Source organism: Arthrobacter sp. Soc17.1.1.1, from assembly GCF_036867195.1.
In the GTDB taxonomy this organism is placed as follows: domain Bacteria; phylum Actinomycetota; class Actinomycetes; order Actinomycetales; family Micrococcaceae; genus Arthrobacter_D.
The window spans coordinates 1429139-1486809 of the sequence record NZ_JBAJII010000001.1; the positions used below are offsets into that span (position 1 = coordinate 1429139).

Genomic DNA, 57671 nt, shown 5'->3' on the forward strand with positions numbered 1-57671 from the left:
ATCGGGGCGGCGGGGTGGATGGACCTCACCAACAGCACGGTGCTCTTCAGCCCGCATCTCGCCTGGCGCAACGAGCCGCTGCGGACGAACCTCGAGAAGCTGCTGCGCCGGCGCGTGACGGTGGTGAACGACGCCGACGCCGCCGCCTGGGCGGAGTGGAAGTTCGGTGCGGGGCGCGGTGAGTCCCGCCTGGTCTGCATCACCCTGGGGACGGGCATCGGCGGCGCGATGATCATGGGCGGACGCGTGGAGCGCGGCCGGCACGGCGTCGCGGGTGAGTTCGGGCACCAGATCATGGTGCCCCAGGGGCACCGGTGCGAGTGCGGGAACCGAGGCTGCTGGGAGCAGTACGCCTCCGGCAACGCGCTCGGCCGCGAGGCCCGCGAGCTCGCCGCCGCCAATTCCCCCGTGGCCCGAGCCATCATCGACGCCGCGCCCGGCGACGGGGCCCCGATCACCGGCGCCCTCGTGACACGCCTCGCGATGGAGGGCGACCCGGCGTCCCGTGAGCTGGTCGACGACGTCGGGCAGTGGCTGGGACTGGGGCTGGCCAACCTGGCCGCGGCGCTCGATCCCGGGACGTTCGTCATCGGCGGGGGACTGAGCGCCGCCGGCGAACTCCTGCTCGAACCCGCCCGGCGGGCCTTCGGACGCAACCTGACGGGGCGGGGCTTCCGGCCGGCCGCGCGCATCGAGCGGGCGGCCCTGGGCCCGGAGGCGGGACTCATCGGGGCCGCCGACCTGTCACGGTTGCTCTCGCGCAGCGGCACCTAGCCGCGGGGCCGCCGGGAGCGCGCTAGACCTCGGCGCCGTCGTCCCCGATGTCCCGGTGCTTGGGCAGCTTGGTGACGAGATACCCGGCGCCGGCGAGGAACAGGGCGAGGACCCCGAGCGTGACGGCCAGGGGGGCGTCGCGCCAGAACATGGCGAACAGCAGCAGCGTGATCGGCCCGCCCGCGGCGCCGACCCATGCCAGCACCGTCAGAGGATCGCCGGCACCGAGCGGCGGCGGTTCCTCCGGGACGAAGCCCTCGTCCTCCTCCGGTTCCTCCGGGGCGGCGTAGTCACGGGGCCCGGTGGCGCGGAACGGCTGGTCACGGAAGATCGCATCGGCGCGCTCCCGGTCCGTCAGGTCCTCGGTGCCGTGCGCCCCGGACACGTCCGGGCGGGGTTCCCGGCCCTCCGCCGGGAGTCCGACGGGCGCCGGCGGGATCCCCGTGTCGCCCCCGGGAGTCGAGGGGGAAGCGGTGGAGGTCCCCTCCAGGCGCGCGACGAGGTCCTGCCATACGGCGTCGTCGGTGGATTCGTTCGGTTCCTGACCTCGGGGGCCCATACTTTGCTACCTGCTGTCGCGTGCTGCGGTCCGGGTCCGAAGGTCCCCGCCCGGCGTCCTGGTCATCAGAGGGCGTGCTCGTTCAATCGTGGACACCGCGGGCCGCCACGTCAACCGGTCCGCAGCGTGTCGGTGTCCCCTCGGGTCGCCCCGCGCCGGCCGCCCAGGCACCGTCCGTGCCGCCGACACCCTTAGAGTAGGCTTCCACATGGAAAGCGGGCGGCATGCACAGTGCCGTTCCGTCCCTGCAGGGAGGACGAGCGGCGTGTTCTATTGGGTGATGAAGCGGATCATCGTCGGTCCGATCCTCAACCTCCTGTTCCGGCCCTGGGTCAAGGGACTCGACAACATCCCGGCGACGGGTCCCGCGGTGCTCGTCAGCAACCACCTCTCCTTCTCCGACTCGATCTTCCTCCCCATCGTGGTGCCCCGGACCGTCGTGTTCCTCGCCAAGTCGGAGTACTTCACGGGCAAGGGCGTCAAGGGCAGGCTGACGGCCCTGTTCTTCCGGCTCTCCAACCAGCTGCCCATGGACCGCTCGGGCGGCGCGGCGTCGTCGTCCTCCCTGACGGCGGGGATGGACATCCTGAACGAGGGCGGCGTGCTCGGGATCTACCCCGAGGGGACGCGCAGCCCTGACGGTCGCCTGTACCGCGGGAAGACGGGCGTCGCGAAGCTGGTGCTCGCCACGGGCGTCCCCGTGATCCCCGTCGCGATGATCGGGACGGACAAGGTCCAGCCCATCGGGCGGCGCATCCCCAACATCCGCCGCGTGGGGATCATCATCGGCGAGCCGCTCGACTTCAGCCGCTACGAGGGGCTCGAGGACGACCGCTTCGTGCAGCGCTCCGTGACGGACGAGATCATGTACGAGCTCATGCGCCTGTCGGGGCAGGAGTACGTCGACGCCTACGCGAGCACGGTCAAGGAGCGGCTCGCCGCGGAGAAGGCCGCCGGACGCAAGACGCCGAAGCCCGGAGCCGACACCCGCCGTGCCGCCGTGCGCATCTCCACCGAGACGGGCAGCCCGGCGCCGGGCTCCGTCACGGAGATCGGCCGAGCGCCCTCCGCCGACAGGGGCCCCGTCGCGGGGGACACGACGAGCGGCGCGAACGGCAGCACCGCCCAGCCCGACGCGGGCTGATCATCTCCGCCCGGTCGGCGGGCTGTATGACATCCGGGACGGTGGCGATGACGGACCGAATCGGGCCACCCCGTACCCAGCCCGTAGAATTCCCCTGTGACTGATTCGCTAGCTCCCGCCCTCCCGCGCACCGCGGCTCCTGCCCCCTCCACCGCCGGCCTCGATGCCTGGCGCTCCATGGCGGCGGTCCAGCAGCCCTCGTGGCAGGACCCCGGAGTGTATTCGGCGTCGGTCAAGGAGCTCTCGACCCTTCCCCCGCTGGTCTTCGCCGGCGAGGTCGACGTGCTGCGTGAACGGCTCGCGGCCGCCGCGCAGGGCAAGGCCTTCCTCCTCCAGGGCGGCGACTGTGCAGAGACGTTCGACGGCGCGACCGCGGACAAGATCAGCGCCCGCGTCCGCACCATCCTGCAGATGGCCGTCGTCCTCACCTACGGCGCCTCGCTGCCCGTCATCAAGATGGGCCGGATGGCCGGCCAGTTCGCCAAGCCCCGGTCCTCCAACGACGAGACCCGCGACGGCGTGACCCTGCCCGCCTACCGCGGCGACATGGTCAACGGCTACGACTTCACCCCGGAGAGCCGCGGCCATGACGCCTCCCGCATGGTGAAGGCGTACCACACCTCCGCATCGACGCTGAACCTCATCCGTGCCTTCACCCAGGGCGGCTTCGCTGACCTGCGGCTGGTCCACCACTGGAACAAGGGCTTCATGGCCAACCCCGCGCACTCGCGGTACGAGTCGCTGGCCCGCGAGATCGACCGGGCCGTGCGGTTCATGGACGCCTGCGGCACGGACTTCGAGGCCCTCAAGCGCGTGGAGTTCTTCGCCAGCCACGAGGCACTGCTCCTCGACTACGAACGGGCACTGACGCGCATCGACTCGCGGACGTCCCTGCCGTACGACACCTCGGCGCACTTCCTGTGGATCGGCGAGCGGACCCGCGACATCGACGGCGCGCACGTGGACTTCCTGTCCCGCGTCCGGAACCCGATCGGCGTGAAGCTCGGCCCCTCGACGTCGGCCGACGACGCCCTGGCGCTCATCGACAAGCTCGATCCGACCCGCGAGCCGGGCAGGCTGACGTTCATCACCCGCATGGGTGCGAGGAACATCCGCGAGAAGCTGCCCTCCCTGGTGGAGCGCGTCACCGCATCCGGGGCGCAGGTCCTGTGGGTCACCGATCCCATGCACGGCAACACGGTGACGTCCCCGAACGGGTACAAGACCCGCAACTTCGACGACGTCATCGACGAGGTGCGCGGCTTCTTCGAGGTGCACAACGCCCTCGGCACCTTCCCCGGCGGCCTGCACGTCGAGATGACCGGCGACGACGTCGCCGAGTGCCTGGGCGGCGCCGACCCGATCGACCAGGAGGCCTTCCTGGAACGCTACGAGTCCGTGTGCGACCCGCGCCTGAACCACATGCAGTCGCTGGAGATGGCCTTCCTCGTCGCCGGAGCCCTCTCCAAGAGCTGACCGCCGGGACGCAGGGAGGGAGGGTGGCCGCCGGCCACCCTCCCTCCCTGCGTCAGGTGACGGTGATCCGGATCGTGGTCCCCTCGGGCTGCTCGCCCGTGGGGCTCTGACCGGCCACGAGTCCGAGGACGGCGCTGCCGAAGGTGTAGTCGACCTGCACGGTGAAGCCCGCCTCCTCCAGGACGGCGACCGCGCGTTCCTCCGGCAGCGAGAACACGCTGGGGACCCTCACCATGCGCGGCCCCTGCGACAGCGTCAGCGTCACCGGGGTGCCCCGCTGCACGGCGACGCCGGAGGGGTCCTGACGCGCCACCGAACCGGCGGGTACGGTCGCGCTGAACACCCGGGCCTCCTCGATCTCCGCCTTGAGCCCTGCACGTTCCAGCGCCGCGACGGCCTCCTTCGCGGGTAGGCCGGAGACCTCGGGGACGGCGATGGGCGCCGGACCGAGCGACACGACGAGGTCCACGGCCGAGCCGAGGCGGCGTTCCGCGCCCTGGCCGGGGATCTGGCGGACCACCTCGCCCGCCGGGACCGATTCGCTGTACTCCTCGCCGAGGCCGCCGACGGCGAGCCCTGCTGAGCGCAGGTCCTCCGTCGCCTCCGCCTGCGTCCTGCCGACCACGTCGGGGACGGCGAACAGCTCCGGCCCCTTCGACACGACCAGCTCGACGCGTTCGAAGCGGCGGACCGGGGACGCGGCGGCGGGCTCGGTGGCGATCACCAGTCCCTCGAGCACCTGCTCGTCGAAGACCTCCTCGGTCGACAGGGAGGTGAGTCCCTCCCGTTCGAGGACGGCGCGGGCCTCCGCGAGCGGGGCGTTCGCCACGTCAGGGAGGGACACCGTGCCGGCCGGGCCCGCTCCGAAGAGCCAGCCCACGCCGGCCACGAGGCCGGCGAGGAGGACGAGGAGGACGGCGAGGATCCGCACGGACCGCCGCGCCGCTGTGCCATGGAGCGTCTTCTGGGGTCGCTGGGCCTGCCGCGCCTGCTGTCTCTTCGACGGCAGGCGGACCGTGCTTCCTCCCGGCCGTCCGGCCGGCAGCGCGTCGTCGACCTCGTGGAGCCGCCGGCCGTCCCGGTCGTGATGCCCCGCAGCGTCGTGGGTCACGCCGCCGTGCACCTCGGCGCCGTCGGGGCGTTCCCCGCCGCGCGGGTCGCCGGCCGGAGCCGCGTCCGCCGGGAGGGGCGCGCTCCATGACGGCGGCTGCTGCGGCATGGCCCCGAGGACGCGTGTCGCGTTGCGGTCCCGGTCGACGACGCGCGTGGTGGCCTGCCCTGCGGGGGCGGGGAGTACCTCCGTCCCTCCCGGAACCGTCGTCGTGCCGTCGTACAGGCCGTCGTACTGGCCGTCGTACAGGCGGTCGGTGGCGCCGGCCCGGGCCCCGGTGAGTGCTTCGGTGAGTGCTTCGGGCGGTGCGGTTGCCGGCGCGTGCGCGAGGCGGGGGACGACGGCCGCGGTCAGCGTGTCCTGGTCCGGCACCGGGGCGGGCGGGTCGGCCGGTGCGAAGTCGAGCTCGTCGTCGCCGAGCGTGGCGAGGATGTGCCGCAGTTCGCCGAGGAGTGCGGAGCCGTCCACGGGCCGATCCTCGGGGTCCCTCGAGGTGCACCACTGCACGAGCTCGTCGATGTCCACGGCCAGTCCGGGCAGGAGGACCGAGGGGGCCGGTACCTCGGACTGGGCGTGCTGGACGGCTACCTGGATGGGGGACTCCCCGGTGAAGGGCTGCCGACCCGTCAGGAGTTCGAAGAGCATGACGCCGGTCGAGTAGATGTCGCTCTGGGCCTCGGCGGGCCGCCCGAGGACCAGTTCGGGGGATAGGTAGGCGACGGTCCCGACGAGCGTCGCGGTGCCGGTGCTCGCCGACACGGCGCGAGCGAGGCCGAAATCGGCGATCTTCACGGTGCCGGCGTCCGACAGCAGCACGTTCTCGGGTTTCACGTCACGGTGGATCAGACCCGCCTCGTGTGCAGCGGCGAGCCCTTCCACGACGGCGTCCAGGAGGGTCAGCGCGTGGCGTGGGGTGAGCCGGCCGTGCTCACGCAGCAGGTCACGCAGCGTCCGGCCGCGGACGAACTCCATCACGAGATAGGCGACCGGCTGCCCGTCGATCTCGTCGACGCCCTGGTCCAGCACGCCGACCACGTGCGGGTTCGACAGGCGGGCGGCGGACTTGGCCTCCTGCTCGAAGCGGTCGATGAAGCCGGGTTCGTCGGCCAGGTGCGGGTACAGCACCTTGAGGGCCACCCGGCGGTCCAGGCGCCGGTCGGTGGCCAGGTAGACGGTGGACATGCCACCGCGCGCCACCCGGGAATCTACGACGTACCGTCCGTCGACGATGGCGCCCTCGAGCGGATCCTTCCGTAGCTGGTGCACCCTCCGATGATAGTGGGGTACGCCGGAAGGGGGCAGGACCACCACTCGGTCCCACCCCCTCGATCGATCCGGCACCGGCCGGAGCGGCCTACCGGAAGTTCTTCTGGTGTGCCTTGATCGATGCGACGTACTGCTTGGTGTCCTCGAACATGCCACGGTTCTGCACCGAGTACTGGCCCTGGTAGTAGGAGGCGATGGCGATGTCGAGCGAGGGACTGGTGCGTACGAGCGAGCGGATGATCGCCACGCCGGCGGTGGCGTTGTCGTAGGGATCCAGCAGGTTGAGCTTGCGGCCCACCAGGTCGCTCGCCCACTGCCCGGAGGAGGGGATGACCTGCATGGTGCCGATCGCGTTCGCCGGGGACACCGCGCGCTGGTTGAAGCCGGACTCCTGGTACGCGAAGGCCAGCGCGAGGCTCGGATCGACGCCCATGGAGCGGGCCGTGTCCGCGACGATCTGCTTCATCTCGGCCTGGGACGGAGCCGGCATCGAGTTGAGCAGGGCCTTGTTGGCGTTGGCGTCCGCCACCACCTTGTCGGGGTACTGGTAGCCCAGGAAGGTCGAGGGCACGAGGTTGCCGGGAGCCGGGGCGGGGGCCGGAGCGGTACCGGCGCCGGGGAGCGTGAGCTTCTGCCCGGGGTAGATGACGGAGGTCATGGTCATCTTGTTGGCGGTGAGCAGGTTGCTCAGTGCGACGCCGTTGCGGGAGGCGATGGCGCCGAGGGTGTCGCCGGCCTTGACCGTGTACGAGCCGGCGGCCGGGGCAGGAGCGGGGGCCGGTGCAGGGGCGGGTGCCTGCGGCGTGGCCTGCGGGGTCACGCTCCCCGCCAGCTTCAGCGTCTGCCCGGGGTAGATGACCGACGTCATGCCGAGGTTGTTCGCCTTCAGCAGCGCGTCCAGTCCGATGCCGTTGCGCGAGGCGATGGCACCGAGGGTGTCACCCGACTTCACCGTGTAGCTGCCGCCTGCGGGAGCGGGGGCGGGGGCGGGGGCAGGAGCGGCGGCGGGCTTGCCCGGCGCCGGGGCGGGAGCGCCGCCGAGGGTGATCTTCTGGCCGGGGTAGATGATCGAGGTCATCGAGAGCTTGTTGGCCGTCAGCAGGTTCGGCAGGCTCACGCCGTGACGGGAGGCGATGGCTCCGAGGGTGTCACCGGGCTTGACCACATAGGTGGCCGCGGACGGCTGGGCGGCGGGGGCCGGAGCGGCAGGAGCCGGGGTGGCGGCCGGTGCCGCGCTGCCCTTCAGCTTGATCTTCTGTCCGGGGTAGATGATGGTGCGCGCGTCCAGCTTGTTCAGCTTCAGGACGGCGTCGGTCGCGAGGCCGAAGCGCTTGGCGACGGCTCCGATGGTGTCGCCGGGCTTGATCGTGTACTCGCTCGGCGTGGTCTCGGTGTGGACCGTGATCTTCTGCGCCGGGATCTGGGTCGCCACGAGGGCGGCGGGGACGACTGCCCGGGCGGGGGCCTGCATGGCCGGTCCGGTGATGTGCCGGGCGGCGGGCGCCTGCGGGGCGGGAGCTGCCGACGCCGGATTGGCGAGGGCAACGGAAGAGAGAATCACCGCGGGCAGCGCGGCGGTTGTCACGGCGACGTTCAGGCCGCGTCGGCTCGCGCCGGCAGCCTTCCTGCGGGTGCCGTTCAGCGGTGCGTTCGATCGCTGGGCAGTCATGTTTCGTTCCTCGTCTGTTGGCGGCTGAGTCCGCGCGGACGTACGTACCCGAGGTGATGCTTCCCGGCCGGGTACGTACACGTGCTGATGATGCTGTTGAGTCACGTGTTGATACTGTTACTTGTGTGACTCCTGTGAACTTACACGAAAACGCAGGTAGCACAAGAGCTCCCCGAACGGCCTGAAGCGCAGCTTCGGCGTGTCGCGACCGGAGTCCGATCCCTGCGCTCGTCCTGCGTTCCTCCTTGGCTTGTCCTGCGCCGTTTCTGCGCCGGCCCTGCGCATGCTGCGGCCCCGTCCTGCAGAACTCCTGAGCCTGCGGCGGGCAGCCGTCCTTCGCGGAGCGGCCCGGGACGGCGTCGGGCCTCCCGGGTGGAGTTGGGTCCAGGACCATGGCACGCTTGGACGGTGACTGAACTAGAACACCTCGTCCCGGCCTGGCTGAACCTGCCGGACGTCGCCGCAGCCCTCGATCTGCCCATCACCCGCGTGCACTCGCTCATCAGCGACAGGTCGCTGGTCAGCGTGCGCGTCGGTGAGCGCAAGATCCGCAGCGTCCCCGCCGACTTCCTCGTCGACGGCGCCGTCCTCGACAGCCTCAGGGGGACCGTGGTGGTGCTCGCCGACTCCGGGTACGGCGACGAGGACATCATCCGCTGGCTCTACACCGAGGACGAATCGCTGCCTGGCCGCCCGATCGACGCACTGCGCGAGGGACGCAAGACGGAGATCCGCCGTCGCGCCCAGGCAGCCGCCTGGTAGGGGGACGGACCGGGATCACGCAGCGCGGTCGTCAGGCCACAGGACGAGGCTGATCCCTGCGGGCGGCGAGTATCACGCCGAGCGCGTGACCGCTGCTTCCGCGAGCAGGCGGAGTGCGTACCGGGACGTCCCGTCGACGTCGAGCCGCTCGAGCGCCGCGAAGGCGGCGTCCGACTTCCCGGCGATGAGCTGCTCGGTGTGGGCCAGGGCCCCGCTGTCGACGATCATCCCCCGGAGCAGGCCGACGGCGTCCTCGTCCAGCGCGGTGTCGCCGAGCATCGCATTGATCCGCGCGCGATCCGCATCAGATGCCGAGCCGAGCGCCCGGGCGATGAGGAACGTGCGCTTGCCCTCGCGGAGGTCGTCGCCCGCGGGCTTGCCGGTGACCTCCGGATCGCCGAAGACCCCGAGGACGTCGTCGCGGAGCTGGAACGCCTCGCCCAGTGGCAGGGCGAACGCCGAGTAGGCCGAGAGCAGTGCGTCGCCCGCGCCCGCCAGGGCGCCGCCGAGCATGAGCGGGCGTTCCATCGAGTACTTCGCCGACTTGAAGCGGAGGATGTTGAGCGCGCGTTCCTCGGCGACCTCGGGCGTCTGGTCCGGGCCGACGGCCTCCTCGAGCAGGTCGAGGTACTGGCCGGCCATGACCTCGGTACGCATGCGGTTGAAGATGGTGCGTGCCGCGTCGCCGGTCGTGCCGGAGCAGGACGTCGTGAAGAGCTCCTCGCTGAAGGCGAGGCAGAGGTCCCCGGCCAGGATGGCGGCCGAGACACCGAATCGCTCGGGGTCGAGGTGCCAGCCCGCGTCCGCGTGGCGCATCGTGAACTGGCGGTGCACGCTGGGCCGGCCACGCCGGGTGTCCGACCGGTCGATGATGTCGTCATGGATCAGTGCGGCGGCCTGGAAGAACTCGAGCGCGGTCCCCGCGACGACCGGTGCCGACGCCGTCGGTGAGCCGCCGGCCGCGCGCCAGCCCCAGTAGCACAGGAGGGCGCGCATCCTCTTGCCCCCGCGCGTCAGGGCGGCGATGCTCGAGATGAGCGGCAGCGACTCCGCGGAGATGTCCGCGAGGACGACGCGCTGCTCATCGAGGAACGCCTCGATGCTGAGGGTGAGCGAGGACCGGAACCGATCCTGCTCCTCCGGGATGGCGTCGGGAACGGGGCCGTCCTGATCGGGGGTGGCGGGTGCGGGCAGCATGGATCTCCCGGGCGGGTCGGCTGGACGTTGTGCTCCCACTCTATCCGTCGTCGCGCGCCCTCCTGCCGCTCCGACCGACCGCTCACGGCCCCGGGACCTGGAGCCACCGGTCCCCGCGTCCTCCGGACCAGGGACGTCGGTGGCACTGAGTACGATGTGTGCGTGTCATGGGATGAGGGGTCGAAGGCGGTCGACCATGCGGAGTGCCACATCCTGCACATCGACATGGACGCGTTCTTCGTCTCCGTCGAACTGCTCGACCACCCCCATCTGCGCGGCGTTCCCGTCGTCGTCGGATCGCCGTCGGGACGGTCCGTGGTCCTGTCCGCCTCCTACGAGGCGCGCCGTTACGGCGTGCGCTCTGCGATGCCGATGTCCGTCGCCATGCGGCAGTGTCCCACCGCCGTGATCCTGCCTCCCCACCACCAGCGGTACTCCGAGGTCTCGCGCGAGGTCATGAGGATCTTCCGGGCCGTCACGCCCGAGGTGGAGCAGCTGAGCGTGGACGAGGCCTTCCTCGACGTCGCCGGATCCATGCGCCGCCTCGGCGGTCCCCGCGAGATCGGGGAGCAGGTCCGCGCGGAGATCCAGGACACCCTCGGCATCACCGCGAGCGTGGGCGCCGCAACCACCAAGTTCGTCGCGAAGATCGCCTCGACGCGGGCCAAACCCGACGGTCTCCTCCTCATCCCCGGGGATCAGACGGTCGCCTACCTCCACACCCTGCCCGTGTCCGCACTGTGGGGGGTGGGCGCCAAGACGCAGGAGGTCCTCGCCCGGATCGGCATCCACACCGTCCAGGACGTCGCGCAGACACCCGTGAGCACGCTCAGGCGCCTGCTCGGAGCCTCCGGTGAGCACGTGCACCACCTCGCATGGGGCCGCGACCCCCGGCGGGTCGTGGTGTCACGGCCGGAGAAGAGCATCGGTGCCGAGGAGACGTTCTCCAGCGACATCGATGATTCCGAGACCCTGAGGCGTGAACTGCTGAGGCTGGCCCACCGTACGGCGACCCGGCTGCGCGCCTCGGGCTACCGGGCCGGGGGAGTGGCCCTCAAGCTCCGCTACGCCGACTTCTCCACACTGACCCGCTCGAAGAAGCTCGACGAGCCGGTGGACAGCGCGAACGCGCTGTACGGTGCTGCGACGGCGCTCCTGGCTGCGCTGGGCGAACGGCCCATGGCGGTCCGCCTGATCGGCCTGCGCGCCGAGTCCCTCGAGACGGCGGGAGACGGGTCCACGCAGCTGACCATCGACCGGCGGGACGACAACTGGCGGATCGCCGAGCGGGCCCTCGACGACGTGAACCGGAAGTTCGGCGACGCCGGCGTGGTCCCCGCGGGGCTGCTCCGTCCGAAGGTACGGGACAGGGGCGGGGCCGGACGTGAGGATCCGGCGCAGGGCCCCGACCGTGGGGCCCGAGGACGCCCCGGCGGACCCTCCGGGACGCAGCCCGACCGGGGTGCCGTCCGCCCGCCCGACCGGCCCTGAGCGCCGGCGATCGGGACGGTTATCATCCCGCGGACAGCCCGATCAACTCCGCATTGTGACTTTCCACCCACTGCGTAGCAAACTAGTCTTTAAACAGGCAGCCCGCCTGTCGTCCTGCACGTCATTCCGTCCTCCGGAGCCCGAGGTTCACGACCCCTCCGCCGGGAACCCGGTTCGCGTGCGGGTCGTTGGTCGGGTAAAGGAACGTTGGTATCCACATCAAGGAGGCGGTCATGGCACTCTCGGAACACGAGCAGAGGTTGCTTGATCAGCTCGAGCAGCAGTTACACGCCGACGATCCCAAGTTCGCCCACTCGATGGCGTCGGACACACGCAAGTCGATGTCCACACGGCGACTGGTCATCGGTTCCCTCATCACCATCGCCGGCATCCTCGTCCTCCTCGCGGGCATCGTCTACCAGCTCACCATCGTCGGTGTCGCCGGATTCCTGATCATGGGCGCAGGGGTGTACTTCGCGACCACCAAGTCCCGCCAGGCGGATACCGGCCAGCCCCAGGGCAAGCCCGCCAAGACCCCGTCCCCGGGGAAGAGCGGCTTCATGTCGAGCCTCGAGGACAAGTGGGACGAGCGCAAGCGCGACCAGACCTAGACGCCCGCACCCGAACAACTCCAGGAAGAACCCGCCACGGCGGGTTCTTCCTCTTTAACGCCACCGCATCCGACGGCGTCGCCCCCAGGCCCTCCACTTCGCTCCCCGCCACCCGATCGCCACGCGATCCCGCCAAGCCCGCGCGGCGACGCGGTCGACGACCGGGAGGGAGCGCCGCGCCGGGGGGCGCGCCGCGCCCCGGTTGCATTGACCGGGGAGAGTTGTGGAGTAAAGTGGGGAATATAAGAGCAAGGCAGCGAAACGCTGGGCTTGGCGGACTCAGAACAGGCGGTCAGGGATGTTCCTCGGAACGCATACCCCCCGCCTCGACGAAAAAGGCAGGCTCATCCTCCCTGCGAAATTCCGCGAGGAACTGAGCGAGGGGCTGGTCCTCACGAGGGGCCAGGAACGCTGCATCTACGTCTTCAGCATGAGTGAGTTCGAAAGGGTTCACGAGCAGATGCGGGCGGCACCGATCTCGTCACGCCAGGCGAGGGACTACAACCGCATCTTCCTGTCAGGGGCCTCGGACGAGGTCCCCGACAAGCAGGGCAGGATCACCATCCCGCCCGCCCTGAGGACCTACGCCGGCCTGGACCGGGAGCTCGCAGTGATCGGAGCGGGAAGCCGCGCCGAGATCTGGGCGGCCGACGCCTGGGAGTCCTACCTGACGGAGAAGGAGACCGCCTTCTCCGAGACGGACGAGGACGCGTTCCCGGGCATCATCTGAGCCGGGCAGGCACCAGCACGACAAGCACCACAAGCACGACCACATAGCAGCACGCACGACGCGGGTGGGCGGCATCTCTTGGATGAGATCTCCAGCCGCCGGACACGGTCCGCCTCCTGGCTCCACTTCCCCGGAGCCAGGCGAGGACCGTCCGGCCGGATGGGGGTCTGACTCAAGAGCATGACACCTCCGCCCGCCAGCCTGCAGAAACACCGAGACGATGAATGGCGAACTGCAGGAGGGAGAGGACGCATGGGCGGAGACCGGCCCACCGATGAGCGACATGTCCCCGTCCTCCGCGACCGCTGCGTCTCCCTGATCGCCCCCTCCGTGGCCGCTGCCGAGAGCGCGGGCCGCCGGCCCGTCGTCGTGGACGCGACGCTCGGCATGGGCGGGCACTCCGAGACCATGCTCCAGCGCTTCCCGACCGCCCACCTCGTCGGGATTGACCGCGACACCGAGGCGCTCGACCTCGCGGGGGAGCGCCTCGCCCCGTACGCGGACCGCACCGACCTCGTGCACGCCGTGTACGACGAGCTGCCGGAGGTGCTCCAGGACCTCGGCATCGACGGCGTCGACGGCGTGCTCTTCGACCTCGGTGTCTCCTCCCTCCAGCTCGACGAGCGCGACCGCGGCTTCGCCTACTCCTACGACGCGCCCCTCGACATGCGGATGGACACCAGCAGGGGCGTCACCGCCGCCGAGGTGGTCAACACCTACGCGTCCGAGGACCTCCTGCGCATCATCCGCACCTGGGGCGAGGAGAAGTTCGCCGGGCGGATCGCCTCGGCCATCGTGCGGGCACGGGAGACCGAGCCCTTCCGGACCACCTCCCAGCTCGTCGAGGTCATCCGGAGCGTGGTCCCGGCCGGGGCTGCCCGCACCGGGGGACACCCCGCCAAGCGCACCTTCCAGGCCCTGCGCATCGAGGTCAACCAGGAACTCTCCGTCCTCGAGCGCGCGGTGCCCGCCGCCGTCGACTCCGTCGTCGTGGGCGGCCGGGTCGTCGCGATGTCCTACCACTCCCTCGAGGACCGCATCGTGAAGAGCGCCTTCACCGCGGGCACGAGGTCCTCCGCACCCGTCGGCTTCCCGGTCGAACTCGAGGAGCACAAGGCGTACCTCCGCTCGCTGACGCGCGGCACGGAAGCGCCGACGGCAGCGGAGATCGAAGAGAACCCCCGCGCGGCCTCCGCCAAGCTGCGCGCGGTCGAACGCATCAAGGCCGCACCCGTCGACAGGAAGACCAGATGAGCCAGGTATTGACTGCTGAGAAGCGACACCGCGCCACTGCCTACGCCGGGCACGGGGCCCTCGCCCTCGCCCCGGACCGCCTGCCGGAGAGGCTCACCGGAGGCAGTCCGGAGACCGTCGGCACCCGGCCGAAGCCGCGCACGCCGCTCTCGGTGGTCCCCGCGCGGCCCACGCGCCGGCGCGTGCCCTTCGCCGTCTTCAGCCTGCTCGTGCTCGGCGCCGCCCTGGCCGCCGTGCTCATGCTGAACATCTCGGTGTCCGGGACGCAGTACGAACTCGTGCAGCTCCGCAACCAGCAGGTGGCGCTGAGCCAGGAGAACGACGCCCTGGTCCTCGAGATCGAGGGCAAGGAGGCCCCGCAGAACCTCGCCGCCGCCGCGACGAAACTCGACATGGTCTCCTCCCCGACGTTCGGGACCATCGACCTGGAGTCGATGAAGGTCACGGGCACCCCGGAGCCCGCGAAGGAGGGTCCCAAGCCCGAGGTCCTCATCGCCGCCCCCAGCCTCGTCACCGGGCAGGCCGGACCCGTGGCGGTCGAGGCTCCCGCAGCGGACGCGGTCGAGGCGCCTGTTGAGGCGCCTGTTGAGGCACCTGTCGAGGTACCCGTCGAGGCGCCGGCGGACGAGCAGGTCGCGGCGGACGCAGCGCCCTCCGACGCCACGACGGCGGACGGACAGGAAAGCTCGGCCTCGGGCACCATCCCCGCCCCGGAGCAGCTCGGGTCCGCCCGCTAGCGGAGCGACACGCCCGCGCCCGCCGCTTCCCGCACAGCACGCACCTGATCGACAAGGATTCCTCCGTGACCCCTGCACGCACCGGCAGCCCCGACAGCCTCCGCCTGGCCCTGGGGTCCACGCGTCTGCGCGTGGGGCTGGCGTTCGTCCTCGTGCTGCTGATGGTCCTCGGCGTGCGCCTGTTCCAGCTCCAGGCACTCGACCTCAACGGCATGGCGCAGGCCGGGCTGTCCAAACGGCTCACCAGCACCGCGGTCCAGCCTGTCCGTGGCTCGATCGTCGACATGAACGGCAAGTACTTCGCGCGGAGCGTGGAGCGCTACGACATCGTGGTGGACCAGCGGCTGAGCGCCGTCGACGACTTCCGGCGCTACAACGAGGAACTCGAGGACTGGGAGATCATCCCCATGGACCAGGGACTCGCCGAACTCGCCGCCGTCCTCGGCACCGACGAGGAGACGCTCCGCGCAGCGGTCCTCGGTGAGAAGACCTTCAACTACGTCCAGAAATCCGTGACGCCGGACGTGAAGAACCGGGCGCTGGCCGTGAAGGTCCCCGGTGTGTACGCGGACGAGACGAGCGTGCGCACCTACCCGGCGGGACCCGTGGCCGGCTCGATCATCGGCTACGTGGGAACCGACGGCAACGCGCGGTCGGGCCTCGAGGTGTCGCTCGACGACCAGCTCACGGGCGAGGCGGGCAGCCGCACCTTCGAGATCGGCGGCGACGGCATCAGGATCCCCTACGCCACGAACGAGGACGTGCCGGCGGTGGACGGGCAGAGCGTCAAGCTGACCATCGACCAGGACCTGCAGTGGTTCGCGCAGCAGACCATCGCCTCCCAGGTGAAGGACTACAACGCCGAGTGGGGCAACATCGTGGTGGTCGAGGCGAAGACCGGTGCCATCCGGGCCATGGCGGAATCGACGACCCTCGACCCGAACGACCCCGAGGCGACTCCCGCGGACAAGCGCAGCCCGAACTCCGTCAGCGCCTCCTTCGAGCCCGGATCGACGACGAAGGTCATCACGCTCGCGGCCGCACTGGAGCAGAAGCTCATCGAGCCCACCTCGAAGTTCGTCCTCGACAACCGGTACACGGTGGACGACCAGACGTTCAAGGACTCCTCGGAGCACGGCACCGAGCACCGGACGGCCGCAGGCATCCTCGCGAAGTCCATGAACACGGGTACGGTCCAGATCGGTGAGAAGCTCACGAAGCAGGAACGCTACGACTGGCTCAAGAAGTTCGGGATCGGCGAGCCGCTCGGCACGGGCCTCGGCGAGGAGAACCAGGGCCTGCTGACCACCCCCGACAAGTGGGACGAGCGCCAGCAGTACACGGTCCTCTTCGGGCAGGGCCTCACGCAGACCGCCCTGCACACCGCGATGGTGTACCAGACCATCGCGAACGACGGCGTCCGCCTCAAGCCCCGCCTCATCGACGCCTACATCGATCCCGACGGCACCGAGCACAAGGTGCCCCAGGACGAGGGCACGGAGGTCGTCTCCGACGAGACCGCGGTGGAGATGCGCAAGATGCTCGAGACCGTCACCGAGGAGGGATCGGGCAAGTCGGGCGAACTCGAGCAGTACCGCGTCGGCTCGAAGACCGGTACCGCGGAGGCGCCCAGCGCCAGCGGCGGGTACGACGGCTACACTCTCTCCTACGCCGGGATCGCCCCGATCGAGGACCCGGAGTACGTCGTCGTCATCACCCTCCAGCGGCCCAAGGGCGACCTGTACTACCTGATCCCCGGCGAGTCCTTCCAGAAGGTCATGAAGCAGGTCCTCAACTCGAACAACGTCCCCGCCTCGACGAGCAAGCCGGACATCTACCCGGTCGAATACTGACCCGGAGGCCAGAGCACCGTGCACCCGACTACGCCGCAGGGGAGTCCCGCTTCCCTGATGCGCCCGCATGCCCCCCGACCCGTCGACCTGTCCGCGGCCCTCGCCGCCGTGGGCGTGCCGACCGGTCCGTCCATCCCCCCGGACCTCCCGACGGTTACGGGGATCACCCTCGACTCCCGCGCGGTGCTGCCCGGTGACGTCTACGCCGCTCTGCCCGGAGCGGCGCGGCACGGCGCGGAGTTCACCGCGCAGGCGGTCCGTGCCGGAGCCGTCGCCGTCCTCACCGACAGCGCGGGCGCTTCGATCCTGGCCGACCGCGCTGCAGCAGCGGGCGACGCGCTGCCGCCCGTCGTCGTCGTGCCGGACCCCCGGCGCGTGGTGGGTCCCCTCGCGCGGGTGGTGTTCGACAGCCGGCCGGACGGCGGGGCGGCACCGACCCTGTTCGGGATCACGGGGACGAACGGCAAGACGACGTCCACCTACTTCCTCAACGCCCTCCTCGAGGCGCTCGGCCGGTCCACGGGACTCATCGGCACGATCGAGATCAGGGCCGGCCACGAGGCCATCCCCAGCGCGCTCACCACGCCGGAATCGCCGCAGGTGCACTCCCTCCTCGCGCTGATGCGCGAGCGCGGGCTCGACGCGGCGTCCATGGAGGTCTCCTCGCACGCCCTCGAGTTCGGACGCGTCGACGGCGTGCTCTTCGACGTCGCCGGGTTCACCAACCTGACCCAGGATCACCTCGACCTCCACGGCACCATGGAGGACTACTTCGCGGTCAAGGCGACGCTCTTCACGTCCGCGCGGTGCCGCCGCGCCGTCGTCCTCGTCGACGACACCTGGGGGCGCAGGCTCGCCGAGGCCGCGGACGTCCCCGTCGTCACCCTGCGCACCGTTCCCGGGACGGGCCCCGGGTCCGACAGCGCGTCCGACAGCGCGTCCGACAGCGCGTCCGACAGCGCGTCCGACAGCGCGTCCGGCAGCGCGTCCGACGCGGACTGGACCGTCACCGACGTCGAGCCCAGCGGGCTCGGGCACACGTTCGTCCTCCGCGGACGCACGGGGGAGCGGCTCACGGTCCGGAGCGGACTGCCGGGGACGTTCAACATCTCCAACGCCGCCCTCGCGGCCATCATGGTCCTCGCCTCGGGCGTGCCCGTGGCCGACCTCCAGCGCGCACTCGACGCCGCCAACCCGTTCACCACCGAGGTCCCCGGCCGCATGCAGCTCATCGGCGAGGAGCCGGCGGCGATCGTCGACTTCGCCCACAACCCCGACGCCCTCGAACGCACGCTGGCCTCCGTACGCCGGCCCGGTGGCCGGGTCATCGCCGTGTTCGGCGCGACCGGCCAGCGCGACGAGTCCAAGCGCCCCGTGATGGGCGCGGTGGGCGCGCGCCTGTCCGACATCCTCATCGTGACCGACGACGACCCCCACGACGAGGACGACGCCGTCATCCGCCGGGCCGTCCGCGCGGGCGCCGACGCCGCCGTCCGGGACGAGGGCCTCACCTGCGAGGTGCTGGAGGTCTTCCCGCGGGCGGACGCGATCGACCGCGCCGTGGCCCTGGCCCGTCCCTCCGACACCGTCGTCATCGCCGGCCGCGGGCACGAGGTCTGGCAGGAAGTGAAGGGCATCAACCTGTCCCTCGACGACCGCGTGGAACTGCGCTCCGCGTTGACAAGGCACGGATTCTCTGGGCTTTCACCGGCCGGGATAGAGTCCTGAACCGACATGATTGAATTCAGCGCAGCCGAGATCGCGGCACTCACAGGCGGTGCCCTCGTCGGCACCGATGCCGGCCTCCCCGCCATCACCGTCACCTCCGCAGCCACCGACTCCCGCGAATGCGTCCCCGGGTCCCTCTTCGTCGCGAAGCCGGGCGAGGAGTCGGACGGGCACCTGTTCGTCGGCGGCGCCTTCGAACGCGGCGCGGTCCTCGCGCTGGCGGAACACGCGGTCACCCGACCGGACGGCACGCCGTTCCCGTCCGTCGTCGTGCCCGACGCCGTCCTCGCCATGGGGGCACTGGCCGCCGAGACCGTCCGGCGGCTCCGCGCGCACGGCGAGGTGACCGTCATCGGCATCACCGGCTCCGCCGGCAAGACCACCACCAAGGACCTCCTGGCCGGCATCCTCGCCGCCGAGGCACCCACCGTGGCCCCGCGCGGCTCCTACAACGGCGAGGTCGGCGTACCCCTGACCGTCTTCGAGGCGGACTGGGACACGCGGTACCTCGTCATCGAGATGGGCGCCACGAAGCCCGGCCACATCGCGTACCTCGCCTCGCTCGTCCAGCCGGACGTGGGCGTGGTCCTGGGGGTCGGCTCGGCGCACGCCGGCGAGTTCGGCGGCGTCGAGAACATCGCCCGGGCCAAGGGCGAGCTGTTCGAGGCCCTGCCCGCCGCCGGCACCGCGATCATCAACGCCGACGACGAACGCGTCCTCGCGATGCAGGCCCGCACCTCCGCGCGCACGGCGTTCTTCACGTCCTCCGACGACTTCACCGCCGACGGCTCGGACGTGGTGCGCGCCCGCAACAGCACGACGACGCCGGACGGCAGCCCGTCCTTCACCCTCGTCTTCCCGGACGGCAGCGAGCACGACGTCGTCTCCCCGCTGCTCGGCCTCCACCACACCACCAACCTGCTGGCCGCGGCGACCGCCGCCTACGCGGTGGGCTGTGCCCCGTCGGCCATCGTCGAGGGCCTGCGCACCCAGGCCGCCGCGAGCCGCTGGCGGATGGAGCGGACCGAACGCGCCGACGGCGTGACCGTCATCAACGACGCCTACAACGCCAATCCCGAGTCCATGCGCGCCGCGCTGCGGACCCTCGCCGAACTCGGACGCGCCGGCCACCGGCGTACCTGGGCCGTCCTCGGCGAGATGCTCGAGCTCGGCGACCGCTCGATCGAGGAGCACGACCTCCTCGGCCGCGTGGTCGTCCGGCTCAACATCTCCAAGCTCATCTGCGTGGGACCCAACACCCGGGCGCTGTTCAACGGCGCCGTGCTGGAGGGCTCGTGGGGGAGCGAGGCCGTGCACGTGGACGACGTCGAAGCCGCCGAGCGGATGCTCGCCGCGGAGCTCGCGCCCGGCGACATCGTGCTCTTCAAGTCCTCCAACGGCGCCGGGCTGCGTTTCCTCGGCGACCGTGTGGCACGCCACCCCTCTGCAGAATCTGAGGCGGTCAGCGATCCTGACGCCTCCGGAAAGGCCCCGCAGCCGTGATAGCACTCCTCATAGGCTCCGCGTCGGCGCTCGTCTTCGCCTTCGCCGGCACACCCCTGTTCATCCGGCTCCTGGTGAACAAGGGCTACGGCCAGTTCATCCGCGACGACGGCCCGACCGCCCACCACACCAAGCGCGGGACGCCGACCATGGGCGGGGCAGTGATCGTGGGATCGGTGCTGCTGGCCTACTTCATGACACACCTCGTGATGATGATGGTGGGCTCCCCGGTGGGCGGCCCCAGCGCCTCGGGACTGCTGCTCCTCTTCCTGGCCGCCGGCATGGGGCTCGTGGGCTTCGCGGACGACTACATCAAGATCTCGAAGCAGCGCAGCCTCGGCCTGAGCGCGCCGGCGAAGATCGCCGGGCAGACCGCGGTCGGTGTGATCTTCGGTGTCCTGGCCCTCCGGTTCCCCAACGCGGAGGGGCGTACCCCGGCGTCGACGGCCATCTCCTTCATCCGTGACACGCCGATCGACCTCGCGTTCGCCGGGACGGTCCTCGGGGCCATCCTGTTCGTCATCTGGTCCAACCTCATCATCACCGGCGCCAGCAACGGCGTGAACCTGGCCGACGGCCTGGACGGCCTCGCCGCCGGCGCCTCCATCCTCGTGTTCGGCGCGTACATGCTGATCGGCATCTGGCAGAGCAACCAGAGCTGCGGCTCGCCCGGGGCGGGCGGCGTCTGCTACGAGGTCCGCGACCCCCTGGACCTCGCCCTGATCGCCGGCGCGATGAGCGGTGCCCTCGTGGGCTTCCTGTGGTGGAACACGTCACCCGCGAAGATCTTCATGGGCGACACCGGATCGCTGGCGATCGGCGGGGCCATCGCCGGGTTCGCCATCCTCTCCCGCACCGAACTGCTCCTCGTGATCCTCGCCGGCCTGTTCGTGATGATCACGCTCTCCGTCATCATCCAGGTGGGCTACTTCAAGCTGTCGGGCGGCAAGCGCGTCTTCAAGATGGCGCCCCTGCAGCACCACTTCGAGCTCAAGGGCTGGCAGGAGGTCACGGTGGTGGTCCGCTTCTGGATCCTCGCCGGGCTCTTCGTCGCCGGGGCACTCGGGATCTTCTACGCGGAATGGGTCGTCGGATGAGCGCAGCGAACGGACACACCCCCCTTCGGGAGACGCCGCGCCTGAAGGGCCTGACCACCTGGGATGCCGACTGGGCCGGGCTACGGGTCGTCGTGGCCGGTATCGGTGCGTCGGGCTTCTCCGCCGCGGACACCCTCGTCGAACTCGGCGCGGTCGTCGTCGTCGTGGACGCGGGGGCCACCGAGGAGAACGAGGCGAAGGCGGACACGCTGCGCATCGTCGGTGCCCGCGACGTGCTGCTCGGGGCCGAGCACGCCGCCGCGCTCCCGCTCGTCGACGGCGACCTGCCCGACCTCGTGGTGACCTCCCCGGGCTGGCGCCCCACGCAGCCGCTGCTCGCCGATGCCGCGCGCGCCGGCGTCCCGATCTGGGGCGACGTCGAACTGGCCTGGCGCGTGCGCATCCGGGAAGGACGCCCCACGGCCGAGTGGCTCACCATCACCGGCACCAACGGCAAGACCACCACCGTCGGGCTCACCGAGTCCATGCTCCTCGCCGGGGGCAAGCGTGCGGTGGCGGCGGGCAACGTCGGCACGCCCATCCTCGACGTCATCCGCGACCCGCAGGGCTACGACTTCCTGGCGGTGGAACTCTCCAGCTTCCAGCTCCACTGGGCGCATTCCGTCTCACCGCTCGCGAGCGTCTGCCTCAACGTCGCCGAGGACCACGTGGACTGGCACGGCAGCTACGAGGCGTACCTCGCGGCGAAGGCCTCCGTGTACGAGCGGACGAGGATCGCCTGCGTCTACAACGTCGAGCAGCGCGAGACCGAGGCCATGGTCGAGGAGGCCGACGTCGTCGAGGGGTGCCGGGCCGTCGGTTTCACCACGGGCATGCCGTCCGTCAGCATGATGGGCGTCGTCGAGGACCTCCTCGTGGACCGCGCCTTCATCGAGCAGCGCAAGGACTCCGCGGCCGAGCTCGCGTCCATCAGCGAACTCGGCGAGGTCGTGCCCCGCCACCTCGTCGCCAACGCGCTGGCCGCTGCCGCCCTCGTGCGCGCTGCCGGCCTCCCGCCGGCCGCTGTCCGCGACGGCATCCGTGCGTTCCGGCCCGGCGACCACCGCATCCAGGTGGTCGCGAACGAGGACGGGGTGCTCTGGATCAACGACTCGAAGGCCACCAACCCGCACGCCGCCTCGGCGTCCCTCGCCTCCTTCTCCTCCGTCGTGTGGATCGCCGGCGGCCTGTCCAAGGGCGTGTCGTACGACGACCTCGTCCGGGACCACGCCCGCCGGCTCCGCGCCGTCGTGCTGCTCGGAGAGGACCCGGCGCCGCTCCAGGGCGCCCTCGCCCGCCACGCCCCCGACGTCCCGGTCTCCCTGCACCCCGGCGCCCGGACCGGGGACGGGCACGACGGCGGGCCCGACCCGGCGACCGGCGACGCCCTGATGCAGTGGGCCGTCGACGAGGCAGCACGGCTCGCGCGGGACGGCGACACCGTCCTGATGGCGCCGGCCGCAGCATCGATGGACCAGTTCTCCTCCTACGCGCACCGCGGAGCCGCCTTCATGGCGGCGGTCGGCGCGCGCGGGGGCCAGGCGCCGACCGCGAAGGAGTCGTGATGAGCACGCCTACCCGTCCGGGCGGACGCAAACCCTCCGTACGGCCGGCGCGCACCACCGACCCCGGCCGACCCGCCGGCCCTCCCGCAGGGACCGGGCGCGGCCCCGCCACGACGAGTGCCGCGGCCAAGGCCCACACCGTCAAGGCAGTCGGCACGACGGCGGCGCCCCGCACCGCCGAGCCGGAGGACCGGCCCTCGAAGGGCCTCCGCGCGCGGCTGCGGCGCGGCTGGGTGTTCCTGGAGGGCACGGACCGGACGCCCTCGGGCTCCAGCTACTACCTGATCCTCGGCGCTGCGCTGGCGCTCACGGCCATCGGCCTCATGATGGTGCTCTCCGCGTCCTCCGTGGAGGCCATCTCGGAGGGCAAGGACACGTTCGACCTCTTCCTCAAGCAGGCCGTGTGGGCCAGCGCCGGGCTCGTGCTCATGGTGATCCTGTCCCGGCTCGGCCCCCGCGCGTACAAGGCACTCGCGTGGCCCAGTCTCGCGATCGCCGTGGTGCTGCTGATCCTCGTGCTCGTCATCGGCGTCGAGATCAACGGCAACAAGAACTGGATCCAGATCGGCAGCCAGACCTTCCAGCCGTCCGAGCCGACCAAACTCGCCCTGGCCCTCTGGTTCGCGGCCGTCCTCGAGCGCAAGAAGGCGCTCATCCGGGACTGGAAGCACGCCATGATCCCGGCCCTGCCGTTCGGGGGGCTGCCCATCGGCCTCGTGCTGATCGGCGGTGACCTCGGCACCGGGCTCGTGCTCATGATGATCGCCGGAGCGGCCCTGTTCTTCGCGGGAGCACCGATGAAGCTGTTCAGCCTCGCCGGACTCGCCGCCGTGGCCGGTTCCCTGGTGATGGTGGCGACGAGCTCCAACCGTGGCGGGCGCATCAGCGCGTGGCTGGGCCTGAACTGCGACGACGGTGCGGACCTCTGCCTGCAGTCGGACAACGGGCTGTTCGCCATGGCCTCCGGTGGCTGGTTCGGTGTGGGCATCGGCCAGAGCCGGCAGAAGTGGAACTGGATCCCCGAGGCCCACAACGACTTCATCTTCGCCATCATCGGCGAGGAGTTCGGGCTCCTCGGCACCCTCGTGGTGATCCTGCTCTTCGGCATCCTCGCGGTGGCCACCATCCGTGTGGCCCTGCGCTACACCGATCCCTTCGTACGGATCCTCATGGGATCGATCCTCGTCTGGCTCATCGGGCAGGCCTTCGTGAACATCGGCATGGTCACGGGACTGCTTCCCGTCATCGGTGTGCCGCTGCCCTTCATCTCCTACGGAGGGTCCGCCCTCACCTTCACCCTCGCCGCCGTCGGCGTCCTGCTGTCCTTCGCGCGCAAGACGCCGCACGCGCCGGTCGCCGGGCCCCCGGCCACGTCCTCCACCCCGAGAAGAGATCCCGCACTTCCATGACACACCCCTCACCTCCTGAACGCACCGTGTCGGTGGTCCTCGCGGGCGGCGGCACGGCCGGCCACATCAGCCCCCTGCTCGCGATCGCCGGGGCGATCGTCGACCGGCGGCCCGGCACCCGCATCACCGCCGTCGGCACGGAGGCGGGCATGGAGACGCGCCTCGTCCCGGCTGCCGGTTTCGACCTGCGGACCATCGACCGCGTGCCCATGCCGCGCCGGCCCTCCATCGACCTCGTCAAGCTGCCCGTGCGCCTCGTCCGCGCGGTCCGGCAGGCACGCGCCATCGTGGCGGACGCGGCAGCCGACGTCGTCGTCGGCGTGGGCGGGTACGTCTCCACGCCCGTGTACCTCGCCGCCTGGACGCGGCGCGTCCCCGTGGTGATCCACGAGGCGAACGCGCGTCCCGGGATGGCCAACCGGCTCGGTGCCCGTATCGCCGCGCGCGTCGCGGTGGCCTTCGACGGCACCGGACTGGCGGACGCCGTGCTGGTGGGCATGCCCATGCGCCGCAGCATCGCGGACCTGGACCGCACGGCCGGCCGAGCCGACGCCCGGGTGTCCCTCGGACTGGACCCGGACCGTCCCACCCTGATCGTGACCGGTGGGTCCTCGGGAGCGGCGAGCCTGAACCGGGCCGTCGCCGCCGCCGTCCCCGACCTCGTCGCGGCCGGCGTGCAGATCCTGCACATCACGGGGCGGGGCAAGCAGGTGACGGGGCAGGACGGTGCGCCGCTCGCCGCGGCCGGCTACCACCAGGTCGAGTTCGTCGACGGCATGGAGCGTGTCTACGCGGCCGCCGACCTCCTGGTGGCGCGTGCCGGGGCTGCGACCGTGAGCGAACTCAGCGCCGTGGGTCTCCCCGCCGTGCTCGTGCCGCTGCCCCACGGCAACGGCGAGCAGCGGCTCAACGCGGCCGGACTCGTCGAGTCCGGCGGCGCCCTCCTCGTGGACGACGCCGGCTTCACCCCCGCGTGGGTCCGCTCTACCCTGCCGGCGCTCGTCACGGACCCCGCACGGCTCGCCGCGATGTCCGCGGCGTCCTACGCGCAGGGCGTCCGGGACGCGGACCGCCGGATGGCGGACCTGGTCCTCGACGCAGCACGGGACGCGCGATGAACGCCGGGCCCCAGGACACGGGAGGCGCGCGCCTGCGCGAACCCGTCCACTTCATCGGCCTCGGCGGCGCCGGCATGTCCGCCGTCGCACGCGTGCTCCTCGGCCAGGGCGTCCGCGTCTCCGGGTCCGACGCCGCGGACTCCCGAGGCCTCCGCGCCCTCGAAGCCCTCGGCGCGGAGGTCCACGTGGGCCACGCCGCCGCCGCCGTGCCCGACGACGGCACGGTGGTGATCTCCTCCGCGATCCGCGGGACGAACCCCGAACTGGCGGAGGCGCACCGGCGGGGTCTGCCGGTGCTGCACCGCTCGCAGGCCCTCGCCGCCGCCATGCACGGGCTGCAGGGCGTCGCCGTGGCCGGCACGCACGGCAAGACCACGACGACGGCGATGATCACCGTCCTCCTGCGCGAGGCCGGACTCGCGCCGTCCTTCGCGATCGGCGGTGACGTCGCCGCACTGGGCGTCAACGCCGCGTGGACCGGTGGCGACATCTTCGTGGCCGAGGCGGACGAGTCCGACGGCTCCTTCCTCAACTACGCGCCCCGGATCGCGGTGGTCACCAACGTCGAGGCGGACCACCTCGACCACTACGGGACCGCCGAGGCAGTCCACGCCTCGTTCCGGCAGTTCGCGCAGCAGCTGCCCGAGGACGGTCTCCTCGTGGCCTGCGCCGACGACGCCGGCGCCGCCGCCCTCGCCGCCGACGTCCACGAGCCGCGCCGGGTCCGCACCTACGGCTACGCCGCGACCGCGGACCTGCGCATCTCGGACACGCGGGCCGTCGGGAGCACCACCAACAGCCTCCTCTCGTTCGCGGTCGACGGGCTGGACGCCCAGCAGGAGCTGCAGCTCGGCGTGCCCGGCCGCCACAACATCCTCAACGCCGCCGCGGCCTTCGCCGTGGCCCTCGAACTCGGTGTGGACCCCGCCGTCGCGGCCTCCGCGCTGTCGCTGTTCTCGGGCGCGGCCCGCCGCTTCGAGGCCCGCGGCGAGGGCGACGGCGTCCGCGTGTTCGACGACTACGCCCACCACCCCACCGAGGTGCAGGCCGCGCTCACGGCCGCCCGGACCGTGGCGGGCGAGCACCGGGTGCATGCACTGTTCCAGCCGCACCTGTTCTCCCGCACCCGGGAGTTCGCCGCGGGTTTCGCGTCGGCGCTCTCGCTCGCGGACTCCGTGACGGTCCTGCCGGTCTACGCGGCGCGCGAGGACCCCGTCGCCGACGTCGGGGGCTGGACCATCACCGATCTGCTGCCCGGTGCCGCCTACATCGAGGATCCGCAGGAGGCCGTGCGCGCCGCCGCCGCGAACGCGCAGGCCGGCGACATCATCCTCACCATCGGTGCCGGCGACGTCACGCAGTACGGCCTGCAGCTCGTCACCCTGCTCCGCGAGCGGGCAGACCGTGACCGGTCGGGGGGCGCGGCATGACGCCGCGGAAGCCGCCCGTCACCCGCGCGGCCGGTCCGCGTGCCGCGTCCGCGGAGGCCGGGAGGATGCCGTACGGTGCGACGCCCTCGAAGAACAGGACGGGACCGAGGAACACGACGCCGCCGAAGAACGGGACGGGGCCGGGCGCGACCGTCTCGCAGCTCGACCGCAGCGGCGGTGGAACGCCCGCGCCGGGCACGGTCATCGACTTCCCGACCCCGCGGAAGTCGCACCGGCTCCGGACCCTGCTGCTCACCATCTCGGCGCTGATGCTGGTGCTCGGCGGCGTGGTGGCTTATGCGGTGTTCTCGCCGGCCCTCGCGCTGCGGACCGTGGTGGTCGAGGGCAACGTGCTCGTCCCCACGCAGGAGGTGGACGCCGCACTGGCCCCGCTGACGGGCACGTCGCTCACGCGCATCTCCGCCGACCGGGTCCGCGGACTGCTCGCCGACAAGGCACCCATCGAGGACGTGCAGATCGCCGCGGAGCCGCCCTCCACGCTGGTGGTCACGGTCCGGGAACGCGTGCCGGTCGCGGTGCTGCAGAGCGGGCGGGAGTTCGTGCTGATCGACGCCGAGGGCCGCCAGCTCGCGAGCGTCGCCCAGCGGGACCAGATCAAGCTGCCCCTGATCGACGGCGGGACCAACGCGGTGAACTCCGAGGTGTTCTCCTCCATCACCACGGTGCTGGCCGAGCTGCCCGTGGGTGTGCTGTCCCGGCTCAACAACGCCTCCGCGGCGAGCGTGGACTCCATCCAGCTGTCGCTCTCGGGCGACCAGCGGATCTTCTGGGGGAGCTCCGAGCGCAGTGCCGAGAAGGCGCGGGTGCTCGAGGCGATGCTGGCCATGCCGGCGAGCGATCCGCCGGTCCGTGAGTTCGATGTCAGTACCCCCGACCGGCCGGTGACGCGATGACGCGCGCCGGCAGGGGAGGGGCAGGTGCAGGTGCAGGTGCAGGCGGATCCCGCCTCGTCGGGGAGCCGATCAGAGGCCGGGCCCGGAGGCAACACGCGGCGACACGCCCGACACACTGGGTCCGGTCTTTGCAACGCGCAGCGTATGCACCTAGCGTCAAGGATAGAAGTTACCTGACATAACGTTAACTCTCAACCTGAACGTTAACGTTTTCTCACGTGAAGGTTCGGCCGAAACCCTCGGCAGCCCCCGTACAGCACACAGATTCGAACAAGGGACACAGGACGTGGCAGCACCTCAGAATTACTTGGCCGTCATCAAGGTCGTCGGCATCGGCGGCGGCGGCGTGAACGCCGTCAACCGGATGATCGAGGTCGGGCTCCGCGGCGTGGAGTTCATCGCCATCAACACGGACGCCCAGGCGCTGCTGATGAGTGACGCGGACGTCAAGCTCGACGTCGGGCGCGAACTCACCCGCGGCCTCGGCGCAGGAGCGGACCCGGAGGTGGGCCGGCGCGCCGCCGAGGACCACTCGGAGGAGATCGAGGAGGTCCTGCGGGGAGCGGACATGGTCTTCGTGACCGCCGGAGAAGGCGGCGGCACCGGGACCGGTGGCGCACCCGTGGTCGCGCGCATCGCGCGTTCGCTCGGCGCCCTGACCATCGGCGTCGTCACCCGCCCCTTCACGTTCGAGGGGCGCCGCCGGTCGAACCAGGCCGAGAGCGGCATCGACACCCTCCGCGAGGAGGTCGACACGCTCATCGTCATCCCGAACGACCGCCTGCTGTCCATCAGCGACCGGAACGTCTCCATGCTGGACGCGTTCCGCTCGGCCGACCAGGTGCTGCTCTCCGGTGTCCAGGGCATCACCGACCTCATCACCACGCCGGGTCTGATCAACCTCGACTTCGCCGACGTCAAGTCCGTGATGCAGGGCGCGGGTTCGGCGCTCATGGGCATCGGCTCCGCACGCGGCGAGGACCGTGCCGTCAAGGCAGCGGAACTGGCCATCGCGTCGCCGCTCCTCGAGGCCTCCATCGACGGCGCGCACGGCGTCCTGCTGTCGATCCAGGGTGGCTCCGACCTCGGCCTGTTCGAGATCAACGAGGCCGCCCGCCTGGTCCAGGAGGTCGCGCACCCCGAGGCGAACATCATCTTCGGTGCCGTGATCGACGACGCACTCGGCGACGAGGCCCGCGTGACGGTCATCGCCGCCGGCTTCGACCAGGTCGACGCCACCTCGCAGCCGGCCGCCGCAGCCGCCCCCGCGTCCCGGCCGGCCGTCGCGCCGAGCGTCGGCGGTGACCACCAGCGCGTCCCCGCCACGGCGGGCCTCGGCGCCTGGTCGCAGCAGCGCGCGCAGAACGTCCAGGCCGTACCCGCCGACTCGGGCTTCGACGTCGACCTCCCGGCGATCGTGGAGCCCGACCTGTCCGCAGGCCGCTCCGACGACCTCGACGTACCCGACTTCCTGAAGTAGTCGGTGCACTCACCCGCGCAGCCCGGACTGGCCTCCCCGTTCCACTGGAGCGCCGAGGTCCGTCCGGGGCTCCGCGTCGCCTTCACGAGCGCCGCGGCGGGTAACCTCGCACTCCACGTCGGCGACGACGCGGAGGGCGTGCGGGCGAACCGCCGAGCGCTCGAGGCCTCGATGGGCGTGGCCGGGGGATCCCTCCGTTTCATGAGCCAGACCCACTCCGACCGCGTCGCGGTGCTGGAGGACGGCCCCGCCCGCGGCGGTGCAGTCGGCGGGTCCGGTCGCGTCCACGGGGACGTCGACGCCGGCGTCGCCCCCTGGGTCCCCGACGCCGACGGCATGGTCTCCCGGACAGGTCTCCAGCCTCTCGCGGTCCTGGTGGCCGACTGCGTGCCCGTCGTCCTCGCGGATGCCTCCATCGCCGAGGGCGGCACGGGCGCGACGGCCGTCGTGCATGCCGGCCGTGCCGGCGTCGGCAACGGGATCGTCGCGAACGCCGTGCGCTCACTCGTGCAGGCCGGCGCACGGGATCTCACAGCATGGATCGGTCCGTCGGTCTGCGGCTCCTGCTACGAGGTCCCCGAGGACATGATGCGCGCCCTGGCCGGCGTCCTCCCCGAGGCCGCGGCGCGGACCCGTACGGGCACCCCGGCCCTCGACCTGCCGGCCGCGGTCCGCCGCCAGCTCGAGGACGCCGGGGTCGTCGTCGGACGGGTCACCGGGAACGGCCCCGCGTGCACGCTCGAGAACACCGCCCTGTTCTCCCATCGCCGCGAGCCGGGCACCGGCCGCATCGCCGGCCTGGTGTGGCGCACGTGATGCACGACGACGGGACCGGACCGGCCGGAGGGACCGGGGGACCCGGACGCACCGCCCGTGCCCGCGAGCTCGAGGCGCGCCTCGAGGCCGTCCGCGCCCGCATCGCCGCGGCCTCCGCGGGCCGGAGCGAGCCGGACCTGATCGTGGTCACGAAGTACTTCCCGGCGTCCGACGTACGGATCCTCGCGGACCTCGGGGTGACCGACGTGGGGGAGAACCGCGACCAGGAGGCCGCGGCGAAGGCCGCGGAGCTCGGGGACCTCGCGCTGCGCTGGCACTTCATCGGGCAGGCGCAGACCAACAAGGCGAGATCGGTGGTCCGCTACGCGCACAGCATCCACTCGGTGGACCGCGCCGCGCTGGTCGGCGCCCTCGGGAAGGCGATGACCGCCGAGCAGGCCCGGCGGGATGCAGCAGGACTGCCGGGGCGCCCCGACCTCGACTGCTTCCTCCAGTTCGCACTCGACACCGCCGACGAGACCGGAGGCGAGACCGGAGGCGAGCCCGGAGACCGGCCGGCGTCCGCCGTCGGGTCCACGGCAGGGGCCACCAGCGGAACCCGGCCGGCAGGCCGGGGCGGGGCACTCCCGGCTGAGGCAGGCGACCTGGCGCGCGCCGTCACGGCCACACCGGGACTCCGCCTCGCCGGCGTCATGGGCGTGGCTCCGCTCGGGGCGGACCCCGCGGCAGCGTTCGCCCTGCTCCTGCGGATCAGCGGAACGATCCGCTCCGTCGAGCCGTCCGCAGCGGCCGTCTCCGCCGGCATGAGCGGGGACCTCGAGGCGGCCGTCGCGGCGGGCGCGACACACCTGAGGATCGGCTCTGATGTGCTCGGTCCCCGTCCGGCCGTGGGGTAGCGTCTGAAGCTAGAACGGCGGCACGCTGTGCCGCCGGGCGTGGCGCCCCCGGCACGCCGTCCGACCCCACCAATCCACTCATTCAGAACAGGAGTCACCATGGCTGGCGCACTGCGCAAGACGATGATCTACCTTGGGCTCGCCGATGGTGATGAGCACTACGAGCCCGAAACGAAGAGCGCGCACAGCAGGAACGAGGACTACTCAGTGGATTACGACCGCGACGAACGCCACCTCGAGCCCGCCCCGGCGGCCACCCGGGTCGCTCCGGCCGAGGAGTACCGCGCACCCGTGACGCCCATCAAGCGGGCCCCGTCGTCGCGTGAGGACTCCGCGGCGCTGCGCCAGATCACCACCATCCACCCGCGCTCGTACAACGATGCCAAGCTCATCGGTGAGAGCTTCCGCGACGGCATCCCGGTGATCATGAACGTCACGGACATGGGCGAATCCGACGCCAAGCGGCTCGTCGACTTCTCGGCGGGCCTCGTCTTCGGCCTGCACGGCAGCATCGAACGGGTCACCAATAAGGTGTTCCTGCTGTCGCCGTCGTATATTGAAGTCCTCGGCGAGGACCTGAAGGCAAGCGAAGCACAGACCAGCTTCTTCAACCAGAGCTGACCGACGCGGCCACCACGGTCGCAGCGGACCCTCCGATGGCCCGAAGGACTGGAACGTCTCCGTGAGTTTGGTATTCGCCCTGATCTACCTGGTACTGATGCTGTTCCAGCTCGCCCTGATCCTGCGGATCATCTACGACGCCGTGCAGGGCTTCGCGCGTGACTGGCGTCCCCAGAAACTCGCCCTCGTGGTCGCCTCCGGCGTGTACTCCGCGACGGACCCGCCCATCAAGGCGCTCCGCCGGCTGATCCCCCCGCTCCGCCTGGGCGGGGTGCAGCTCGACCTCGCATTCCTGGTGCTCTTCATCGTGGTGCTGATCCTGATGTCCGTGTCGGCAGGGCTCGCAACCTAGCGTCCGAGTCCGTTTCGTGATGCAGTTCCAGAAGATATACGCTGATTCACAGATCGACGTGAGTCCCGTGTTCATGTCCGCAATTCGGTACCGCAGCCATGCCCGCCTCCCGGTGGGAGGCTTCTATCAGTATGAGGTGACCAGATGGCTTTGACGCCAGAAGACGTTGTCAACAAGAGGTTCCAGCCGACGAAGTTCCGCGAGGGCTACGACCAGGACGAGGTGGACGACTTCCTCGACGAGATCGTCGTCGAACTCCGCCGCCTGCACTCGGAGAACGAGGACCTGCGCCGCCGGCTCTCCGGCGACGCGACCGACACGTCGTCCGACGCCACCTCCGAGACGTCACCGGACGCCTCGCAGGTCACCGTCCCCGCCCCGGTCTCCGCCAGCGCCCACACCGAGAAGGTCACGGGCGACACGTCCTCCGTGAAGGCAGCCGAGGCCGTCGCCGACGTCGAGGAGCCCACCCCGGCTCCCGCCGCCCCCGCCGCCGGTTCCTCCGCCGAGTCCGCGGCCGGCGTCCTCGCGATGGCCCAGCGCCTGCACGACGAGTACGTCAACGCCGGTGTCGAACAGCGCGACAAGATCATCGCCGAGGCGCAGATCGAGGCCAGCGGCCTCGTCAACGACGCCCAGGAGAAGAGCCGCAAGACCCTCGGCGACCTCGAGGAGCAGAAGACCGTGCTCGAGCGCAAGGTGGAGCAGCTGCGCGGCTTCGAGAGCGACTACCGTGCCCGCCTGAAGGCGTACATCGAGGGTCAGCTCCGCGACCTGGACGCCCGCGGCTCGCTCGCGACCGACGCCACGGCCTCCTAGCAGGACGCCCGGCCCGACCGCGTGTCGGGCCGGCGGAAGGGCCGGTTGCCGGGGCGTGATCCCCGGCGGCCGGCCCTTCCGCCGTTCCAGCCACCGCGTACCGTGGTGGACACACCAGCGAGTAGACCTTGGACGCACCGTGAACGAGCACCAGCCACCCGATCCCGCCACCGCAGGGGACCCTGCCCACGCCCGGAGGATCCCCGTGCAGTACGGCGCGGTCATGCTGCTGTGCACCCTCGTCGCCTACATCCTCGACCAGCTCACCAAGTGGTGGGTCGTCGCGACGATGAGCGAGGGACAGATCACGCCGGTCCTGCCACCCCTGCTGCACTGGCGCTTCATCCGCAACCCCGGCGCCGCGTTCTCCATCGGCACCGACTACACGTGGGTGTTCACGATCGTGATGGTCGTGGTCGCCGTCGCCATCGTGCTCCAGGTCCGGAAAATCGCGTCGTGGGGCTGGGCCGTGGCCCTCGGCCTCGTCCTCGGCGGCGCCCTCGGCAACCTCACCGACCGGCTCTTCCGGGAACCGTCCTTCGGGCAGGGCCACGTGGTGGACTTCATCGCCCTGCCGAACTTCGCCATCTTCAACATCGCCGACTCCGCCGTCGTGAGCGGGGTGGTGCTCATCTGCATCCTGACCCTGCGCGGCATCGGCATGGACGGCACGCGTGGCACCGACGAGCCGGCCGACGCGCCGGGAGACGACGCACGTCCCACAGGTGGGGAGCGGGGCGACGATGACCGCTGAGCACCAGCGGATCGCGATCCCCGACGCCGGGTCCGGGAGCCGCGTCGACGCCGCCCTCGCCCGGCTGCTCGACGTCTCCCGTTCGGCGGTGGCCCAGTGGTGCGCCGACGGGCGGGTGCTGCGCGACGGCGCGCCCCTCGCCAAGTCGGACCGCGTGCACGCCGGGGACGTCCTCGACGTCGACGTCCCGGACCCCGGGGACAAGCACCGCATCATCCCCGAGGCCGTCGACGGCATGGGGATCCTGCTCGACGACGAGGACTTCGTCGTCGTCGACAAGCCCGTGGGCGTCGCCGCCCACCCGTCGCCGGGCTGGGTCGGCCCGACCGTCGTCGGCGCCCTCGCGGCCGCCGGCTACCGTATCTCGACCTCCGGTGCGCCGGAGCGCGTGGGGATCGTCCACCGGCTCGACGTCGGGACGTCCGGGGCGATGGTGGTCGCCAAGACCGAACCCGCCTACACGGCCCTCAAGCGCGCCTTCAAGGAGCGCACGGTCGACAAGGTCTACCACGCGGTGGTGCAGGGGCTGCCCGAGCCGCTCAAGGGGACCATCGACGCACCCATCGGCCGCCATCCCCACCACGAGTGGCGCTTCGCGGTCATGGAGGGCGGCCGGGACTCCGTGACGCACTACGAGGTGCTCGAGGCCTTCGGCCGGGCGAGCCTCGTGGAGGTGCACCTCGAGACCGGCAGGACGCACCAGATCCGCGTGCACTTCTCCGCGCTCCGCCACCCCTGCGCCGGCGACCTCACCTACGGAGCCGATCCCCGGCTCGCCGCGGAACTCGGCCTCACGCGGCAGTGGCTCCACGCCCACCGCCTGGGCTTCGCGCACCCGCGCACGAACGAGCCCGTCAGCGTCACGAGTCCCTACCCGGTGGACCTGGCGTACGCGGTCACGGCGCTCTCCCGGGGCCTCGTCTGAGCCGTCCGGCCGGCCTCGCCCGACACGCCGGGCACGCCGCACCGGTGCGGTCCGACCCGCCCGAGGGGGTCCGCCCGACACGCCGGTCCGACCTCGGACGGGGGTCCCGGCGGCCGCCGGAGGGGCAGGGCAGCACTAGACTTGGCGGGTGGCTACTCCTGCATCGACAGACTCGTTCGTCCATCTCCACAACCACACCGAGTACTCGATGCTCGATGGCGCGGCCCGGCTGACGGACCTGTTCAGCCACACCGAGGAACTCGGGATGAACGCCCTGGCGACGACGGACCACGGCTTCGTGTTCGGTGCCTTCGACTTCTGGAGCAAGGCCAGGAGCGCCGGGATCAAGCCGATCATCGGCGTGGAGGCCTATCTCACCCCGGGCACCGCGCGCGGGGACCGCACGCGCGTGCAGTGGGGCGGCGGCGGGCGTGACGACGTCTCCGGTGCCGGCGCCTACACCCACATGACGCTGTGGTCGGAGACCACCGAGGGCATGCACAACCTCTTCCGGATGTCCTCGCTGGCCTCCCTCGAGGGCTACCTGTACAAGCCCCGCATGGACCGTGACCTCCTGCAGACTTACGGCAAGGGCCTGATCGCGACGACCGGCTGCCCATCCGGTGAGGTGCAGACGAAGCTCCGGCTCGGCCTCTACGACGAGGCGCGGCAGGCGGCGTCGGACTTCCGCGACATCTTCGGCGCGGAGAACTACTTCTGCGAGCTGATGGACCACGGCCTCGACATCGAGCGCAACGTCAAGGCCGACCTCATCCGGCTCGCGAAGGAGCTCGGCCTGCCGCTCGTGGCCACCAACGACCTGCACTACACGCACGCCGAGGACTCCAAGGCCCACGCGGCGCTGCTCTGCGTGCAGTCCGGCTCCACCCTGGCCGATCCGAAGCGGTTCAAGTTCGACGCCGACGAGTTCTACCTCAAGTCGCCCGCCGAGATGCGGGCCATCTTCCGCGACTACCCGGAGGCCTGCGACAACACGCTGCTCATCGCCGAGCGGTGCGACGTCGAGTTCAACACCAAGGCGAACTACATGCCGCGCTTCCCGGTCCCAGAGGGCGAGAACGAGCAGTCCTGGTTCGTGAAGGAGGTCGAGACGGGCCTGCAGTACCGGTACCCGGGCGGCGTGCCCGACGACGTGCGGAAGCAGGCGGAGTTTGAGGTCGGCGTCATCACGCAGATGGGCTTCCCCGGCTACTTCCTCGTCGTCGCCGACTTCATCAACTGGGCCAAGAACAACGGCATCCGCGTCGGTCCCGGCCGCGGTTCCGGTGCCGGGTCGATGGTGGCGTACGCGATGCGCATCACCGACCTCGACCCACTCAAGCACGGGCTGATCTTCGAGCGCTTCCTCAACCCCGAGCGCGTGTCCATGCCCGACTTCGACGTCGATTTCGATGATCGCCGCCGCGCCGAGGTCATCCGCTACGTGACGGAGAAGTACGGCGACGAGCGCGTGGCCATGATCGTCACCTACGGCACCATCAAGGCCAAGCAGGCCCTCAAGGACTCCTCGCGCGTCATGGGCTACCCGTTCTCCACGGGGGAACGGCTCACAAAGGCCATGCCGCCGGACGTCATGGGCAAGGGCCTCGCCCTGGCGGACGTGCACAACAAGGACGCCAAGCGCTACTCGGAGGCCGAGGAGCTGCGCGAGCTCCTGAAGACCGATGCGGACTCCGAGAAGGTCTTCGAGACGGCCCTCGGCCTCGAGGGCCTGAAGCGCCAGTGGGGCGTGCACGCGGCGGGCGTCATCATGTCCTCGGACCCGCTGATCGACATCATCCCGATCATGCGCCGCGAGCAGGACGGCCAGATCATCACGCAGTTCGACTACCCCACCTGCGAGGGCCTCGGCCTGATCAAGATGGACTTCCTCGGCCTGCGGAACCTGACGATCATCACGGACGCCGTCGAGAACATCAAGGCCAACAAGGACACCGACCTCGTCCTCGAGACCCTCGAACTCGACGACAGGGAGTCCTACGAGCTGCTGGCGCGCGGCGACACCCTCGGCGTGTTCCAGCTCGACGGCGGGCCCATGCGATCACTGCTGAAGCTCATGCGACCCGACAACTTCGAGGACATCTCCGCCGTCCTCGCGCTGTACCGGCCGGGTCCCATGGGTGTGAACTCGCACACGAACTACGCCCTGCGCAAGAACGGCCTGCAGGACATCGAGCCGATCCACCCGGAGCTCGAGGGACCCCTCGAGGAGATCCTCGGCGGGACCTACGGGCTGATCGTCTACCAGGAGCAGGTGATGAGCGCCGCGCAGAAGCTGGCGAACTTCACGCTCGGCCAGGCGGACATGCTGCGCCGTGCGATGGGCAAGAAGAAGAAGTCGGAGCTGGACAAGCAGCAGGCGGACTTCTTCGCGGGCATGAAGGCCAACGGCTACTCCCAGGCCGCCATGGACAAGCTGTGGACCGTGCTGGAGTCCTTCTCGGACTACGCGTTCAACAAGGCCCACACCGCCGCCTACGGCCTCGTGTCCTACTGGACCGCGTACCTGAAGGCGCACTACCCCGCCGAGTACATGGCGGCCCTGCTCACCAGCGTCGGCGACGACAAGGACAAGCTGGCCATCTACCTCAACGAGTGCCGCCGCATGGGCATCACGGTGCTCCCGCCGGACGTCAACGAGTCCAGCGTGAACTTCACCCCGGTCGGCAAGGACATCCGCTTCGGCATGGGCGCCATCCGCAACGTGGGCGCGAACGTCGTCGGGGCCATGGTGGGTGCGCGCGAGGAGAAGGGCGCGTTCACCTCGTTCAGCGACTTCCTGCAGAAGGTCCCCGCCGTCGTCTGCAACAAGCGGACCATCGAATCGCTCATCAAAGCCGGCGCGTTCGACTCCCTCCGGCATCCGCGGCGGGCGCTGGCGATGATCCACGAGGAGGCCGTGGACTCCGTGATCGTGCTGAAGCGCAACGAGGCGGCGAACCAGTTCGACCTCTTCAGCGCGTTCGACGACGCGGGCGGCTCCGTGGGCGGCCTGTCCGTCGAGGTGCCGGACCTGCCCGAGTGGGACAAGAAGGACAAGCTGTCCTTCGAACGCGACATGCTCGGCCTCTACGTCTCGGACCACCCGCTGCAGGGGCTCGAGGGCATCCTCGGCCAGCACGCCGACTCGTCCATCCCGTCAATTATCAGCGAGGAGGGTCCGGCGGACGGCGCGATCGTCACGATCGCCGGCATGATCACGTCCCTGCAGCGTCGGATCGCGAAGAACAGCGGCAACGCCTACGCGCGGGCGGAGGTCGAGGACCTCTCAGGGTCCATGGAGGTCATGTTCTTCGGCCAGGTCTACGGGCCCATCTCCGCGGTGCTCGCGGAGGACCTGATCGTGGTGGTCCGCGGGCGCCTGCAGCGCAGGGACGACGGCGCCGTGATGCTCAACGCCCAGGAGCTGACGGTCCCCGACCTCAGCGAGGGGCATTCGGGGCCCGTGGTCATCTCGATGCTGCAGCACAAGGCCACGGAGACGGCGGTCACGGCGCTCGGCGACGTCCTGCGGACCCACCCCGGGACCAGCGAGGTGCTCATCCGGCTCAACGGCTCGCGCAAGGTCGAGGTGATGAAGCTCGGCGTCGACCTGCGGGTCAATCCGACGCCGGGGCTCTTCGGCGACCTGAAGGTGCTGCTCGGTCCTGCCTGCCTCGACGCCTGACGGGACCCGGCGCGGCCGGGTCGGATGACCCGGCCGGGCGCTGCGACGACGCGGCCGGGTCGATGACCCGGCCGGGCGAGATGACGCAGCCGGTCAGATGACGTAGTCGGTGGCGGCCGGTGTCCCGTAGCTGCCGCCGTGATAGAGCAGGGGTGCGCCGTCGGGGCCGATGCTGCCCGCCACCACCTCGGCGACGACGACGGCGTTGTTCTCGAAGGACAGGCGCATGCTGATGCGGCCGACGAGCCAGCCGGCCACGTCCTTCAGGATCGGCACGCCCTCCGGGCCCGGCTCCCAGTGGTCGCCGGTGAACCGGTCCTTCGTCCGGGCGAACCGGTTGGCGAGCCCCTCGTTCTCGGTGCTGAGCATGTGGACGCCGACGTAGTTCGTGTTCGCGACCGCGGGCCACGAGGAGGACGTCCTCGCCATGTTGAAGGTGAAGCGCGGAGGGTCCGCGGACAGCGAGGCCACCGAGGTGGCGGTGAAGCCGAAGGGGACGCCGTCGTAGGTCACCGTGAGGATGGAGACGCCCGCCGCATGGCGCCGGAAGACCTCCCGGAAGGACTCGCCGTGCAGCGGGGGAGGCGGGAGCGGGCCCGCCGGTGCGGTGCTGGGGTGGGTCACGGGAATCCTCCAGGAGGTGTCGGCAGCAGCAGGATGAGCAGCAGGATGAGCAGCGGGGTCGGGATCGCGGGCGGGTGGGTGGAAGGAGCGGCGGCGGATGCCGCAGCCGCGGATCCTTCCACCCTAGGCGCGGTCCCCGGGCGCCGGAGGGTTTGTTAATGTAGAAGTCATGCGCGCCAGCCAGAAGCCGGACACCGGATCGAGCAAGTATCCGCCGCCGGTCTACGCCGTCGCCGAGGACCGGCGGGCCGTGCCCCCGGCCGGCGTCCTCTGGTGGCTCGGCTCCACGATCCTGCTCGGCGCCTTCCTGGGCGCCGCCTGGTGGCTCCTCGCTCCGACCGGGCGCCTGTTCGGCGACCCGGTGGTCACCGCGGACTGGGTGCTCCGGGACCTCACCCTCGCCGGGCTGGAACTCGCCGCGGGGATCGCCGTCGGCACCGTCGTCGCGCTCCGGCTGACCCTTCCGGGCATGGTGCCGCGCATCGCGGCCGCCGTGGGCGGATCGATCCTCGGCTCCCTGCTGGCCCTCGGCGTCGGCGAGGGCCTCGCCTTCCTCTTCGGACCCCACGGACGCGACGGGGTGCCCGGCTCCTTTTTCATGCTGCAGTCCTACGGCGCCCTGGCGATCTGGCCCGGTGTCGCGGCGATCATCATCTTCGTCACGGCCCTCGTGGGGCTCGCCCGCCGCCGGACCTGACCTCGCCGCCCGGGAATCCCCGTGCCCGCACTGCGGCCGCGCGGCTCCCGGTAGACTTCCCGGGTGACTTCAGCGCCCGAGACCTCCTCCTTCGTCAGCTTCCGGACCATCGACCTGCGAGGCCGCGCGCTGTCCCCCCGTGAGCTGCGGGAGGCCATGCCGCGCGCCGAGGGCAGCGCGTCGTCCTCGGAGGCCGCCGTCCAGGCCATCATCGACGACGTCCGCACCCGCGGCTTCGGGGCGCTGAGGGACCTCGCCCGGCGGTTCGACGGCGTGGAGCAGGACCACCCACGCGTCCCTGCCGAGGTCATCGCTGCGGCCGTGGCGGGACTCGACGGCGACGTGCGCGCCGCGCTCGAGGAGGCCATCCGGCGGGCCCGGATCTTCGCCCGTGCGCAGGTGCCCGCCGACGTGCAGGTGGACATCGCTGACGGCGCCCGCCTCACCCACAAGTGGATCGCCGTGGACCGCGTCGGGCTCTACGTGCCCGGTGGGCTCGCCGTCTACCCGTCGTCCGTCGTGATGAACGTGGTCCCGGCGCAGGCCGCCGGTGTCCGCTCCATCGCCCTCGCGTCCCCGCCGCAGAAAGAGTTCGGCGGCTGGCCGCACCCCGTGATCCTCGCGGCGGCCTCCATGCTCGGCATCACCGAGGTGTACGCCATGGGCGGTGCCCAGGCCGTCGCGGCCCTCGCCCACGGCGTCCCCGACAGCGCGGGGCCCGGCACGGGGATCGACCCTGTGACCGTCATCACCGGGCCGGGCAACGTCTTCGTGGCGACGGCCAAGCGCCTGGTCCGCGGTCAGGTGGGGATCGACTCCGAGGCCGGCACCACCGAGATCGCCGTCCTGGCCGATGCGACCGCCGACGCCGACCTCGTGGCGGCCGACCTCGTGAGCCAGGCCGAGCACGACCCCCAGGCGGCCTCGGTGCTCGTGACCGACTCCGAGGACCTCGCCCGCGCCGTGGTCGCGGCGCTGCAGCCACGCGCCGCCGCCACCCGCCACGCCGACCGCGTGCGGACGGCGCTCTCCGGTCCGCAGTCCGGGGTGATCCTCGTCGAGGACATCGACCACGGCATCGCCGTGTGCGACGCCTACGCGGCGGAGCACCTGGAGATCCAGACGGCCGACGCCGGCGCCGTGGCGGCGCGGATCCGCAACGCGGGTGCCATCTTCGTCGGTGCGTACAGCCCTGTGAGCCTCGGTGACTACTGCGCCGGATCCAACCACGTGCTGCCGACCGGCGGCACCGCGTCCTTCGCCTCCGGCCTCAACGTCACCACGTTCCTGCGCGCCGTGCAGCTCGTGGACTACGACCGCGCCGCGCTGGCGGACGTGTCCTCCTCGATCCTCGCCCTGTCCGCCGCCGAGGATCTCCCCGCCCACGGCGAGGCCGTCTCGGCCCGCTTCGGAGGTCAGACCGCCTGACCGGCTCTTTCGGCCGCCGGAACACAACATCTGGTAATTACAGTGTTGTTCTTTCACCACATCTAGTTCTAGACTGGGCGTAACGGTTGCCGAGCAGGAAGGGGGGCGCATGTACTGCCCGTACTGCCGCAACCCCGACTCCCGCGTGGTGGACAGCCGTCTCGGCGACGACGGGTCGGCGATCCGCAGACGCCGTCAGTGCCCCGAGTGCGGCCGCAGGTTCAGCACGGTGGAGACCACGAGCCTGAGCGTGATCAAGCGCTCGGGCGCGGGGGAGCCGTTCAGCCGCTCAAAGATCATCAACGGCGTCCGGAAGGCCTGCCAGGGCCGTCCGGTCACCGAGGACGACCTCGCGCTGCTGGCCCAGGAGGTCGAGGAGAACGTCCGTGCCAGCGGTGTCGCCGAGATCGACGCCCACGAGGTGGGGCTCGCCATCCTCGGACCGCTGCGGAAGCTCGACCAGATCGCCTACCTGCGCTTCGCCAGCGTCTATCAGGGCTTCGAATCGCTCGAGGACTTCGAGGCGGCCATCGACACCCTGCGGGAGCAGGCCCAGGAGAACGAGCGCGTCCCGAGCGGAGCGCAACGGCCCCTGACGGCGCGGTAGCGCCCATGAGACCCCGGTGGTGGCTGCGGAGGGGAAGCCGACGCCACCACCGGTTCCACGTCCGCCCCTGACGGCAGGACGGCAGCAGACGCAGGAAGCCCGGTACGGAGTGGCTCCGTACCGGGCTTCCTGCTGTGCGGGATCGATCCCTGGCTGGGCGCTCCTGCCCGGGTCCCCGTCGTCGGGTCCTGTGTTCAGGTACCCGTCGTCAGGTCCCCGTGCTCAGGCCTTGGACGTGAAGAGCAGCGCCGCCTGCAGCGCCCCGCCGACGATCCCCGCGTGGTTCCGGAGCTCCGCCGGGATGATCGGGGTGCGCAGCTCGAGCAAGGGCAGGTACTCGCTGCTGCGCTTCGAGATGCCGCCGCCCACGATGAACAGCTCGGGGGAGAAGAGGAACTCCACGTGCGAGAAGTAGCGCTGCAGGCGCACGGCGTACTCGTCCCAGCCGATGCCGTCGCGTTCGCGCGCCACGGCCGACGCCTTCGTCTCGGCGTCGTGCCCGTCGATCTCCAGGTGGCCGAGCTCCGCGTTCGGGACCAGCCTGCCGTCGAAGATGAACGCGGAGCCGATGCCCGTCCCGAGGGTGATGACCAGCACCGTGCCCATCTTGCCCTTGCCCGCGCCGTAGCGGACCTCGGCGAGCCCGGCGGCGTCGGCGTCGTTGATCACGTGCACGTCGCGGCCGAGGACCTTCGTGAACAGGGCGTCGACGTCGGTGTCCACCCAGCTCTTGTCCACGTTCGCCGCCGACCGCGCGACACCGTGCTGGATGATGGCCGGGAACGTGACACCGACGGGGACGTCGGCGGCCGGTCCGCCCGGTCGGGAGGACAGCTCGGCCACGATCTGCGCGACGACGTCGGCGACCGCCTCCGGTGTGGCCGGCTGGGGTGTGGGGATGCGGTACCGCTCACCGACGATGACACCCTTCTCGAGGTCGACGATGCCGCCCTTGATGCCGGTGCCACCGATGTCGACACCGATGACTGTTGCGGGGAGCTTCTTCGATTTCTTCTTGTCGGTGTCCTTGGCCATGATTCTCCGTCGAAGTGGGGCCGGCGCGAGCCGGAAGGGGGCAGGGTTCGGGTGGCGTGCGGGCGGTACGGGCACTGCGGGCAGTCATCGGTCGGTCATCGGGCAGGCGGGCAGTCGTCGGGCGGGGTCCGCGGGCGGAGCTGCGCTAGGGCAGGGTCAGGATCTCCGCACCGCGGTCGGTGACAACGAGTGTGTGCTCGAACTGCGCTGTCCTCTTCCGGTCCTTCGTGACGACGGTCCAGTCGTCCGCCCACATGGTCCAGTCGATGGTGCCGAGCGTCAGCATCGGTTCGATGGTGAAGACCATGCCCGGTTCGATGACGCGGTTGTAGGCGGGGGCGGCGTCGTAGTGCGGGATGATCAGGCCCGTGTGGAACGCTTCTCCGACGCCGTGCCCGGTGAAGTCACGGACAACACCATAACCGAAGCGCTTCGCGTAGGACTCGATGGTGCGCCCGATGACGTTGATCTCCCGGCCGGGCGCCACCGCGCGGATGGCCCGGTTCAGCGACTCCCGGGTGCGCTCGACGAGGAGGCGGGACTCCTCGTCGACGTCGCCGATGCAGAACGTGTAGTTCGTGTCGCCGTGCACCCCGTCCTTGTAGGCGGTGATGTCGATGTTCAGGATGTCCCCGTCCTGGACCACCGTGGTGTCCGGGATGCCGTGGCAGATGACCTCGTTGAGGGACGAGCACAGCGACTTGGGGAAGCCGCGGTAGCCCAGCGTCGACGGGTACGCGCCGTGGTCGAGCAGGAACTCGTGGCCGATCCGGTCGAGCTCGTCGGTGGTGACCCCGGGCGTCGCATGGCGGCCCACCTCCACGATGGCCTGCGCGGCGATCCGGCCGGCCGCCCGGATCTTCTCGATGGTCTCGGGCGTCTTCACCTCCGATCCGGTGAACGGCGCCGGGGCCTTGCGGCCCACGTACTCGGGCCGGGCGATGCCCGGGGGAACAGGGCGGCGGGGCGAGACCGTGCCGGGTGTCAGCGTCCCGACGGGGGCCGTGGCGGAGGACTGGGGCATACCCTTGATCCTATAGCGGGCCCGGGGGGACGGAGACGAGGTGTCGTCCTGATCCCCGGCTGACAGGCCGCGCATCCCTGATCTAGGAGGTCGCCATGACGGAGTACTGGTACAACGTGCGGACGCACGAGGTCGAGGAGGACCGCCAGTCCGACTGGTCGCAGCTGATCGGGCCCTACGCCACCCGCGAGGAGGCGGAGAAGGCACTCGAGAAGGTCCAGCAGCGCAACGACGCCTGGGACAAGGAGGACGACTAGCCCCGGCGGACGGACACCCTAGAAGGTGTGTTCGGGCCCTGGGAAGGTGCCTGCGCGGACATCGTCCGCATAGGCACGGGCCGCGTCGGCGAGGACGGACCGGACGTCGGCGTACTGCTTGACGAACCGCGCCTGCCGTCCGCCGCGAAGGCCCGCCATGTCCTGCCAGACGAGGACCTGCCCCGTGGTGGCCGGACCGGCACCGATGCCGATGGTCGGCACCGGGACGGCGGCGTCGACCGCGGCGGCCGTCGCGGCGGGGACCATCTCCATGAGCACGGAGAACGCACCGGCGTCCGCGAGGGCCACGGCGTCGTCGACGATCCGCTGCGACGCGTCCCCGCGGCCCTGCACCCGGTACCCGCCGAGCGCGTGCTCGCTCTGCGGGGTGAACCCGATGTGCGCCATGACGGGGATCCCGGCGCGGACGAGGGCGCGCACGGTGTCCGCGTAGTCGGCCCCGCCCTCCATCTTCACCGCATGCACGAGGCCCTCCTTGAGGAGCCTCACCGACGATTCCACGGCCTGCTGCGGTGACACCTCGTAGCTTCCGAAGGGCAGGTCGGCGACGACGAGCGCCCGCTTCGCGGCCCGGCTCACCGCACGGCTGAAGAGGATCATCTCGTCGAGCGTGATGGGCAGGGTGGTGGCGTGCCCGAGGACGTTGTTCGCCGCCGAGTCGCCGACGAGGAGCACCTCGATGCCGGCCTCGTCGAACACCTGCGCCGCGTACTGGTCGTACGCGGTCAGCATCGCGAAGCGCGTGCCCTGCTCCTTGGCCTGCTGCAGGTGGTGGACGCGGATGCGGGTGATCGGTCTCGCGTCGGCCGGCGCGTCCGTGGGAGCCGGTGCGGCGCCCGCCCCCTCGCCGTAGGGTGCTGGCTGTTCGGCGGAAGTCATGCAACGAGACTATCGGACGGCGTCGGCGGCCTGCCGCGTCGCACGGCACCCCGCACGGCACCCCGCACCGGCACCTCGCACCGGCGCCCCTGCTGACGGCGCACATCACGGCGCACATCACGGCGCACGGCACGGCACGCCGGACCAGGAGTGCAGGCGCACCGATCTTCTCCCGCGGGTCAGTAGAGTGATCACGGCAGGCGTCCGCATCCGGGCGCCCCGTGCCGCGGAAGCGGCGGCACCGGACGCGCACGACGTCGGGCGCGGCCCACCGCCTGACCGGGCGGCCGGGCGACGAGGAACGGGAAGAGGTGGTCATGGACCGGCAGCAGGAGTTCGTACTGCGCACCATCGAGGAGCGGGACGTCCGCTACGTGCGGCTGTGGTTCACCGACGTCGTCGGCTCCCTGAAATCCGTGGCACTCGCTCCGGCCGAGGTGGAAGGCGCGTTCGCCGAAGGGCTCGGCTTCGACGGGTCCTCCATCGAGGGGCTCGCCCGCGTGTACGAGTCGGACATGCTGGCCCAGCCGGATCCGTCGACGTTCCAGATCCTCCCGTGGCGCGGGGAGAAGGAACAGACCTCGCGCATGTTCTGCGACATCCTGACGCCCGACGGCCGGCCCTCCACCGCCGATCCGCGCGGCGTCCTCAAGAAGACCCTGGCGAAGGCCGCCGACATGGGCTTCACCTGCTACACGCATCCCGAGATCGAGTTCTACCTCCTCAAGTCCGCCGACCTGGGCGCGGACGGCCAGCCCGTGCCCGTCGACCACGCCGGCTACTTCGACCACGTCCCCGGCGGCGTGGCCCAGGACTTCCGCAGGACCGCCGTGGCGATGCTGGAGTCCGTGGGCATCTCCGTGGAGTTCAGCCACCACGAGGCCGGGCCCGGGCAGAACGAGATCGACCTCCGCTACGCGGACGCGCTGCAGACGGCGGACAACATCATGACGTTCCGCACCATCATCAAGGAGGTCGCCCTGACCTCCGGCAGCTACGCGACCTTCATGCCCAAGCCGTTCTCCGAGCACCCAGGCTCCGGCATGCACACCCACTTCTCCCTCTTCGAAGGGGACACGAACGCGTTCTTCGAGGCCGGGGCCGAGTTCCAGCTGTCGAAGACCGCGCGCCAGTTCATCGCCGGCATCCTGCGTCACGCGCCCGAGTTCACGGCCGTCACGAACCAGTTCGTCAACTCGTTCAAGCGCCTCTGGGGCGGCGGCGAGGCGCCCAGCTACCTCTCCTGGGGCCACAACAACCGCTCCGCCCTGGTGCGCGTGCCGCTCTACAAGCCCAACAAGGGACAGTCCGCACGCATCGAGTACCGCGGCATCGACTCCGCGAGCAACCCCTACCTCGCCTACTCCGTGCTCCTCGGCGCCGGCCTCAAGGGGATCGAGGAGGGCTACGAGCTCCCGCCGGCCGCGGAGGACGACGTGTGGAGCCTGACGGCCGCCGAACGCCGCGCCATGGGCCACGACCCCCTGCCCGCGAGCCTGCACGACGCCATCCGGGTGATGGAGGAATCGGAGCTCGTGGCGGACATCCTCGGGGAGCAGGTCTTCGAGAACTTCCTGCGCAACAAGCGTGCCGAGTGGCACGACTACCGGATCCAGGTGACACCGTACGAACTGCGCAGGAACCTGAACATCCTGTAGTGCCTGCCAGAGCCGGGGACGACGGGGCCGACATGGCTAGGGTTGGGGGATGAGCCTCAACCGCAAGCTGATCAGTTACGGCTTCACGGACCTCGAGAAGAGCCGGCGGTTCCTGGACGCGCCCGAACTGCAGGGGCTGAACGACGACGACCTCTTCGCCGGTCTCGCGGCGGCCGCCGACCCCGGTCTGGCGCTGCAGTCCTTCGTGCGCCTCCTGGCCGGCAGCCGGAAGGCCGTGCTGGCCGTGTTCTCGGACGAGGGTCGGCGGGCGTCGCTGTTCCGGCTCCTCGGGGCGTCGGAGGCGCTCGGCGAGTTCCTCATGCGCCGCCCCGAGCACCTCGACGTGGTGCGGCCGGGTCCCGCGACGCCGGCCGTCGTCGCACCGGAGTACCTCAGGTCCGAGCTGCTGCTCTCGGTCGACGCCGACCCGTCGGAGGACAACCCCGTGGCCGGCGTCACCGGCCCCGACGCCTACCGCAGGCTCCGCGTGGCCTACCGGCGTCACCTGACGGATCTGGCGGTCCGCGACCTCGGCCACTGCGCGCCGGTGGACTACCTGCCCGTCGTCGCCCGCGAGCTGGCCGACCTCGCCACCGCCGCGCTCGAGGCCTCCCTCGCCGTCGCCCGCGCCGAGCTGGGGCAGGTGCACGGGCCCGACGTCGTCGCGCGCGTCCGGCTGGCCGTCATCGCCATGGGCAAGTGTGGCGCGCGCGAGCTCAACTACATCTCCGACGTCGACGTGGTCTACGTGGTGGAGGGGGAGGACCTCGACGACACGAGCGTCACGAGGATCGGGACGGGCCTGGCCTCCGGCATGGCCCGCGGTGTGTACTCCACCGGAGCGGAGCCTGCCCTCTGGGAGGTCGACGCGAACCTCCGCCCCGAGGGCAAGGACGGCCAGCTCGTCCGCACGCTGCAGTCCCACATCTCCTACTACGAGCGCTGGGCGAAGACGTGGGAGTTCCAGGCGCTGCTGAAGGCCCGCGCCGCCGCCGGCGACCCCGGACTCGGCCGCCGGTACGAGGAGGCCATCGCCCCGTTCGTGTGGGCGTCGTCGCAGCGCGAGGGCTTCGTGGAGGCCGTCCGGGCGATGCGGCGCCGCGTCACCGACAACATCCCGCGCGAGGAGGAGGCCCGGCAGCTCAAGCTCGGACCGGGCGGACTGCGCGACGTCGAGTTCACCGTCCAGCTGCTGCAGCTCGTGCACGGCCGGCTGGACGAGTCGCTGCGCATCCGGGACACCGTCACGGCGATCGGCGCGCTCAGCTCCGCAGGGTACATCGGCCGCTCCGACGCCCTCGACCTCGACGACGCGTACCGCTACCTGCGGGTCCTCGAGCACCGCATCCAGCTCGTGCAGATGCGCCGCACACACCTGATGCCGGAGGACGAGAGCGCCCTGCGGGCCCTCGCCCGATCGTCCCAGGGGTGCATGGTCACGGTACGGCCGAGCCCGCAGAGCCTCAACGACACGTGGCAGCGCACCCGGAAGCTCGTCCGGCGGCTCCACGAGTCCATCTTCTACCGGCCCCTGCTCAACAACGCCGCGACGCTGCGGCCCGAGGACGTCCAGCTCACGGCCGAGGCCGCGCAGGCCCGCCTCGCCGCCCTCGGCTATCTCGACCCGCGCGGCGCCATGCGGCACATCGAGGCCCTCACCGGGGGGCTGCGGCGGCGCGCGATGCTGCAGCGGCAGCTCCTGCCCATCCTGCTGGCATGGTTCGCCGACGGCGTCGATCCGGATGCAGGTCTCCTGGGGTTCCGCCGGCTCAGCGAGTCGCTGGGGGAGAGCCACTGGTACCTGGGGATGCTCCGCGATTCGAACGCGGCCGCCGAGCGCCTCTGCGCCGTCCTGTCGAGCAGCCGGTTCATCACCGACCTGCTGGAGGTGTCGCCCGAATCGACGCAGTGGCTCGGCTCCGACGCGGCACTGGTGCCCGGCACGTTCGACGCGCAGTGGCAGGAGATCCAGTCGAAGATGTCCCGGCACCCCGAGCCGGGGGAGGCCATCCGGCTGATCCGGCTCATCCGCCGTCGGGAGCTGCTGCGCATCGCCATCGCCGACAGCTCCCACCTGCTGTCCCAGGCCCAGGTGGGCAAGGCCCTCGCCGATGCCGACCGCGCCGCGATCCTCGGGGCCCTGCACGTCGCCGAGAACCAGGTGCTCGGGCAGGAGGAGCAGCTGACGCACGTCGTCGTCATGGCGATGGGGCGCCAGGGCGGGCGCGAGATCACCTACGGCTCGGATGCCGACGTCATCTACGTCCACCGCCCGTTCCCGGGCGCGGACGAGGCGGCGGCGCAGAAGCAGGCGGAGGCGATCGTGGCACGCCTGGCCGCGCTGCTCACGCAGCCATGCAAACCGCCCGTGCTCGCGGAACGCGTCCTCGAGATCGACGCGGCGCTGCGGCCCGAGGGCAAGCAGGGGGCGATGGTGCGGTCCATCGACTCCTTCCGGGAGTACTACCGGCGCTGGTCGCTCGTGTGGGAGGCGCAGGCGCTGTTGCGGGCTCGTCCGCTCGCGGGCGACGACGGGCTGGCCGCCGAGTTCCTCGAGGTGATCGACCCCGTGCGGTACCCGGAGGAGCTCGGCGAGACGGATGTCCGGGAGATCCGCCGCATCAAGGCCCGCGTGGAGTCCGAGCGGCTCCCGCGCGGCGCGGACCCGTCCCGGCACCTGAAGCTCGGCCGGGGCGCCCTGAGCGACGTCGAGTGGCTCGTGCAACTGCTGCAGCTGCAGCATGCCCGGGCGATCCCGGGCCTGCGCGTGCAGTCCACCCTCGCCGCCCTGGACGTCATCGCCGCGGAGGGACTGCTCCCGGTGGACGACGTCGCCCTGCTCCGCGAGAGCTGGAATCTGGCCACGCGCATCCGGGCGGCGAACGTCATCTGGAGCGGCCGCGGCTCCGACCTCCTGCCGTCGTCGCGGCGGGACCTCGAGGCGGTGGCACGGTGGTGCGGGTACGGGCCGGACAGCGGCTCGGCCCTCGAGGAGGACTACCTCCGCATGACCCGGCGCAGCAGGGGCGTCTTCGAGCGGCACTTCTACGGGTACTAACAAGTCCCCACGCCAACTGTACGTCCGCGGGCCGACCTCCTGCCGCAACACCGGCAGGACACGAGCGGCACGGGCAGGACACGGGCGACACGGGCCGGACACGAGCGACACAGGCAGGACACTAGCGACACGGGCCGGATACGACGACGGCGGCCGTCCCGGGTGGGAGGGCCGCCGTCGTCGGTGGTGCGGTGCCGGATGTGGCTAGACGCCGTAGTAGAGCTCGAACACTCGAGAGATGACGGAGGGGTATTGGCTACTCCTGTTTGCCGTCGCGGTGCCACATCGGGGCAGCTTCCTGAGTGACGATCTCGAACGCGGGTTCAGAGAAATTGCAGTCACGAACAATACAATGCGTGAAATCCTCGTCAGTAGGCCATCGTTTCAAAGCTGTGCTGATCTGGCATTCGATGAACTTTATCTTCAAGAATCCGCTGTACGGTGGCAGTTTTTTGGGGAACTTGAGAAACTCACACCCGAGGAACTCGAGATTCACCTTGCTGGAACTGGTGACAATTAGTGATGTTCCTAAGAATGCGCAGTTCTTAAATAGAAGCCGAGTATCAATGCTCATATTGAGAAGGTTAATTTCGCCGTCTTCGAACCTACAATTAACAAACGATACCGAGCGAAATCGCGAGTGGGCCAAGTTCAAGAAACCACTCGACGAGATAGTGCAATCGGTGATGTAGAAGTCATATCCGTCAGCGAAGGACCTGTATAGATTCAGATCTGCATCGAGAAGGAGGCTGTCCAACGTGCGGCCGTTGAGATTTGCTTCACTAAGATCGATCGTCATTTCGGTCCACCGAGTCTCATCGATGAGCCCGTACGCAAGGCGAGCTGTAGCTACCTGCCAAACGGCTTGGCGCAAAGAGTGGCTTGAGTCCTCGCCGTCACTGCGCAACGCTACCTCTTCACTCAACATTCGGAAGTATGCAGCGAGCACTTCGACGCAAGTTTGACGATCCGTTTCGGATCTCTCGCGGCCCCAGTCATCACTTAAGGTTGCCAAAGCGTAAATACCGGCTAGGCGTACAGCAATTGCGCTTGACCCGAGTTGTTCGGCAGCTGCGGTGTACCGCGACCGGAGTTCGGCAACTCTAGTGTCTCGGTGACGCAGGAGTTCCAATTGATGCTGTTGGTTGCCCAATTGGAGGGCCTCTGCGGAGGTCACTTGAGCCGCAGCTGCAGTCCGTTGTGCTTCGGAACTAATGCGTTGAGTAACTTCCATGGTGCGTTGTCTGCGGTAGGAAAGCAGAAGTGTTACTCCAACGCCTAAAGCGGCCGCCGCCGTGACCGCGTTCCTGATGATGCCAAATTGCTCATCTTGGGACAGTGGCGTCGGCGCTGTCCATGGCGTGGCGTTTCCTGTGGAATATGCAGCGAAGACGTAGATGAGCAGCCCGATGAGGACGAGGGTGCCAAAGAAGCCGATCACCAACAGCAGCCAAAGTTTGGCGGGTTCCTTCTCATCAAGCTTCACAGGGGTAACTCTATCGAGGCACTGGAAGCACCAAAGACGCCACCTGTGGGGGGCGGAGGCCTTCTTGAACTAGATACACTCATGCGCTGTGCAACCAGCACACCCCATGATGGGCGTCGAATAGCGCTTTTCACGCAAAGTCGCCGGAATCGTTGAACATTCTGCTCAAGCGAGTCCGTCTAGAGTGCTTCTTCCGTCGGTTTCGCTCCCGGTCTACGGGGTAGGCCCAAAGCTCGGCGTCTTCTGGTGGTGCGTTGGTTCGGAGGTTTCATTGGCATTCCCAGCAGCCGTCTGGATCAAGAAGAGGGCTGATGGGCGCTGGCGGGTCCGGTACCGAGATGCTGCTGGTGAAGAACACGCGCGGCACTTTCCTCGGAAAGTAGACGGGCAGCGGTGGCTCGATGAGGTTACGACGTCTGTCGTGACAGGCATGTACGTTGACCCGAAGACCGCCAAGACGACGGTGGCAACTGGTGCGTGACTTGGCTGCGCGGGTACGAGAACAAGCGTCCATCGACGGTGAAGCAGGCGCGGTCTCACCTCAAGCACATCACCGCGGCGTTCGGCAGCAAGGCCTTCGGCGATCTGCGCCCCTCAGAGATGCGCGCTTGAATAGCGAGACTGAAGGCCGAGTGGTATGCGGATTCGACGGTCTACGCGGCACATGCACGGCTGTCACACATCTTCGCGGACGCCGTCCACGACGGGTTGGTGCCGAAGATCCAGTTAGCCGGCGCACGTATCCTAGCGCTGGCAAGCAGCGGGCCTACGTGGCAACCACCGATCAGGTGTGGGCACTCCACGACGCAATGCCGGAAAGCTTGCGGCCAGCGATTCTCTTGGCGGCTTTCGCGGGCCTACGCGTGGCAGAGGTAGCAGCGCTGCGCGTGGTTGTCGTCGACTTCATGCGCGGCATCATCACGCCTCGGATTTAATACCAGGCGGAACCGCTGAAGACAGAGATGTCGCGAACGCCAATTTCGATCCCGCGAGAACCCCCTTCAGCTCAATCACGATCCGACCAAGTGGTAGTGGACACTATCGTCACGGGGGGGTGGGGACGCTCCGTCGCTCCGTACACGATTGAAACGAATCTCGGGCGGGTCGCGTCGAGATTGAAGGGCTGCCCGAGGGGTTCCGGTTTTACGACCTGCGCCACTACTTCGCATCGCTGCTCATCGCCTCCGGCCTCGACGTGAAGGTGGTTCAGACACGGCTCCGTCACTCGTCGGCCAAGACAACTTTAAACACATACAGGCACATCTGGCCTGACAAGGACGATTCGTCGAGACACGCCGTCGCAAGCGCCTTAAGAGGCGACTTGAAAGCGTTCGAGCAGGACAGCGCTGTCAGTTCAAGTGCATCAAGCGACGAGGCTCCGTGCCTCAAGCGCGAACCGGTGAATGTCCGCGGACGTGAAGTCCTGCACGCCAAGCTCGCGCCAAGACTCGCGTGCGATGTCAAGCTGCATCTTTTGATCGTTTGTCTGAGGTTCGTCGTGAACTACTCGGATGGGAACATTTTGATCAATACGGAGGAAGCGCCCCGATTTGCCCATCTCAAGCTGACCCCCTCTTCCTCTCAGCCGATTAACGACATGGCTCCAAGCTGACACTTCTTGATTGACGTTTTCTAAGTCCTTGCGGGTGAAGGAAACGACCTGAGTCATTTGACGCACGCGATCTTCACCTAGCGCTAAATCAAAGCGCTTCACTTGCATGCCAATCTGAATTCGCGGGTTCCGCTGCACAATGTCACGATCGAGTTCAGGGATCTGAGCAAACTCATCACCGATTCGCTTAAGAAGTCGTGTCCGTGCCTGTGTTCGCGTCGTCGTCGGGTTCTCACGAACGAGCAATCGATAAAGCCGGTCAGCAGCGGACGCGGCATCCAAAGTATGTACTGGTCGAGCCTCCGAGATCTGCACGCTGTTGTTGAGGCGGGCCGCCATATGGGCAACAATCCCTGAATTCATGGACATCTCAGTGAAGGACCTAGATCTACTGCGTTCTAGCAAGGGCGAGATTCGATTCAGGTCGCCCTCACCATTGGCATGGCTAACGGCAAGCCGCAGCTCTTCCAACCAGTGCCGTGCTTGACGTGCATCTCCGCCGAGCCGGCTCGCCCTGGTAAATGAGTCGACGGTGCGAAGGGCCCAGTCTTTTCCGTCCATCCCGACGAGTACGCCTATGTTCACAAACTCACCGCGAACAGCGTTGGGGACATAGCGGATAAGCCAGTACTGGTAGCCGGTCACTATCTTGTCCCCTTCCGTGCGTCGCTAAACATTGAACGCATGTCTCATTAGCCTGTCGAAGAGAGCAGGCCGCCGAGCATCGAGCCATTCCACGATGTGGCCTAAGTCTTCCTCCGAGACACCCCATTCTATGGGTACGCTGGCCACCGCCGCGGCGATGTCGTCTACTCGAAGATCGCGGATTCGACTCGCGACCTCGACGAAGGCGGGAGCTGACATGCCGCGTACTGGTCCAGTCCACGAGTTGGCAAGACCTACCTGGCGCTGCAGATCGCTTGGTGTCCACAGCCCGCCGCCTCCTAGCCAGTAGCCGTGGTCAAAGGACCAGACCTCGTGGTCTGCTCCAAGGTCGTAGAGCCACTGCTCGTCTTCGCCTGCGCACCACTCCCAGAGCGCAATGAAGCGGGGTTGTCGCTCGGCGTTGTGGTCACGTTTGACGTACTCGAGGACGTCGCGCTCAAGGGGGTGGGATTCCAGGTGAAGACTCGCGTGAGCAACTCCAGGCCGTACCCGTAGGCCTTCACCGTAGGGCCAGCCGTCCATGGTCTGCGGTATATCCACTAGAGTCACGGGGCGCACGGGCGCCCCGATCAGGAAGCCGATGTGTGCGACAACCTGCTCCGCGATAAGCGAGGTGAGTCCATGAGGGTTGCCCAGCGGCTTGACCCAATAGGTGTTGTCATCCTCGGCCAAAGCTAGGAACGGCCGGCTTCCTGCATCAGAAGTCTGAATTGGCGCGACCAAAGTTGTAGTTGCGCGGCCGCGAGTATGCGAACCGAGTAACTGCGCGCTCAACTTACCCCCATGCGATTGTGCGGATTCAGTACGTGCCTCCGCGAGACCTGAAGACGGCTGTCTGTTGAAGAAGTGTAGCGGTTCACAAGCCCCCTAACTGATGGAACTGAGAAGGCCCCTTCCACAGCCGGAAGGGGCCTTCTCGCTCAGTAAACAAGTGATCCCGCGGACTGTCTGCGGACTAAGCCCGCTATTAGCCCGTGATCTAGCTAGACGCCGTAGTACAGCTCGAACTCGTACGGGTTCGGGCGCAGCGAGAGCGGCTTGATCTCCATCTCGCGCTTGTACTCGATCCACGTGTCGATCAGGTCCTGGGTGAACACGTCACCGGCCTGCAGGAACTCGTTGTCCGCCTCGAGGGCCTGGAGCGCCTCCTCGAGGGAGCCCGGAGCCTTCTGGATGTCCTTGGCCTCCTCGGCGGGCAGCTCGTAGAGGTCCTTGTCGATGGGCTCGGCGGGCTCGATGCGGTTGCGGATGCCGTCGAGGCCCGCCATGAGCTGCGCGGCGAACGCGAGGTACGGGTTCGACGACGGGTCCGGTGCGCGGAACTCGATGCGCTTGGCCTTCGGGTTCGAGCCCGTGATGGGGATGCGGATGCCGGCGGAGCGGTTGCCCTGCGAGTACACCATGTTGACCGGCGCCTCGAAGCCCTTGACCAGGCGGCGGTAGGAGTTCACGGTCGGGTTGGTGAAGGCGAGGACCGCCGAGGCGTGCTTGAGCAGGCCGCCGATGTACCAGCGGGCGGTGTCCGACAGTCCCGCGTAGCCGCGCTCGTCGTAGAACAGCGGCTGACCGCCGGCCCACAGCGACTGGTGGCAGTGCATGCCGGACCCGTTCTCACCGAACACGGGCTTCGGCATGAAGGTGGCCGTCTTGCCCCAGGCGTCGGAGACGTTCTTCACGATGTACTTGAACTTCTGCAGGTCGTCCGCGGCGTGCGTCATCGTCGTGAACTTGTAGTTGATCTCGGCCTGGCCGGCGCCGCCGACCTCGTGGTGCGACCGCTCGACCTCGAGGCCGGCCTTGTCCAGCTCCACGCAGATGGCGTCGCGGAGGTCGGCCTGCTTGTCCACGGGGGAGACCGGGAAGTAGCCGCCCTTGAAGGGCGTCTTGTTGCCCAGGTTGCCGCCCACTTCCTCGCGGCCACTGTTCCAGGGGGCCTCGATGGAGTCGACCTTGTAGAAGCTGCCCTGCGGGGAGGACTCGTACTGCACGTTGTCGAAGATGAAGAACTCGGCCTCGGGCGCGAAGAACGCGGTGTCGGCGATGCCGGTCGAGGACAGGTAGGCCTCGGCCCGTTCGGCGACGCTGCGGGGGTCGCGGTGGTAGGGGTCGCCCGTGCGCGGGTTGACGATCGAGAAGTTCAGCGCGAGGGTCTTCTCGGTACGGAACGGGTCGATGAACGCCGTCGTCACGTCCGGGATGAGCTGCATGTCGGATTCCGCGATGCCCTGGAAGCCTCGGATCGAGGACCCGTCGAAGAGCTGGCCGTGCACGAAGAAGTCCGCGTCGACCGACTTCGCAGGGACGTTGAAGTGCTGCTGCACCCCCGGAAGATCGGTGAACCGGACATCGACGAACCGGATGTCTTCGTCGGCAATGAATGTGAGGACCTCGTCCGCATTCTTGAACATCGAATCATGCTCCTATCGCATGGCTGGTGAAAGACCCGGCGCCAGCGCGTATCCCTGCTCCGCACGGTGGTCTCGAGCTCTGACAGGTGGAACGCTGCCGCCGACTCGTCCCCACTGTAGGAGCGGGCAGTTTCTCGCTGGTGTCGCCTTTGTTTCGGGGACGTTACGTGAGAAGGACTGCTCTCTCCACCCTAGCGCGTCCCGGCGGGCGGAGGCATAATGCGCGCCCGTCCCTGCCGGTACGCTGGAGGGGTGGTGAACAGGAATGACGTGGGCTCGTGGATGGAAGGCCCGCCGCCGTCGGGCGGCCAGGACTGGCCCGGCCAGCGGCTCGGTCGGCCCGCCGCGGGGCCGGGATCCCTGGCGAGGTTCGGGCCCCGGGCGGGCGCGCTCCTCATCGACTGGCTCATCTGCTCCCTGATCTCCGCTGCCTTCTTCGGCTACGACGGCTTCGCGACCCTGTCGATCTTCCTCGTGGAACAGGTGTTGTTCGTGGGGTTCTTCGGGTACAGCATCGGGCACCGGTTCCTGCGGATGCAGGTGCAGACGCTCGACGGCCGGCCGGCCGGGTTCCTCACGGCCCTCATCCGCAGCGTCCTCCTGTGCCTCGTCATCCCCCCGCTCGTCATCGACGCCGATCAGCGCGGCCTCCACGACCGGGCGCGCGGCACGGGCCTCTTCCGCATCTAGGCGCACGCACCCGGACACGGAACGAGCCCCTCCCGACATGGGAGGGGCTCGTCGTACGTCCGGGCGGGAGAGGGCCATCCGAGATGGTGCAGGCGGATGGCGGCTCGGCTCCGCGGGCTCAGCGTCCGCGCATGGCCTTACGGTCCGGGCGGGCCTTGAAGGGATCGACGCCCTTCGGGATCGGGAGCTTGGTGCCGAGCGCGCTCAGACGCTTGTCGACGGCCTGGACCTCCTGCTTCGTCAGCGTCTTCTTGAGCTTCTGCACGGCCTTCGGCACCTTGGCGAGCGGGACCTGGCGGTCGTCACGGCCCGTCTCGATGACGTGGACGGGGACGTTCGGGATGATGCGCGCCATCTTGCGCCTCTCCCCGTCGATCAGCTGCTTCACGCGCGACGACGGTCCCTCGGAGACGAGGATGACGCCGGGCCGACCGATGACCCTGAACAGCGCGTCCTGCGTGCGCGGGTTCACGGCCACGGGCTGCTCCTGCAGGATCCAGCCGCGGCGCAGCACGCTGAGCGCAGCGCCGGCGGCGCCCGGCTTACCCTCGATCTGGGAGAACGCAGCGCGTTCCGCCCTCCGGGACAGGATGAAGATCGCCGCGAGGAACGCGAGCGGGATCGCGATGATCATCAGGGTGATGACGTTGTCGATCAGCAGACCGATCAGCAGGCCCAGGGCGATGATGCCGATGAACGCCAGCAGCATGAACCAGACGGCGCTCGGATCGTTGCGCCGGGTCATCTGGAAGACCTCGGCGATCTGCTTCATCCGGCCGGGCTTCTTCGGCCCCTTCCCTGCTTTCGGCTTGCGCGAGAAAAGCCGGCGTCTGGGCGGGGGACCTGAAGGATCGATCGTGTGCGACATAGTGCTTCGATTCTACGGGATAGCTGAAGCACGCCCTCCGGTCCGGACGGACGACGGCGCGCCCTGCCGTCGTCCGCCTGCCACCTGCCCTGGCTCAGCCCGCGAGGAGGGAGGATGCCTCCTGGGAGGCCGATCCGGAGTCGTCGAGGTGCGCGAGCTCCGACGGGAGCTCGAGGCCCTTCTTCCGCATGGCGCGGGCCCAGAGGCGGCCGGCACGGTAGGAGGAGCGCACGAGGGGGCCGCTCATGACGCCGAGGAAGCCGATCTCCTCCGCCTCCTCGCTGAGCTCGACGAACTCGCCGGGCTTCACCCAGCGGTCCACGGGGAGGTGGCGCTCGCTCGGCCGGAGGTACTGCGTGATCGTGATGAGGTCGCACCCTGCCGCGTACAGGTCCCGCAGGGCCTCCGAGATCTCCTCGCGCGTCTCGCCCATCCCGAGGATCAGGTTGGACTTCGTGACCATCCCGAGGTCGCGGCCCTGCGTGATCACGTCGAGCGAGCGGTCGTAGCGGAACGCGGGGCGGATGCGCTTGAAGATGCGCGGCACCGTCTCGACGTTGTGCGCGAAGACCTCCGGGGCGGCGTCGCAGATCGCCGCGATGTGCTCCGGGCGCCCGGAGAAGTCGGGGATGAGGATCTCCACGCCGGTGCCCGGGTTCATGCTGTGGATCTGGCGGATGGTCTCCGCGTACAGCCAGACGCCCTCGTCGGGGAGATCGTCCCGGGCGACACCGGTGACGGTCGCGTAGCGCAGGTTCATGGACCGGACGGACTGGGCCACCTTGAAGGGCTCGCTCCTGTCCAGCGGCTGCGGCTTGCCGGTGTCGATCTGGCAGAAGTCGCAGCGCCTCGTGCACTCGGAGCCGCCGATGAGGAAGGTCGCTTCGCGGTCCTCCCAGCACTCGAAGATGTTGGGGCAGCCCGCTTCCTCGCAGACGGTGTG

The 57671-nt window shown here is 69.7% G+C and carries 48 protein-coding genes (2 of these 48 running past the window's edge); 34 read left to right on the forward strand and 14 right to left on the reverse strand.

The annotated features are described in order from the left end of the window. On the forward strand, window positions 1-774 hold the 3' portion of the coding sequence (locus V6S67_RS06450; protein ID WP_334209451.1) for an ROK family glucokinase. The gene continues 312 nt to the left of window position 1, outside the view; the window shows 774 of its 1086 coding nt (coding positions 313-1086); its start codon lies off the left edge, out of view; the stop codon is at window positions 772-774. A gap of 22 nt (window positions 775-796) precedes the next feature. On the opposite strand, the gene V6S67_RS06455 is transcribed toward V6S67_RS06450, so the two are convergent. After that, on the reverse strand, window positions 797-1333 hold the full coding sequence (locus tag V6S67_RS06455) for a hypothetical protein (protein WP_334209452.1): 537 nt from the start codon (window positions 1331-1333) through the stop codon (window positions 797-799). A 265-nt stretch (window positions 1334-1598) separates the two neighbouring features. Here V6S67_RS06455 and V6S67_RS06460 point away from each other — a divergent pair, with 265 nt between their 5' ends. Together V6S67_RS06460 and V6S67_RS06465 are read left to right on the forward strand one after the other, a co-directional pair. Continuing rightward, window positions 1599-2477, forward strand: a complete 879-nt coding sequence (locus V6S67_RS06460) for a lysophospholipid acyltransferase family protein (RefSeq protein WP_334209453.1) — start codon at window positions 1599-1601, stop codon at window positions 2475-2477. Window positions 2478-2573: 96 nt separating this feature from the next. Beyond that, complete coding sequence (locus V6S67_RS06465; RefSeq protein ID WP_334209454.1) at window positions 2574-3953, forward strand: class II 3-deoxy-7-phosphoheptulonate synthase; 1380 nt, start codon at window positions 2574-2576, stop codon at window positions 3951-3953. Window positions 3954-4005: 52 nt separating this feature from the next. Here the strand turns inward: V6S67_RS06465 and V6S67_RS06470 are convergent, their stop codons facing one another. After that, entirely contained in the window at window positions 4006-6330 is a 2325-nt protein-coding gene (locus tag V6S67_RS06470; RefSeq protein ID WP_334209455.1) for a protein kinase domain-containing protein, read from the reverse strand. An 88-nt stretch (window positions 6331-6418) separates the two neighbouring features. Further along, window positions 6419-7999, reverse strand: a complete 1581-nt coding sequence (locus V6S67_RS06475) for a LysM peptidoglycan-binding domain-containing protein (RefSeq protein ID WP_334209456.1) — start codon at window positions 7997-7999, stop codon at window positions 6419-6421. A gap of 408 nt (window positions 8000-8407) precedes the next feature. Here V6S67_RS06475 and V6S67_RS06480 point away from each other — a divergent pair, with 408 nt between their 5' ends. Continuing rightward, a complete protein-coding gene (locus V6S67_RS06480; RefSeq protein ID WP_334209457.1) occupies window positions 8408-8761 on the forward strand; it encodes an Rv2175c family DNA-binding protein in 354 nt (117 codons plus the stop codon). A 72-nt stretch (window positions 8762-8833) separates the two neighbouring features. Here V6S67_RS06480 and V6S67_RS06485 read toward each other — a convergent pair whose 3' ends face one another. Beyond that, window positions 8834-9958, reverse strand: a complete 1125-nt coding sequence (locus V6S67_RS06485) for a polyprenyl synthetase family protein (protein ID WP_334209458.1) — start codon at window positions 9956-9958, stop codon at window positions 8834-8836. Between the two features lie 162 nt (window positions 9959-10120). Between V6S67_RS06485 and dinB the strand changes: the two genes are divergently transcribed. From dinB to dnaE, 23 genes are all read left to right on the forward strand, one after another. Next, window positions 10121-11449: a DNA polymerase IV gene (gene dinB / locus V6S67_RS06490; protein ID WP_334209459.1), complete on the forward strand. Its 1329-nt coding sequence runs from the start codon at window positions 10121-10123 to the stop codon at window positions 11447-11449. A 233-nt stretch (window positions 11450-11682) separates the two neighbouring features. Next, window positions 11683-12060: a DUF3040 domain-containing protein gene (locus tag V6S67_RS06495; protein ID WP_334209460.1), complete on the forward strand. Its 378-nt coding sequence runs from the start codon at window positions 11683-11685 to the stop codon at window positions 12058-12060. A gap of 298 nt (window positions 12061-12358) precedes the next feature. Next, the gene (gene mraZ / locus V6S67_RS06500) at window positions 12359-12790 is read left to right on the forward strand and encodes a division/cell wall cluster transcriptional repressor MraZ (protein WP_334209461.1); all 432 of its coding nucleotides are present in this window, start codon (window positions 12359-12361) and stop codon (window positions 12788-12790) included. Between the two features lie 252 nt (window positions 12791-13042). Beyond that, complete coding sequence (gene rsmH / locus V6S67_RS06505) at window positions 13043-14044, forward strand: 16S rRNA (cytosine(1402)-N(4))-methyltransferase RsmH (RefSeq protein ID WP_334209462.1); 1002 nt, start codon at window positions 13043-13045, stop codon at window positions 14042-14044. Then, window positions 14041-14781 (forward strand): hypothetical protein, encoded by a 741-nt coding sequence (locus V6S67_RS06510; RefSeq protein ID WP_334209463.1) that lies wholly within the window; start codon window positions 14041-14043, stop codon window positions 14779-14781. Before rsmH ends, V6S67_RS06510 begins: the two co-directional genes overlap by 4 nt. 65 nt (window positions 14782-14846) lie before the next feature. Beyond that, the gene (locus tag V6S67_RS06515; RefSeq protein WP_334209464.1) at window positions 14847-16634 is read left to right on the forward strand and encodes a peptidoglycan D,D-transpeptidase FtsI family protein; all 1788 of its coding nucleotides are present in this window, start codon (window positions 14847-14849) and stop codon (window positions 16632-16634) included. A gap of 57 nt (window positions 16635-16691) precedes the next feature. Beyond that, complete coding sequence (locus tag V6S67_RS06520; protein ID WP_334209465.1) at window positions 16692-18362, forward strand: UDP-N-acetylmuramoyl-L-alanyl-D-glutamate--2,6-diaminopimelate ligase; 1671 nt, start codon at window positions 16692-16694, stop codon at window positions 18360-18362. Window positions 18363-18368: 6 nt separating this feature from the next. Next, window positions 18369-19865: a UDP-N-acetylmuramoyl-tripeptide--D-alanyl-D-alanine ligase gene (locus V6S67_RS06525; protein WP_334209466.1), complete on the forward strand. Its 1497-nt coding sequence runs from the start codon at window positions 18369-18371 to the stop codon at window positions 19863-19865. Next, the gene (mraY, locus tag V6S67_RS06530) at window positions 19862-20962 is read left to right on the forward strand and encodes a phospho-N-acetylmuramoyl-pentapeptide-transferase (protein WP_334209467.1); all 1101 of its coding nucleotides are present in this window, start codon (window positions 19862-19864) and stop codon (window positions 20960-20962) included. The genes V6S67_RS06525 and mraY overlap by 4 nt, the downstream gene beginning before the upstream one ends. Further along, window positions 20959-22527: a UDP-N-acetylmuramoyl-L-alanine--D-glutamate ligase gene (gene murD / locus V6S67_RS06535; protein ID WP_334209468.1), complete on the forward strand. Its 1569-nt coding sequence runs from the start codon at window positions 20959-20961 to the stop codon at window positions 22525-22527. Before mraY ends, murD begins: the two co-directional genes overlap by 4 nt. After that, window positions 22527-23936, forward strand: a complete 1410-nt coding sequence (gene ftsW, locus V6S67_RS06540; RefSeq protein WP_334209469.1) for a putative lipid II flippase FtsW — start codon at window positions 22527-22529, stop codon at window positions 23934-23936. The genes murD and ftsW overlap by 1 nt, the downstream gene beginning before the upstream one ends. Further along, window positions 23933-25054 carry an undecaprenyldiphospho-muramoylpentapeptide beta-N-acetylglucosaminyltransferase gene (murG, locus tag V6S67_RS06545; RefSeq protein WP_334209470.1) on the forward strand — a complete coding sequence of 374 codons (1122 nt, stop codon included), beginning with the start codon at window positions 23933-23935 and terminating at the stop codon, window positions 25052-25054. Before ftsW ends, murG begins: the two co-directional genes overlap by 4 nt. Further along, on the forward strand, window positions 25051-26484 hold the full coding sequence (gene murC / locus V6S67_RS06550) for a UDP-N-acetylmuramate--L-alanine ligase (protein WP_334209471.1): 1434 nt from the start codon (window positions 25051-25053) through the stop codon (window positions 26482-26484). The genes murG and murC overlap by 4 nt, the downstream gene beginning before the upstream one ends. Beyond that, complete coding sequence (locus V6S67_RS06555) at window positions 26481-27398, forward strand: cell division protein FtsQ/DivIB (protein ID WP_334209472.1); 918 nt, start codon at window positions 26481-26483, stop codon at window positions 27396-27398. Before murC ends, V6S67_RS06555 begins: the two co-directional genes overlap by 4 nt. Window positions 27399-27684: 286 nt before the next feature. Continuing rightward, window positions 27685-28878: a cell division protein FtsZ gene (ftsZ, locus tag V6S67_RS06560; protein WP_104049777.1), complete on the forward strand. Its 1194-nt coding sequence runs from the start codon at window positions 27685-27687 to the stop codon at window positions 28876-28878. A gap of 3 nt (window positions 28879-28881) precedes the next feature. After that, complete coding sequence (locus V6S67_RS06565; RefSeq protein ID WP_334209473.1) at window positions 28882-29694, forward strand: polyphenol oxidase family protein; 813 nt, start codon at window positions 28882-28884, stop codon at window positions 29692-29694. Beyond that, entirely contained in the window at window positions 29694-30551 is an 858-nt protein-coding gene (locus V6S67_RS06570) for a YggS family pyridoxal phosphate enzyme (RefSeq protein WP_334211546.1), read from the forward strand. The genes V6S67_RS06565 and V6S67_RS06570 overlap by 1 nt, the downstream gene beginning before the upstream one ends. 99 nt (window positions 30552-30650) lie before the next feature. Next, on the forward strand, window positions 30651-31172 hold the full coding sequence (locus V6S67_RS06575; RefSeq protein ID WP_334209474.1) for a cell division protein SepF: 522 nt from the start codon (window positions 30651-30653) through the stop codon (window positions 31170-31172). Window positions 31173-31233: 61 nt separating this feature from the next. After that, window positions 31234-31524, forward strand: coding sequence for a YggT family protein (locus V6S67_RS06580; protein WP_334209475.1), 291 nt, complete (start codon window positions 31234-31236; stop codon window positions 31522-31524). A gap of 144 nt (window positions 31525-31668) precedes the next feature. Continuing rightward, the gene (locus V6S67_RS06585) at window positions 31669-32343 is read left to right on the forward strand and encodes a DivIVA domain-containing protein (RefSeq protein ID WP_334209476.1); all 675 of its coding nucleotides are present in this window, start codon (window positions 31669-31671) and stop codon (window positions 32341-32343) included. Between the two features lie 199 nt (window positions 32344-32542). Beyond that, window positions 32543-33097 carry a signal peptidase II gene (gene lspA / locus V6S67_RS06590; RefSeq protein ID WP_442884858.1) on the forward strand — a complete coding sequence of 185 codons (555 nt, stop codon included), beginning with the start codon at window positions 32543-32545 and terminating at the stop codon, window positions 33095-33097. Next, window positions 33087-34022 carry an RluA family pseudouridine synthase gene (locus tag V6S67_RS06595; protein WP_334209477.1) on the forward strand — a complete coding sequence of 312 codons (936 nt, stop codon included), beginning with the start codon at window positions 33087-33089 and terminating at the stop codon, window positions 34020-34022. The genes lspA and V6S67_RS06595 overlap by 11 nt, the downstream gene beginning before the upstream one ends. A 148-nt stretch (window positions 34023-34170) precedes the next feature. Then, entirely contained in the window at window positions 34171-37710 is a 3540-nt protein-coding gene (dnaE, locus tag V6S67_RS06600; RefSeq protein WP_334209478.1) for a DNA polymerase III subunit alpha, read from the forward strand. 93 nt (window positions 37711-37803) lie between these two features. On the opposite strand, the gene V6S67_RS06605 is transcribed toward dnaE, so the two are convergent. Further along, window positions 37804-38334: a flavin reductase family protein gene (locus tag V6S67_RS06605; RefSeq protein ID WP_334209479.1), complete on the reverse strand. Its 531-nt coding sequence runs from the start codon at window positions 38332-38334 to the stop codon at window positions 37804-37806. Between the two features lie 169 nt (window positions 38335-38503). Between V6S67_RS06605 and V6S67_RS06610 the strand changes: the two genes are divergently transcribed. From V6S67_RS06610 to nrdR, 3 genes are all read left to right on the forward strand, one after another. Beyond that, window positions 38504-39031, forward strand: coding sequence for a hypothetical protein (locus tag V6S67_RS06610; protein ID WP_334209480.1), 528 nt, complete (start codon window positions 38504-38506; stop codon window positions 39029-39031). A gap of 63 nt (window positions 39032-39094) precedes the next feature. Beyond that, window positions 39095-40459, forward strand: a complete 1365-nt coding sequence (gene hisD, locus V6S67_RS06615; protein WP_334209481.1) for a histidinol dehydrogenase — start codon at window positions 39095-39097, stop codon at window positions 40457-40459. A 109-nt stretch (window positions 40460-40568) separates the two neighbouring features. Continuing rightward, window positions 40569-41066, forward strand: coding sequence for a transcriptional regulator NrdR (nrdR, locus tag V6S67_RS06620; RefSeq protein WP_104049785.1), 498 nt, complete (start codon window positions 40569-40571; stop codon window positions 41064-41066). A gap of 222 nt (window positions 41067-41288) precedes the next feature. Here the strand turns inward: nrdR and ppgK are convergent, their stop codons facing one another. Beyond that, window positions 41289-42101, reverse strand: a complete 813-nt coding sequence (ppgK, locus tag V6S67_RS06625) for a polyphosphate--glucose phosphotransferase (protein ID WP_334209482.1) — start codon at window positions 42099-42101, stop codon at window positions 41289-41291. A gap of 145 nt (window positions 42102-42246) precedes the next feature. Further along, window positions 42247-43125: a type I methionyl aminopeptidase gene (gene map / locus V6S67_RS06630; RefSeq protein WP_334209483.1), complete on the reverse strand. Its 879-nt coding sequence runs from the start codon at window positions 43123-43125 to the stop codon at window positions 42247-42249. 95 nt (window positions 43126-43220) lie between these two features. Here map and V6S67_RS06635 point away from each other — a divergent pair, with 95 nt between their 5' ends. Further along, the gene (locus V6S67_RS06635) at window positions 43221-43382 is read left to right on the forward strand and encodes an SPOR domain-containing protein (protein ID WP_334209484.1); all 162 of its coding nucleotides are present in this window, start codon (window positions 43221-43223) and stop codon (window positions 43380-43382) included. A gap of 18 nt (window positions 43383-43400) precedes the next feature. On the opposite strand, the gene panB is transcribed toward V6S67_RS06635, so the two are convergent. Then, window positions 43401-44282 (reverse strand): 3-methyl-2-oxobutanoate hydroxymethyltransferase, encoded by an 882-nt coding sequence (gene panB / locus V6S67_RS06640; RefSeq protein WP_334209485.1) that lies wholly within the window; start codon window positions 44280-44282, stop codon window positions 43401-43403. A 317-nt stretch (window positions 44283-44599) separates the two neighbouring features. Between panB and glnA (V6S67_RS06645) the strand changes: the two genes are divergently transcribed. Together glnA (V6S67_RS06645) and V6S67_RS06650 are read left to right on the forward strand one after the other, a co-directional pair. After that, window positions 44600-45940, forward strand: a complete 1341-nt coding sequence (gene glnA / locus V6S67_RS06645) for a type I glutamate--ammonia ligase (protein ID WP_334211548.1) — start codon at window positions 44600-44602, stop codon at window positions 45938-45940. Between the two features lie 49 nt (window positions 45941-45989). Then, window positions 45990-48998: a bifunctional [glutamine synthetase] adenylyltransferase/[glutamine synthetase]-adenylyl-L-tyrosine phosphorylase gene (locus V6S67_RS06650; RefSeq protein ID WP_334209486.1), complete on the forward strand. Its 3009-nt coding sequence runs from the start codon at window positions 45990-45992 to the stop codon at window positions 48996-48998. A 256-nt stretch (window positions 48999-49254) separates the two neighbouring features. On the opposite strand, the gene V6S67_RS06655 is transcribed toward V6S67_RS06650, so the two are convergent. The 4 genes from V6S67_RS06655 to glnA (V6S67_RS06670) all read right to left on the reverse strand — a co-directional run bounded on the left by V6S67_RS06655 (window position 49255) and on the right by glnA (V6S67_RS06670) (window position 55170). Beyond that, window positions 49255-50484 (reverse strand): hypothetical protein, encoded by a 1230-nt coding sequence (locus V6S67_RS06655; RefSeq protein ID WP_334209487.1) that lies wholly within the window; start codon window positions 50482-50484, stop codon window positions 49255-49257. Between the two features lie 1363 nt (window positions 50485-51847). After that, entirely contained in the window at window positions 51848-52741 is an 894-nt protein-coding gene (locus V6S67_RS06660) for a DUF3037 domain-containing protein (protein ID WP_334209488.1), read from the reverse strand. Window positions 52742-52765: 24 nt separating this feature from the next. After that, window positions 52766-53536 carry a HipA family kinase gene (locus tag V6S67_RS06665; RefSeq protein WP_334209489.1) on the reverse strand — a complete coding sequence of 257 codons (771 nt, stop codon included), beginning with the start codon at window positions 53534-53536 and terminating at the stop codon, window positions 52766-52768. Between the two features lie 209 nt (window positions 53537-53745). Then, entirely contained in the window at window positions 53746-55170 is a 1425-nt protein-coding gene (glnA, locus tag V6S67_RS06670) for a type I glutamate--ammonia ligase (RefSeq protein ID WP_334209490.1), read from the reverse strand. Window positions 55171-55422: 252 nt separating this feature from the next. Between glnA (V6S67_RS06670) and V6S67_RS06675 the strand changes: the two genes are divergently transcribed. Further along, window positions 55423-55860 (forward strand): RDD family protein, encoded by a 438-nt coding sequence (locus tag V6S67_RS06675; RefSeq protein WP_334209491.1) that lies wholly within the window; start codon window positions 55423-55425, stop codon window positions 55858-55860. A 118-nt stretch (window positions 55861-55978) separates the two neighbouring features. Here the strand turns inward: V6S67_RS06675 and V6S67_RS06680 are convergent, their stop codons facing one another. Together V6S67_RS06680 and lipA are read right to left on the reverse strand one after the other, a co-directional pair. After that, window positions 55979-56728: a DUF4191 domain-containing protein gene (locus V6S67_RS06680; protein ID WP_334209492.1), complete on the reverse strand. Its 750-nt coding sequence runs from the start codon at window positions 56726-56728 to the stop codon at window positions 55979-55981. A 94-nt stretch (window positions 56729-56822) separates the two neighbouring features. After that, a protein-coding gene (lipA, locus tag V6S67_RS06685; protein ID WP_334209493.1) for a lipoyl synthase crosses the window boundary here: on the reverse strand, window positions 56823-57671 show its 3' portion. It continues 153 nt past the right edge of the window; 849 of the gene's 1002 nt are visible here — the last part of the coding sequence; the start codon falls outside the window, past its right edge; the stop codon is at window positions 56823-56825.

Excerpts from the sequence above, each read along its gene's own strand:
- V6S67_RS06455 (WP_334209452.1), bottom strand. The coding sequence starts at position 1,333 with ATGGGCCCCCGAGGTCAGGAACCGAACGAATCCACCGACGACGCCGTA.
- V6S67_RS06475 (WP_334209456.1), bottom strand. The coding sequence starts at position 7,999 with ATGACTGCCCAGCGATCGAACGCACCGCTGAACGGCACCCGCAGGAAG.
- V6S67_RS06485 (WP_334209458.1), bottom strand. The coding sequence starts at position 9,958 with ATGCTGCCCGCACCCGCCACCCCCGATCAGGACGGCCCCGTTCCCGAC.
- V6S67_RS06495 (WP_334209460.1), top strand. The coding sequence starts at position 11,683 with ATGGCACTCTCGGAACACGAGCAGAGGTTGCTTGATCAGCTCGAGCAG.
- mraZ (WP_334209461.1), top strand. The coding sequence starts at position 12,359 with ATGTTCCTCGGAACGCATACCCCCCGCCTCGACGAAAAAGGCAGGCTC.
- rsmH (WP_334209462.1), top strand. The coding sequence starts at position 13,043 with ATGGGCGGAGACCGGCCCACCGATGAGCGACATGTCCCCGTCCTCCGC.
- V6S67_RS06510 (WP_334209463.1), top strand. The coding sequence starts at position 14,041 with ATGAGCCAGGTATTGACTGCTGAGAAGCGACACCGCGCCACTGCCTAC.
- V6S67_RS06520 (WP_334209465.1), top strand. The coding sequence starts at position 16,692 with ATGCGCCCGCATGCCCCCCGACCCGTCGACCTGTCCGCGGCCCTCGCC.
- V6S67_RS06525 (WP_334209466.1), top strand. The coding sequence starts at position 18,369 with ATGATTGAATTCAGCGCAGCCGAGATCGCGGCACTCACAGGCGGTGCC.
- murD (WP_334209468.1), top strand. The coding sequence starts at position 20,959 with ATGAGCGCAGCGAACGGACACACCCCCCTTCGGGAGACGCCGCGCCTG.
- ftsW (WP_334209469.1), top strand. The coding sequence starts at position 22,527 with ATGAGCACGCCTACCCGTCCGGGCGGACGCAAACCCTCCGTACGGCCG.
- murG (WP_334209470.1), top strand. The coding sequence starts at position 23,933 with ATGACACACCCCTCACCTCCTGAACGCACCGTGTCGGTGGTCCTCGCG.
- murC (WP_334209471.1), top strand. The coding sequence starts at position 25,051 with ATGAACGCCGGGCCCCAGGACACGGGAGGCGCGCGCCTGCGCGAACCC.
- V6S67_RS06555 (WP_334209472.1), top strand. The coding sequence starts at position 26,481 with ATGACGCCGCGGAAGCCGCCCGTCACCCGCGCGGCCGGTCCGCGTGCC.
- V6S67_RS06570 (WP_334211546.1), top strand. The coding sequence starts at position 29,694 with ATGCACGACGACGGGACCGGACCGGCCGGAGGGACCGGGGGACCCGGA.
- V6S67_RS06575 (WP_334209474.1), top strand. The coding sequence starts at position 30,651 with ATGGCTGGCGCACTGCGCAAGACGATGATCTACCTTGGGCTCGCCGAT.
- V6S67_RS06585 (WP_334209476.1), top strand. The coding sequence starts at position 31,669 with ATGGCTTTGACGCCAGAAGACGTTGTCAACAAGAGGTTCCAGCCGACG.
- V6S67_RS06595 (WP_334209477.1), top strand. The coding sequence starts at position 33,087 with ATGACCGCTGAGCACCAGCGGATCGCGATCCCCGACGCCGGGTCCGGG.
- V6S67_RS06610 (WP_334209480.1), top strand. The coding sequence starts at position 38,504 with ATGCGCGCCAGCCAGAAGCCGGACACCGGATCGAGCAAGTATCCGCCG.
- nrdR (WP_104049785.1), top strand. The coding sequence starts at position 40,569 with ATGTACTGCCCGTACTGCCGCAACCCCGACTCCCGCGTGGTGGACAGC.
- ppgK (WP_334209482.1), bottom strand. The coding sequence starts at position 42,101 with ATGGCCAAGGACACCGACAAGAAGAAATCGAAGAAGCTCCCCGCAACA.
- map (WP_334209483.1), bottom strand. The coding sequence starts at position 43,125 with ATGCCCCAGTCCTCCGCCACGGCCCCCGTCGGGACGCTGACACCCGGC.
- V6S67_RS06635 (WP_334209484.1), top strand. The coding sequence starts at position 43,221 with ATGACGGAGTACTGGTACAACGTGCGGACGCACGAGGTCGAGGAGGAC.
- panB (WP_334209485.1), bottom strand. The coding sequence starts at position 44,282 with ATGACTTCCGCCGAACAGCCAGCACCCTACGGCGAGGGGGCGGGCGCC.
- glnA (WP_334211548.1), top strand. The coding sequence starts at position 44,600 with ATGGACCGGCAGCAGGAGTTCGTACTGCGCACCATCGAGGAGCGGGAC.
- V6S67_RS06650 (WP_334209486.1), top strand. The coding sequence starts at position 45,990 with ATGAGCCTCAACCGCAAGCTGATCAGTTACGGCTTCACGGACCTCGAG.
- glnA (WP_334209490.1), bottom strand. The coding sequence starts at position 55,170 with ATGTTCAAGAATGCGGACGAGGTCCTCACATTCATTGCCGACGAAGAC.
- V6S67_RS06680 (WP_334209492.1), bottom strand. The coding sequence starts at position 56,728 with ATGTCGCACACGATCGATCCTTCAGGTCCCCCGCCCAGACGCCGGCTT.